Below are 57,671 nucleotides of genomic sequence, written 5' to 3'. Positions count from 1 at the left end.
TACAACATGATCGTCTGGTGGCATTGTGGCCGGTGACGCTGCTGCCGAACACCCGGCTTTGGGTGGATAAGAATGTACTCAGTGGCTCGCTGACCGATGTGCGGGCGGCCTTGCGGATAGAGCCGGGGGCAGCACCCCGCCTGCATCTGGGCTATAATTTCAACGACGCCGATGTGCGGTTTCTGGCAACGCTGCCGCCGATCAAGGCGGGTGACGGCTATGCCTCGGTAGATGGCCAGACCTATACGATGGTGATGTCCAGCGGCACGGTGACGCCGCCGGAAGGGGGCGATATCAATGTGGCAGGCTCAGTGTTCGCGATCCCCGATGTGACCAAGCGCCCGGCAATGGCCGAGATGACGCTCAAGACCCAATCGAGCCTGACCGCCGCGTTGTCACTGCTGGATCAACCGCCATTTCACTTCATGTCAAAGGCGGATCAGCCGGTGACGTTGGGCAAGGGCACCGCCGCGATAGAAACGCACTTGAAAATGCCGTTGCAAAAAAAGATCGCGCTGAAAGACGTGCAGTATCAGGTGGCGGGCACAGTGTCGGGGTTCTCATCTGATACTGTGGTGCCGGGCCGCACGATCACGGCTGAGACTATGGCGGTGTCTGCCGATACCACCGGCCTTACCATCGCCGGCGCTGGCCAAATTGGCGCTGTGCCGTTTGATGTGACCTATCGGCAGGGCTTTGCACTCGAGCAAAAGGGCAAGGCGAATATTGAGGGTTCGGTTACGCTATCTCAGACAACGGCATCAGAGTTTGGGCTGGGTCTGCCCGATGGCATGGTGTCGGGGCAGGGCCGGGGTCAGGTCAAAATCGCGCTACAGCGCGACAAGCCGGGGCATCTGTCGCTGACCTCTGATCTGAGCGGTATCGGCCTGACCATTCCCGAGGTTGGCTGGTCAAAGCCGAAAAACGCCCGTGGCCAGTTGACCGCCGAGGTGCGCCTTGGCAAACCGCCATTGGTGGAAAGCATCGCGTTGAAAGCGGCAGGGCTGGACGCCGCCGGATCGGTTACGATGAAGGCTGGGGGTGGTCTCGATGTGGCGCGCTTTGATCGGGTGCGTTTGAATGATTGGCTGGACGCGCCAGTGGAAATTCGCGGCCGCGGAGTGGGCAAATCGGTGGGTCTGGCGCTGACTGGCGGCACCGTCGATATGCGCCGGATGCCCGCCTCATCGGATCGTAAATCCAGCGGCAAGGTCGGTGGCAGCCCGCTCGATCTGCGGCTCGACAGTCTGCGCGTGTCAGAAACCATCGCGCTGAACGGCTTTCGTGGCGATTTCACATTGTCGGGCGGGCTGAACGGCAATTTCATCGCCAGCGTCAACGGCAAGGCAAAGATCAAAGGCACGGTTGTGCCCGCGCGCAACGGCACTGCGGTGCGAGTGCTGTCTGATGATGCGGGCTCTGTGCTGTCGGCAGCGGGAATCTTTGCCTCGGCACGCGGCGGCGCTTTGGATGTGACGCTGCAACCGCGTCCCGAAGCGGGTAGCTACGACGGCGTTGTCAAAATAGGCTCCCTACGGGTGCTGAACACCAACGTACTGGCCGAACTCTTGAACGCGATTTCGGTGGTGGGAATACTTGAGCAGCTAAACGGCGAAGGTCTGCTGTTCAACGATGTCGAAGCCGCATTTCTGCTGACGCCGAATGCGGTGCAGGTGCATCACGGCTCGGCGGTGGGGGCGTCGCTCGGCGTGTCGATGGCGGGAGTTTACAAAACCTCAACTGCCGAGTTGTTCATGCAGGGCACGATCTCGCCGATTTACATGCTGAACGGCATTGGATCAGTGCTGACCCGGCGCGGCGAGGGGCTGTTTGGCTTCAACTATGCGCTGAACGGCACCGCCAAAGATCCGCAAGTCAGCGTCAACCCGTTGTCGATCCTGACGCCGGGGATGTTCCGCGAGATTTTCCGCAGCCCCGCGCCGGTGATCGGAACGCGGCCTCCAGAAGGAAGTGGCGGATGAAGCTGTCAGATTTCGACTTTGACCTGCCCGAGGCGCTGATCGCCACCCGTCCAGCACGGCCACGCACGTCGGCTCGGCTGTTGCTGGCGGAAGGTGACAGCATCCGCGATCTGCATGTCTCTGGTCTGATCGACATATTCAACTCCGGTGATCGGCTTGTGCTGAACAACACTCGCGTCATCCCCGCGCGGCTGTTCGGCCAACGCCAGCGCGGCGACACCGTAGCCAAGATTGAGATCACCCTCTTGGAACCGCAAGCGCAAGGCTGGCGGGCATTGGCCAAACCGCTGCGCAAGGTGAACGTCGGTGAGGTGATCCGGTTTTCCGATCAGCTTTCCGCCACCGTCGCAGCTAAATCCGAAACCGATCTGCGGTTGGAGTTTAACTTGACGGGCGACGATTTCGACGCCGCCTTAAACCTTGCAGGCGCTATGCCGCTGCCACCCTATATCGCCGCCAAACGCGCCGCCGATGCGCAGGACAACACCGATTATCAAACCGTATTTGCCCGCCACGCAGGCGCCGTCGCCGCCCCCACTGCAAGCCTCCACTTCGACGCCGACCTACTCGCAGCCCTCGCAACCAAAGGCGTGCAGTTCACCGAAGTCACCCTGCATGTCGGCGCAGGCACCTTCCTGCCGGTCAAGGTCGAAGACGTCACCACCCATAAAATGCACGCCGAATGGGGCGAGGTCAGCCCGCAAGCCGCAGCCGAGATCAATGCCACCAAAGCCGCCGGGGGCAGGGTGATCCCAGTCGGCACCACGGCGCTGCGGTTGATTGAATCGGCGGCGGTGTCAGGGCGGCTGGAGCCTTGGTCGGGCACCACGGATATCTTCATCTATCCCGGCTATCAGTTCCGCGTCGCCGATGCGCTGATGACCAACTTCCACCTGCCGAAATCGACGCTGCTGATGCTGGTCTCCGCCCTGATGGGCAAGGCGCGGATGGACCGCATCTACGCCCATGCGGTCGCCAAGCAGTATCGCTTCTTCTCTTACGGCGATGCCTCGCTGCTGATCCCATAGCGTGCCGCGCCACCGACGCCATTTGTCGCAAATAAATCACCCAGCAAGCGCTATCATGCTACCTTGCCGCCGCAACCGGAGCCTTTGATGCTGAAAGTTCTCGCCCAATCCTGGCCTTTGCTGCTGGGCGTCATGCTGCTGATGGTCGGCAACGGGGTGCAAGGCTCGCTGCTGGGCATCCGGGGCGCGCTCGAAGGTTTCAGCACGTTTGAGCTTTCCATCGTGATGTCAGCCTACTTTCTGGGCTTCCTTGGTGGCTCTCGTATGGCCCCCGAGATGATCCGTCGCGTCGGCCATGTGCGGGTGTTTTCCGCAATGGGATCAATGATTTCCGCCGTGCTGGTGCTGTATCCGCTGATGCTGGATTGGCAGGCTTGGGCGGTGATGCGCGTGCTGATCGGATTTTGTTTCTCGGGCATCTATGTCACCGCCGAAAGCTGGCTGAACAACACAGCCAGCAATGAAACCCGGGGTCAAGCTTTGTCGGCCTACATGATCGTGCAAATGCTGGGCATCATCGCCAGCCAAGGTCTGCTCGCTATGGGCGACCCCAGCGGCTTCGGTCTGTTCATCATACCATCCGTGCTGGTCTCACTGGCCTTCATGCCGATCCTGCTCGCCGACACCCCAGCGCCAACCTTCGACACCATCAAACGCATGAGCTTTGCGCAACTGTTCCGCACCTCGCCGCTCGGCTGCGCGGGAATGCTGCTAACAGGTGGAGTTTTCGCCGCGATGTTCGGCATGGCCTCGGTCTATGGCGCTATGTCGGCGATGAGCATCGGCCAGATCGCAGTTTTTGTGGCCGCGATGTATGTCGGCGGCCTCGTGCTGCAATACCCGGTCGGCTGGTTGTCTGATCGTCACGACCGCCGCCTGCTGATCCTGTGGATGTCAGCCGCAGGAGCCGCGGTGATGGGCGTCGCCGCCGCAGTTCCGTTGCCCTTCGTGCTAGAGGTCGTCGTGGCGGCCCTGCTAGGTGGTATCATCAACCCATTGTATTCGCTGCTGATTGCCCACACCAACGACTACCTTTCGAAAGAAGATATGCCCGGCGCCTCGGCTGGCCTGATCTTCCTCAACGGTTTTGGCGCGATCTTTGGCCCGTTGTTGGCGGGCGGTTTGATGGGCTTGATCGGCCCGAAAGGCTATTTCCTGATCATCGGCGGCTTCTTTGCGGCGCTTGCGGGCTATGCCGCCTACCGGATGGGCAAGCGCGAGGCCCCAGTGCAAACCAACACTTACGCGGGCCTGACGCCGACAGCTTCGGCCTTAACGGTTGATGCCGTGCTGCAAGAAGAACCCCGCCGTTGAAGGCCCCAAAGCGGTTGCGAGCCGCCTGCGAACCTGCCACCCTAGATCAAAGAGGAATGCCCTATGTCTGAGCCGATTGAGATTCTTGACTATTGGCTGGGCGAGGTTGGCCCCGAAGGCTGGTACGCGGGCGGCGCTGAACTTGATGCCACGATTGCGGAGCGTTTTGGCGAAATCTGGCAGGCGGCTTTTGATGGCGGGCTAGAGCATTGGGTCGAAGGCACCGTCGGCACGCTGGCCTATCTGATCATCTGCGACCAGTTTTCTCGCAACATGCACCGCGACACTGCCAAAGCCTTCGCCACCGATCCGCAAGCCCTCGCCGCCGCGAAAAAGGCCGTGGCCGAGGGTTGGGATTTGGACGCACCGGAACCGGAGCGGCAGTTTTTTTACCTGCCGTTTGAACATTCCGAAGACATGGCAGACCAAAATCAGGCGGTGGCCCTGCTGACCGAACGCATGTCGTCCGATCCCGAAATGGCGCTACACGCCAAAGCGCATCGCGAAATCATCGCGCAGTTCGGCCGTTTCCCGCCCCGAAACGCCGCTTTGGGCCGCGAAAGCACCGCAGAAGAACTCGATTTCCTGAAAGCGGGCGGCTATCCGACCGTGGTTGCCGCCTTGAAAGCCAGCCATGCAAGCCCTGCATAGGCCCGCAGCACTGGCAGCGTTGCTCGCGTTTCAAATATAGTTTAAGGGCAAACTACTTTTTCTGAGGAGGGAAAGATGGCTGCGCAAAATTTTGACGTGATCGTAATCGGCTCGGGTCCGGGAGGCTATGTCGCGGCCATCAGGGCAGCGCAGCTCGGCCAAAACGTGGCGATTGTCGAGCGGGAAAACCTCGGCGGCATCTGCCTGAACTGGGGCTGTATCCCGACCAAGGCGCTGCTGCGAAGCGCAGAAGTTTTTCACCTCATGCACCGCGCCAAAGAATTCGGCCTGTCGGTGACGGGTGCCAATTTCGATCTGAACGCCGTTGTCGCCCGCTCTCGCGGCGTCGCCAAGCAGCTTTCCGGCGGCATTGGCCACCTGATGAAAAAGAACAAAATTACCGTGTTCATGGGGGTTGCGACCCTGCCGAAAGTCGGCACCGTGTCGGTGAAAACCGACAAAGGCACCGATGAGTTGACCGCGAAGTCGATCATCCTCGCCACCGGAGCGCGCGCCCGCGAACTTCCCGGGCTTGAGGCTGACGGCGATCTGGTCTGGACCTACCGCCACGCTTTGCAGCCAAAACGGATGCCGAAAAAGCTGCTGGTGATTGGCTCGGGTGCCATCGGTATCGAATTCGCCAGCTTCTTCAATACCTTGGGCGCGGATACCACCGTCGTCGAAGTGATGGACCGCGTGCTGCCGGTAGAGGATGCAGAGGTTTCGGCCTTCGCGACGAAAGCTTTTGTCAAACAAGGAATGAAGATTCTCGAAAAAACCACGGTGAAGAAACTGGATCGCTCACCGGGCAAAGTGGTGGCGCATCTCGAAGATGCCAACGGCACCACGACGCAAGAATTTGACACGGTAATCTCCGCCGTTGGCATCATCGGCAACACCGAAAACCTTGGGCTAGAGGCTTTGGGCGTAAAAATCGACCGCACTCATGTCGTGACGGATGAATTCTGCCGCACTGGCGTCGAAGGGCTTTATGCAATCGGCGACATTGCCGGCGCGCCGTGGCTTGCGCATAAAGCCAGCCACGAAGGCGTGATGGTTGCCGAACTGATCGCGGGCGGCCATCCGCATCCGATCAAGCCGAACTCCATCGCCGGCTGCACCTATTGCAACCCGCAAGTGGCGAGCGTTGGTCTAACCGAAGCCCGCGCCAAAGAGGCGGGCTATGAGATCAAAGTCGGCCGTTTTCCCTTCATCGGCAACGGCAAAGCGATTGCCTTGGGCGAGGCTGAGGGCTTCATCAAAACCATTTTCGACGCCAAAACCGGCGAAATGCTCGGCGCCCATATGATCGGCGCCGAAGTGACCGAGCTGATCCAAGGTTATGTCGTCGCGCGCGGGCTTGAGACAACCGAAGAAGACCTGATGAACACCGTGTTCCCGCATCCAACTCTGTCGGAAATGATGCACGAATCCGTGCTGGACGCCTACGGTCGCGCTTTGCATTTTTGATGCGGCCAGCTTCAAGACAAAGGGCGCTGGCGGTGTGTGACACCAAAATTGCAAAAAAGGGCGACGGCGTTGGGCTGTCGTTCTATGCATTCTTCGCCAACAAAAACGATGATCCCGAGGCTCTGTTAGAGGCCGCGACTTGGTGGATTAAGACTCATAAGCTGGACCATTTTGAAAAAGCCACCCGGATAAGGGCGATGATTTTATCCGATCTGTGAAATTAGCCGAAAGGGTAACCCATGCGCGCCGTTTTAACCGTTCTGGCGCTTTGGGCGGCTGGTTTGGGGGCGGCAGCGCAGTTCGGCAAAATATCCGTTCTATATCAAACGCTTCAAACCACCTATGCCGCACATGCTGGCGTCGGTATTGGGCTGATGGTGTCGATTGTCGGCATCGTTGGGCTGATTTTCGGCACCACAGCGGGGCTGTTGGTGGCGAAAATTGGCCCCCGCCGCGCCATCCTCTCGGCCTTGGCAATGGGCGCAGCCGTCAGCTTGATCCAATCGAATTTCCCCAGCTATCCGCTGATGATGCTAACCCGCGTGTTGGAAGGCGTGTCGCATTTGACCATCGTGGTCGTTGGCCCTACCGCGATTGCGGGCGTCACGTCACAGCGGCATCAGGGTTTGGCGATGACGCTGTGGTCGTCGTTTTTCGGCGTCACCTACGCGGCGCTGGCCTATTTTGCACCCGGTTTGATCGCGCTGCACGGCCCCGGCGCGCTTTTTCAACTGCACGGCATCTGGCTGCTGCTGTGCTTTGCCGCGCTGTTTGCGCTTATGCCCCGCGACCCCGCGCATCGCCTAATACAGGGACAAGGCAACCTGCTTGTCCAGCACGTCGCCATCTACGCCTCACCCTATATCGCCGCCCCTGCCATGGGTTTTGTTTGTTATACAGTGACTTACGTCGCGATCCTAACCTTACTTCCCGCCGTGGTCACCCCCGGTTGGGGGCCGTTCATCGGCGTGTTCATGCCCTTGGTGTCGATCACCGTATCCATGACTCTCGGCGTCTGGCTGCTGGCAAAAATCCCCGCTTTCCGCCTCGTGCAAGCAGGTTTCGCAGTCGCAATTCTCGCCAGTCTCGGCCTCTGGTTGACATGGGGGCAGGGTGCGTCCGAGGCCGGATTTGCGCTGTTGATGGCGGCTGCATTGGGCGTGGTGCAGGGTGCTAGTTTCGCCAGCCTCGCGCAAATCAACCCTACCGCCGAGGACCGCGCCCGCGGTGCAGGTGCGATCGCACAACTTGGCAATCTTGGCACAACCATCGGCACGCCCTTGCTGGCGCTGATCCTAGCCAAAGCCGGAGCCACTGGATTTGTGGTTTTCCTGATCGGCTTTTCCAGCTTGGGCATAGTCATTCATGCTTGGCAGGCCCGGCGCAGGGTTAATTTCTCGCACTAAGGCAACAAAATATGCCGCACCGCACAAATTGTTCACACTTCGTTCACATTTTGCGGTTGGAGACTCACGCGGTTCACCCTATCTATACGGCGTCGAATGGGGTGGGTCATGGCTGAGCAAAAGTTCATCGAAGTGCGCGGCGCGCGCGAGCATAACCTGAAAAACGTCGATGTGGATATTCCGCGCGATCAGTTTGTGGTGATCACCGGGCTGTCTGGCTCGGGCAAATCGAGCCTCGCGTTCGACACGATCTACGCCGAAGGCCAGCGTCGCTACGTCGAAAGCCTGTCTGCCTACGCGCGGCAATTCCTTGATATGGCTGGGAAACCCGACGTCGATCACATCAGCGGCCTGAGCCCCGCGATCTCGATAGAGCAGAAAACCACCTCGAAAAACCCACGTTCCACGGTCGGCACAGTGACCGAGATTTATGACTACCTGCGCCTTTTGTTCGCCCGCGTCGGTACGCCGTTCAGTCCCGCGACGGGTCTGCCGATCACCGCGATGCAGGTGCAGGACATGGTCGATGCGGTGATGGCGATGCCCGAGGGCAGCCGCGCTTACCTGCTCGCTCCGATTATTCGCGACCGCAAAGGCGAATATCGCAAGGAATTTATCGATCTGCGCAAGCAGGGCTTCCAGCGCATTAAGGTTAATGGCGAGTTCTATGAGCTCGAGGGACCGCCCGTTCTCGACAAGAAATTCCGTCATAACATCGACGTTGTGGTGGATCGAATTGTGGTGCGTGAAGGCTTGGAAACCCGTCTCGCCGACAGTTTCCGCACCGCTTTGAACCTCGCAGATGGCATTGCGGTGATTGAAACCGCACCAGCCGAGGGCGAAGGCGATCCGCAGCGCATCACCTATTCCGAGAAATTTGCCTGCCCGGTCTCAGGCTTTACCATCGCCGAAATCGAACCCCGCTTGTTCTCGTTTAACGCCCCTTACGGTGCTTGCCCGGTCTGCGATGGCTTGGGGATGGAGCTGTTTTTTGACGAACGCCTCGTCGTGCCGGATCAGTCATTAACCCTGCTCAGCGGGGCAATCGCACCTTGGGCAAAGTCGAAAAGCCCGTATTTTACCCAGACCATAGAGGCGATCTCAAAGCACTACGGCTTTGATAAGAAAACAAAATGGAAGGATTTGCCCGAGAACGTCAAGCAGGTATTCCTGCGCGGCTCGGGTGGGGACGAAATTCTATTCCGCTATGACGAGGGCGGCCGGGTTTACCAAGTTTCCCGCGTTTTTGAAGGCGTCATTCCCAATATGGAACGCCGTTACCGCGAGACGGATAGCTCTTGGAGCCGTGAGGAGATGGAGCGGTTTCAGAACAATCGCCCCTGTGGCGCTTGCGGCGGCTACCGTCTGAAACCCGAGGCACTGGCGGTGAAAATCGGCGGTTTGCATGCGGGGCAGGTGGTGCAGATGTCGATTTCCGAGGCACATGCGTGGATTAGCGCCGCGCCGGAATATCTGACCAAGCAGAAGAACGAAATTGCCAAGGCAATCCTAAAGGAAATCCGCGAACGGCTTGGGTTTTTGGTTAACGTTGGCCTGAACTACTTGACGCTGTCGCGTAACGCGGGCACGCTCTCGGGCGGCGAGTCCCAGCGCATCCGGCTTGCCAGCCAGATTGGTTCTGGCCTGACGGGAGTGCTTTATGTGCTCGATGAGCCCTCGATTGGTCTGCACCAGCGCGACAATGATCGCTTGCTGACAACGCTGAAAAACCTGCGCGACGCGGGCAATACGGTGCTGGTGGTCGAGCATGATGAAGATGCCATCCGCGAGGCGGATTACGTGTTCGACATGGGGCCGGGGGCCGGGGTGCATGGCGGCGTTGTGGTCAGCCACGGCACGCCGGCGCAGGTCGCCGCCGACCCTAACAGCTTGACGGGGCAGTATCTTTCCGGCGCGCGCGAGATCACAGTTCCCAAAATCCGGCGCAAGGGCAGCGGCAAAAAGCTGGTTGTTGTTGGCGCTACGGGCAACAATCTGAAGAATGTCACCGCCGAATTTCCGCTGGGGATGTTCGTTTGCGTCACAGGCGTTTCGGGCGGCGGCAAGTCCACCCTGACCATCGAAACCTTGTACAAAACCGCTGCAACTCGGCTGAACGGCGCGCATGAAACGCCCGCTCCGTGTGAGACGATCCGGGGTTTTGAGCATCTCGACAAGGTCATCGACATTGACCAACGCGCGATTGGTCGCACGCCGCGCTCTAACCCGGCAACTTATACGGGCGCGTTTACCCCGATCCGCGATTGGTTTGCAGGGCTGCCCGAGGCGAAAGCGCGTGGCTATATGGCGGGGCGTTTCAGCTTTAACGTCAAGGGTGGCCGCTGCGAAGCGTGTCAGGGTGACGGCGTTTTGAAGATTGAGATGAACTTCCTGCCCGATGTTTATGTGACATGCGAAACTTGTAAGGGTCACCGCTATAACCGTGAAACTTTGGAAGTTAAGTTCAAAAACAAGAGCATAGCCGACGTTCTTGATATGACGTGTGAAGAAGCGCAGGCCTTTTTTCAAGCGGTGCCGAGCATTCGGGAGAAGATGGATGCATTGTGCCGGGTCGGTCTGGGCTATATCAAGGTCGGCCAGCAGGCGACGACGCTTTCAGGTGGTGAGGCGCAGCGGGTTAAGCTTTCAAAGGAACTTAGCCGCCGCGCTACCGGTCGCACGCTCTACATTCTTGATGAGCCGACCACCGGTCTGCACTTTGAGGATGTGCGCAAGCTATTGGAAGTGCTGCATGAATTGGTCGATCAGGGCAACACGGTGGTGGTGATCGAACACAACCTCGACGTGGTTAAAACCGCCGATTGGGTGATCGACATTGGACCCGAGGGCGGCGATGGCGGTGGTGAGATCGTTGCGGTTGGCACGCCGGAGGCCATCGGTAAGGCCACGCATAGCCACACTGGGCAATATCTACGCGATCTGCTGAAACCACGGCGGGCGGCGGCTGAATAGCTCCGCTCGGCAGGTCTTACTGTCGCCTACAACCATTTTATTTTCGCCTAAAATCGGTGCATTCTCAATCCTGCGCCGAAACATTTTCAATATTTTCCGAAAGGTCCATTTGAAATTAGCCTAATTGTGCGCAAGCGCGATCAGGCGCAGGTTGCGCGTGGGATTTGGTCCACAGAAGATCAGACCTGCGACCGACAGCATCTTGCCATCGGTAAACCAACATAGGGCCACAAAGGCCATCACGGTTTCGCAAATACACGGGCGCTTTTGGCGTTTCGTTAACGTATCTGCGCCATAGAATAGGGACAGCACGATGCAACTCACCAACCCGTCACCCTCGCTCCATAACGAGGATCTGGCGCCCGCAACTGATCGAAAATGGGGCGCGTTCTCGATTTTCAACGTCTGGACCTCTGACGTCCACAGCCTTTGGGGCTACTATCTTGCCGCCAGCTTGTTTCTGCTCTGCGGCAGTTTCGTCAATTTCGTCATCGCCATCGGTGCCGGATCTTTGGTGATTTTCGTGCTGATGAGCATGGTCGGCAACGCGGGCGTGCGCACCGGCGTGCCGTTTCCGGTGTTGGCGCGGGCAAGTTTCGGCACTTTTGGCGCCAACGCTCCGGCTTTGGTGCGGGCGATCGTCGCCTGTTTCTGGTATGGCGCGCAAACTTCTGCGGCCTCGGGAGCCATCGTCGCCCTGCTGATCCGCAGCCCCGGCATGTTGGAGTTGCACCAAACCAACCACCTGCTCGGCCACTCGACGCTTGAAGTGATCTGCTTTTTCATCGTTTGGGCGCTGCAACTGCTGATCATCCAGCGCGGCATGGAAACCGTGCGCAAGTTCCAAGACTGGGCTGGCCCGGCGGTCTGGATCGCTATGCTATTGCTCGCGATTTACCTTGTGGTGAAAGCTGGCAGCTTCTCGTTCGGCGCGGAAATCCCGCAAGACGTTTTGCTGAAAGCCACCGCTGATGCGGGCGTCCCGGGAGTGCCCGGCTCTGCTGCCGCTTTGGCTGCTGTTGCGGCAACTTGGATTACCTATTTCGCCGCACTTTACCTCAATTTCTGCGACTTCTCGCGCTACGCCACCAGCGAGCAAGCCTTGCGCAAAGGCAACCTCTGGGGCCTGCCGATCAACCTGCTGGCGTTCTGCCTCGTCGCAGGTATCACCACCACCGCCGCCTTCACCGTTTACGGCGAAGTCTTGCTGCATCCCGAACAAATCAGCGCCAAATTCGATAGCTGGTTCCTCGCAGCCCTAGCCGCTTTGACTTTCGCGGTCGCCACTTTGGGCATCAACGTGGTTGCCAACTTCGTCTCGCCAGCGTTCGACTTCTCCAACGTGTTCCCACGCCACATCAGCTTCAAACGCGGCGGTTACATCGCGGCCGCCATCGCGTTGATCTTGTATCCTTGGGCACCTTGGGAAACCGGAGCTGCGCATTTCGTTAACTTCATCGGCTCCACCATGGGGCCGATTTTCGGGATTATGATGGTTGACTACTATCTGATCCGTAAAGGTAAAATCGACGTTAACGCGCTTTATCAAGAAAACGGCGAGTTCCGGTTCGAAGGCGGCTGGCACGTCAAAGCCTTCGTCGCCTTGGGCATCGGCATGGTGTTCTCGTCGATCCTGCCAACCTTCACCACCCTGTTGCCCGCATGGTGGGGCACTTACGGCTGGTTCTTCGGTGTTGGCATCGGTGGGGCGGTCTACTACGTCCTGCGGATGGGCGCGAAGTAAGCCGCTGATACCCGGTCGAAACTAAGAAAAAAGGGCGGGATCATTTCCCGCCCTTTTGTCATTCTAGATCCTAAAACAGATCACTCCATCTGCTTGAAGTTAAACTCGCCGCCCTCTTTGATGCCCGACGGCCAGCGCGCCGTAATGGTTTTGGTGCGGGTGTAAAACCGGAAAGCATCCGGCCCATGCTGGTTCAAATCGCCGAACGAGGATTTCTTCCAGCCGCCAAAGGTGTGATACGCCAAAGGCACCGGGATCGGCACGTTGATCCCGATCATCCCGACATTAATCCGCGCTGCAAAGTCGCGCGCGGTGTCGCCGTCACGGGTATAGATCGCGGTGCCGTTGCCATATTCGTGGTCCATCGCCATGCCGAGGGCTTCTTCGTAGGTCGAGGCCCGCACCACCGACAGCACCGGCCCGAAAATTTCCTTGCGGTAAATCTCCATATCGGTGGTCACATTGTCGAACAGATGCGGCCCAACGAAGAAGCCGTCCTCATAGCCCTGCAGTTTGAAATCGCGGCCATCAATCACCAGATTTGCGCCCTGAGCCACACCGGACTCGATCAATCTCAGGATGTTAGCCTTGGCAGCCCCCGTCACAACCGGGCCGTAATCGACATCATTACCAGCGGTATATGGCCCAACCTTCAGCTTCTCAATCCGAGGAATAAGCCGCTCAATCAAAGCATCCGCCGTCGCTTGCCCAACCGGAACCGCCACCGAAATCGCCATGCAACGCTCGCCAGCAGCACCGTAACCGGCACCGACCAAAGCATCCGCCGCCTGATCCAAATCGGCATCCGGCATGATGATCATGTGGTTTTTCGCACCACCAAAGCACTGCACCCGCTTACCGTTCGCCGTGCCGCGCGCGTAGATATATTGCGCGATCGGAGTAGAACCCACGAAACCGACGCCCGAAATCGTCTCATTATCAAGGATCGCATCGACCGATTCCTTGTCGCCATTGATCACCTGCAACACGCCATCGGGCAGGCCAGCTTCCCTCATCAAAGCCGCCAGCATCAACGGCACCGTCGGCGCACGCTCGGACGGTTTGAGGATAAATGCATTACCACAGGCCAGCGCCGGGCCCATTTTCCACATCGGAATCATCGCCGGAAAGTTGAACGGAGTAATCCCCGCAGCAACCCCAATTGGTTGGCGCATCGAATACATGTCAATGCCGGGGCCAGCAGAATCGGTGAACTCGCCCTTCAGCAAATGCGGCGCACCGATGCAAAACTCGATCACTTCCAGCCCGCGCTGAATGTCGCCCTTGGCATCCGGGATGGTCTTGCCATGCTCAACCGACAAAGCCTCGGCCAGCTTCTCCATATCGCGGTTCAGCAGGCCAACCATCGCCATCATAACCCGCGCGCGGCGCTGTGGATTTGTGGCACCCCACTTCACCTGAGCCTTCGCCGCATCGGCGGTGGCCGCATCCAGCTCGGCCTTCGAAGCCAAAGCCACCCGCGCCTGCACTTCGCCCGTCGCGGGGTTAAAAACGTCAGCAAACTTGCCCGAAGTGCCCGCAACCAGCTGGCCATTGATCCAGTGACCGATCTCTTTCATCACATCTCTCCCATGAGTTGCCGCCACAATAGCCTTGCGAAATTGCGGAAGGTAGAGGTAAGTTTTCAAATATGTTTTGCAATTTTGCAGTATGGAGTTTGCGGGTTCCGCTGCGGGCCACAACATATGGTGGAAAAGTGGCTTCGCAATTGGTGAAAACGCAAGAGCATACCACTTAGGAAGATACACGCGAAAGGCGAACGTGATGGATTGGGACGACCTCCGCGTATTTCTCGCAGTCGCGCGCAGCGAAAGCCTGTCCGGGGCAGGGCGGCGGTTGAAAATCGACCCTGCCACTGTAGGCCGCCGTATCGCTCGACTGGAGGAAGCCATCGGCGCGCGGTTATTCGCCAAAACCCCGCAAGGCTACAGCCTGACCGAACAAGGCACCCGGCTATTAACCCACGCCGAACGCACCGAAGCCGCCATCGACGGCGCATCCGAAGCCCTCAGCGGCCCCGAGGGTTTAACCGGCCAAATCCGCATCGGCGCGCCAGACGGCTGTGCCAACTACCTGTTGCCGCAAGTCATCGCCCGCATCTGCGACGCCAATCCGGGGCTTGAGGTGCAAATCGTCGCCCTGCCGCGGGTGTTTAACCTCTCAAAGCGCGAAGCCGACATGGCGATCGCCGTCAGCCGCCCCGAGGCTGGCCGCCTGACCGTGCAAAAGCTGACCGATTACCACCTGCACCTCGCCGCCTCTCGCGAATACCTCGCCGCACACCCGCCGATCCTCACCCGCGCTGACCTGCAATCCCATCGCCTCGTCGGCTATATCTCCGACATGATTTTCGACAAGGAACTCGACTACCTGACCGAAATCGGCGCCTCCGCCCCACCGCTCGCCTCGAACTCCGTCTCGGTACAGCTTAACTTCCTGCGGCACGGCGCGGGCATCGGTGTGGTGCATGATTTCGCACTTGCCGCAGCCCCCGAACTGCAACGCATCTTACGCGAGCAGATCCATCTGACCCGCGCTTTCTGGCTGATCCGCCACGCCGATGACGGCCGCGTTGAACGGCTCAACCGCTTCGCGGGACAACTTATAGTAGAGGTTAAGAAGGAAATGCAAAGACTTGAAGCATTGCCTTGACAGAATCTTGCGCTACCCTGACGCTGGTAACGACAGTTAGGGAGGATACCGATGCTAGTCAGTCAAATCTTGAAATCGAAATCGGATGACGGCGTCGTCACATTACCGCCCGGAACCATCATCAGCCGCATCGCTGAAGTGCTGTCAGCCCGTCGCATCGGCGCGGTTGTGATCTCACCTGACGGCAAAAAGCTCGCCGGAATCGTTTCAGAACGCGACATCGTGCGTGAGGTTGGCCGTCGTGGCGGCGCGTGCTTGAACGACAACGTCGATACCATTATGACCGCCAAAGTCGTCTCCTGCGGGCGCGGCGACAATGCCAATGAAGTGCTGCAAAAGATGACCGACGGTCGTTTTCGCCATATTCCTGTGGTCGAGGGCGATGAACTGGTCGGCCTGATCTCCATCGGCGACGTGGTGAAAGCCCGGCTTTCCGAACTGAGTATGGAGAAAGACGCTCTCGAAGGCATGATCAAGGGCTACTAAGCGCGAAAGCCGCTTCCGGATTTCACTTGCATCCGGGCACGCAATATCGTTGCGTGCCATAAATTCGGTTGCATCCCGACGCGCAATATCATTGTGCGTCGGGGACTTACGCGAGGAGCCTCCCATGCGCATTGGCCTTTACCCCGGCACGTTTGACCCGATCACTCTGGGCCATGTCGACATCATCCAACGCGCCATGGCGCTTGTGGACCGCCTCGTCATTGGCGTCGCGATCAACGATGGCAAAGGCCCGGCCTTCACGCTCGAAGAACGCGTGAAAATGGTCAAAGATGAATGTGCAGGTATCGTTGCCAAAACCGGTGGTGAGATCATCGTGCACCCGTTTGAAAACCTGCTGATCGATTGCGCTCGTGATGTTGGTGCCAGCGTGATCGTGCGCGGCCTGCGTGCGGTTGCGGATTTTGAGTATGAGTTTCAGATGGTTGGCATGAACCGCGCGATGGATGCTTCGGTGGAAACCGTGTTCCTGATGGCCGACGCACGCAGGCAGGCCATCGCCTCGAAACTGGTGAAGGAAATCGCACGGCTCGGAGGCGATATCTCAAAATTCGTCACGCCCCCGGTGGTTGAGGCTTTGGCGCGACTCTACCCGAAGCCAGCGAAATAACTGTTGGAATGTTTGTTCCATTCCGTTAGCTTTGGCGCAAATGCCGGAAACCGGCTCAGTTGATCGCTTTCGCCTGAATGCCCGTCCTAATGATCGCAAATATATGACCACACTTGACACCGCAGACCTTGCAGCGCCAACCACAATCGAGGAATTCCGCGAGCGTTTGTCTGGAATTTCCGAGGGCCTGCCGCGGCGATTGCGCCAATGTGCCGATCATATTGCCGCCAATATCGACCGCATTGCGGTATCCACCGTCGCCGAACTTGCCGCGGGTGCCGATGTGCCGCCTTCTGCCCTGATGCGGTTTTGCCAAATTTTGGGCTATTCTGGCTTTTCCGAGATGCAAAAGCTGTTCCGTGATGCCTATGCGCCGGGTTTCCCCGACTATTCTACGCGCCTGAAAAATCTGAAGGAAACCGGCGCTGGCACCCCTTCGGCATTGCTAGGCGAATTCATTGAAGCCGGCCGTTTGTCGCTGGAGGCATTGGCGAAATCCGCGGATGAGGCTGCGTTGGCGCAAGCCGTAGTGCTGCTCGCCGCCGCCGATACCGTGCATATAATCGGCCTGCGCCGTGCCTTTCCGGTGGCTGCATATCTCGCCTATGTGTTTGACAAGATGTCGGTTCCCGCCATGCTGCACGAAGGTACCGGCAAGCTTGATCACCGCCACGCTCTACGTCCCGGCGATGCGGTTTTGGCAATTACCTTTGCGCCCTATTCTGACGAAACCATCGCTTTGGCGCAACACGCTCGCGATCAGGGCCTGCCGGTGGTGGCGCTGACCGACCGTATCACCAGCCCTCTCGCCCGTGCAGGCGATGCGATTCTAACCGTCCCAGAGGTGGATTTTGGTGCGTTCCGCTCGCTATCGGCGACCCTCGCACTGGCGATTGCACTGGCCGTCGCGGTGGGTTCGGCGCGCGGGTAAGCTACGGTGACGCCGCCAAAGAAAACGCTTTTGCTTCACTCCAAAATGGAATAATTATTCCAAAATATCCGCGAGACTCAGTCTCGCCGCCGCGTCTGCCCTCGGAGGAGCCTGCCCATGAAAACGCTCGACACCATCACCATTGGCCGATCCTCGGTCGATCTTTACGGCGCGCAAATCGGCGGTCGGCTGGAAGATATGGCGAGTTTTCAGAAATACATCGGCGGCTCTCCGACCAATATCGCGGCAGGCACCGCGCGTTTGGGGCTGAGATCGGCCCTGATCACCCGGGTCGGCGACGAACATATGGGCCGCTTTATTCGCGAAGAATTGCTGCGCGAAGGCGTCAATGTACAGGGGGTGAAAACCGATCCGACGCGCCTGACGGCCTTGGTGATCCTAGGTATCCGCGATGAAACCCAGTTCCCGCTGATTTTCTACCGTGAAAACTGCGCTGATATGGCCCTGTGCGAAGACGATATCGAGGAAGATTTCATCGCCTCCACCCGCTCAATCATCGTCACCGGCACGCATCTGTCGCACAGCAATACCGAAGCCGCCGTGCTGAAGGCGTTGCAATTGGCGCGCAAACATGGTGCGAAAACCGCGTTAGACATCGACTATCGCCCCAATCTGTGGGGTCTGGCAGGCCATGGCGACGGTGAAAGCCGTTTTATAGAATCCACGGCTGTAACCGCTAAGTTGCAGTCCAACTTACATTATTTCGATCTGATAGTCGGTACCGAAGAAGAATTCCACATCGCAGGCGGCTCGACCAACACCATCGAAGCCTTGCGCGCTGTCCGTCAAGTTTCGAACGCCACGCTGGTGTGCAAACGCGGTGCCGCAGGTGCCGCAGCCTTTGAGGGCGCAATTCCCGACAGCCTTGATCATGGCCAAACCGGCCCCGGCTTTCCCATTGAAGTCTTCAATGTGCTCGGCGCAGGCGACGGCTTCATGTCGGGCCTCACCAAAGGCTGGCTTGATGGCGAAAAATGGCCCGTCGCACTGAAATACGCCAACGCCTGCGGCGCATTTGCGGTGTCTCGCCACGGCTGCACCCCAGCTTATCCGTCACTCGAGGAACTTAATTTCTTCCTAGAGCGCGGCGTCAAAACCCCGGCCTTGCGCAAAGATGCCGAGTTAGAGCAGATTCACTGGTCCACCAACCGCCGCAAACAGTGGACGCAAGTGCGCGCCTTCGCCTACGACCATCGCTCACAACTTGAAGAAATTCCCGGCGCGAATCCTGAAAATATAGCTCGCTTCAAAGAGTTGTGCCTCGAAGCTACAGTGGAAGTTGCGCAAGGCCGCGATGGCTACGGCCTGCTTTGCGACAACCGCCTCGGCAAATCGGCGCTTCACAAAGCCTCGGGCCAGGGTCTGTGGATCGGCCGCCCGGTGGAATGGCCCGGCTCTCGCCCGTTGACGCTGGAGCCTGAGATTGGCCCCGATTTTGGCGGTCTTTCCGAATGGGCGCTGGAGAACGTGGTCAAGGTCCTGTGCTTCTGTCACCCCGATGATCAACCCGAAATGCAAGCCGAGCAGGAAGCGGTGATCACCCGGCTGTTCCATGCGTGTCGGCGTAACCGTTTGGAAATGCTGCTTGAAATCATTCCATCGAAAGTTGGTCCCGTCGATGATCACACCAACGCCAAGCTGATCAGCCGCTTTTATGACATCGGCATTTGCCCAGATTGGTGGAAACTAGAGCCGATGCAGACCCGTGCCGCTTGGGCTGCGACCTGCGATGCGATCACCTTGCGCGATGCACATACCCAAGGCATCGTGATCTTGGGGCTTGGCCAAACCGAGGCAGAACTGGCATCATCCTTTAAACTTGCCGCCGAGTTTCCACTGGTCAAAGGTTTCGCGGTGGGCCGCACCATCCACGCCGATGTCGGTCGCCAGTGGATTGCCGGAAAAATTGACGACGCGACAGCCGTGGCCACGATGGCCGAAAACTTCCGCCGCCTCTGCGGTATCTGGGACGCCGCCCGAGGAGAAAATCTATGAAAACCATCCGCTTAACAGCAGCCCAAGCCATGATGCGTTGGCTTTCTGTCCAAATGACCGACGAGGGTGAGCGGTTTATTGAAGGCGTTTGGGCGATTTTCGGTCATGGCAATGTCGCTGGAATTGGCGAGGCTTTGCACGGTGTGCGCGACAGCCTACCGACGTGGCGTGGCCATAACGAGCAAACCATGGCCCATGCTGCGATTGCTTTTGCCAAGGCGAAAAAGCGTCGCCGTGCGATGGCGGTGACGACATCTATCGGGCCGGGCGCGCTGAATGTGGTGACGGCGGCGGGTGTGGCCTTTGCCAACCGCTTGCCATTGCTGATTATTCCGGGCGATGTCTTTGCCAATCGCGCACCAGATCCCGTTCTGCAGCAGCTTGAAGATTTCAACGACGGCACGGTCAGCGTCAATGATTGCTTCCGCCCGGTCAGTCGCTATTTTGACCGGATTTCCCGCCCGGAACATATCCTGACCGCGCTGCCGCGTGCCTTTCGCGTCTTGACCGACCCCGCCGATTGCGGCCCGGTTTGCTTGGCCTTCTGTCAGGATGTGCAGGCTGAAGCCTTTGATTACCCTGAAGCTTTTTTCACGCCGAAGGTCTGGAAAATCCGCCGCCCCGAACCCGATGCTGATGAATTGGCCGAGGCGATTGCTGCGATCAAGTCAGCGAAAAACCCGGTGATCGTAGCAGGGGGTGGGGTGATCTACTCGGGTGCCGAGGCAGATCTCGCGGCCTTTGCCAGCGCTCATAACATCCCGGTTGTTGAAACTCAGGCGGGCAAATCCAGCCTTGATCACGACCACGCTTTGAACTTCGGGCCGGTCGGCGTGACCGGCGCTGCCAGCGCCAACACCGTCTGCGAAAACGCCGATTTGGTGATCGGGCTTGGCACCCGGTTTCAGGATTTCACCACCGCCTCATGGACTCTGTTCAAAAATCCGACCCGCCAGATACTGTCGATCAACGTCGCGGCCTATGATTCTTACAAACACGGCGCGATTAACTTAACCTCGGATGCGAAGGTGGCCTTGCAAGCTATTGGAAAGTCACTAGGAAATCAGAAGTGGCCCTCTATCCTTAGTCTGCAGGCTGATTGGGCTGCGGCCACTGCTGCGGTTAAAGCCGCACCGACGAGCAACGCGCTACCGAGCGATATGCAGGTGATCGGCGCCGTGCAGCGTACCGCCACCAAGGCCAGCGTGGTGATGTCAGCGGCTGGCACGATGCCGGGAGAGCTTCACAAAATATGGGACGCGCCCGCGGGCGGCTATCATATGGAGTATGGTTTTTCCTGCATGGGATACGAAATTGCCGGAGCTTTAGGCATTAAAATGGCGCGGCCTGATGCCGATGTGATCTGCATGCTCGGCGATGGCAGCTATATGATGGCCAATTCCGAACTCGCGACGGCCGTTATGATGGGCATCGGCTTTACCGTATTGATCACCGACAATCGCGGCTATGGCTGTATCAACCGCCTGCAAAAAGCCACCGGCGGGGCAGGGTTCAACAATCTGCTGGACCAGTCCCACCACGTTAACCCCAGCCACATCGACTTTACCGCCCATGCCGCCGCGATGGGCGCACATGCCGTGAAAGTCAGCACGATTGCAGAGCTTGAAGCAGCCCTCACCGCTGCCAAGGGTGCTAAAATCCCGCAAGTTATTGTGATTGATACCGATCCATGGCCCGGTACCGATGCCGGCGGCAGCTGGTGGGATGTTGGCGTGCCTGCCGTCTCGGCGCGGGCTGAGGTTAATCAGGCGCGCGTCAGTTACGAAGAAAAACAAAAAGATCAACGGCTTGTGGACTGATCCTCGTGCGATCAAACTGGCATTTGAGAAAGAGAAAAGAACATGGCCGATCTTTTGCGCAAACCTAACGGTGTTTCCGGCAAGGTACATGACATCACCCCGCAGAACGCCGGTTGGGGCTACGTCGGCTTCGGGCTGTATCGGTTGGCTGCGGGTGAAACTGCGGCCGAACTGACCGGTGATCGCGAAGTCATCCTCGTTTTAGTCGAAGGCAAGGCCAGTATTCAAGCCGCAGGCCAGGATTGGGGCGTTTTGGGCGACCGCATGGACGTGTTTGAGAAGACGCCGCCCCATTGTCTTTATGTGCCAAACGACAGCGATTGGAATGCCACAGCCACCACAGCCTGCACGCTGGCCGTCTGCGCTGCACCGGGAAAATCCGGCCATGCCGCCGCGCAAATTGGCCCCGCTGGCATCACACTGACCCAGCGCGGCATCGGAGCCAACACTCGTTTTGTAAACAACATCGCCATGGAAGCCCTTGATGTTGCTGACAGTTTGCTGGTGACCGAAGTCTTCACACCGCAAGGCAACTGGTCCTCCTATCCCAGCCACCGCCATGATGAAGACGATTTTCCGCGGATGACCTATCTGGAGGAAACCTATTACATGCGGCTCAACCCGGCGCAGGGTTTTGGCATTCAGCGCGTCTATACCGAAGATGGCTCGCTGGACGAGGTGATGGCGGTGAAAAACCACGACGTCACATTGGTGCCCAAAGGCCATCACCCCTGCGGTGCGCCTTATGGCTACGAGATGTATTACCTCAACGTCATGGCAGGCCCGCGCCGCAACTGGCGGTTTCAAAATGACTCCGATCACGACTGGATTTATCAGCGCGACAGTGCCGTCTAAAATCGGTGGCTAGAAGCGACATCGCGGCGTAACACGCTTAATCCGCGTCGCGATGAAGCGGCTTACCTCGGCGTCGTAATCAGCCGCTTGGTCAAATCGACCGCTGATATTCCGCCAACGGGCACCGCGTCACTGCTCGCGCCGCAAAGCTTACTAACGTTCATCCCATCGGTGCGTCTGTGGTCAAAAGCTCGATCTGCATTGCACCACCACAGCCGCGCAGCTCGGCCTCGATCAGATGCGGCTTCGGCAAGCGCGGCGTCAACACAAGACAACGCCCGCGATAGCCCAGAGCCTTCAGTTCCGTCAGAATGACCGTCGCATCCAGATTGGCGGTAAACAACGGAAACACCACAGTATCGGGCGAAACCCGCGCCAATTCCTCGGCGGACAGCTGCGCGAATGGTATGGTGAAAATCAGCGCGTCCTGCGAGATCGGCGCATGCTCACCGCCCGCAAGATAGAGAATGCGCCGATACTGCGGCCCATTTCCATGGCCAATTCTTTGATCGGATTCGGACATTGGTGGCATCAAGCCTCCCACCTCAAACGCCGAGGATGGGTGCCAAAGCGCACTCTACAGCCGAAGCGTGAATTGTTGTTACTAAACTCGCGTAATGATACGTCAATCACGCGCGCGCGGGCAAGCCCGAACTGGTGCAAATGCCGCCGTCAGACTACACAAAGCAAAACTGGGGGCAGGCGATGGATAACGAGGCATTACGGGCGTTGCTGGGCGGCTTGCCGCTGCCGGTGATGCTGATCGGCGCGGATGAGCGGATCGTGCAGGCCAACGCGGCGGCCACGGCTCTGTTTGGTCCGGCGATATTGGATCGTCACCATGCGCTTAGCTTTCGGCAGCCCGAGTTTTTGCAGGCGATTTCGCAGGCCCTGCTGCGCGGTCAAAGTGGCCGTGTGCGGTTGACACTCGCGGGCGCGGCCCAAGATACGGTCTATGAGGTCACGGTCAGCCCGGTGCCGCAGGGTGTGCTTTGCGCCTTCGAGGATCGCTCGGCATGGGAGCAGATGGACCAGATGCGCCGCGATTTTGTCGCCAATGTCAGCCACGAACTGCGCACGCCACTGACTGCTTTGCTGGGCTTCATCGAAACCCTGCGCGGTCCCGCCCGCAATGACGCCCCGGCGCGCGAGCGGTTTTTGGCGATTATGGCGAGCGAAGCCGAGCGGATGAACCGTCTGGTGCGCGATCTGCTGCATCTCAGCCGGGTTGAGTCGGAAGAACGCGTGGTGCCTTCGGACGAACTTGATATCGCCGGACTTTTGCAAGCCTCCGTCGCCAGCCTGCGCCCGGTCGCCGAAGCTGCGCGCGTCAAGATTGTCATAGAGGGAGCAGATCAGCCGCTGATGATTCGCGCTGACCATGATCAGATGACGCAAGTGCTGACCAATTTGGTCGAGAACGCGGTAAAATATGGCAGCCGAGCCGACTCTCAAGTCCGCGTCGCGCTGAACATGGAAAAAGGCCCGCGCGGTCAGCAGTTGCGGATTTCGGTCTCTGATCAAGGTGAGGGCATTGACCCGCTGCACATCCCGCGCCTGACTGAACGTTTCTACCGAGTCGACGGCCACCGATCGCGCGAGAAGGGTGGCACCGGCTTGGGCCTCGCCATCGTCAAACACATCGTCAACCGCCACCGAGGCCGCCTGATAATCGAAAGCGCCAAAGGGAAAGGCAGCCGATTCTCGGTGCTGCTGCCCTACGAACCCCGTTAACCAAGAATCCCCGCCTAGCCATTCATACCGGCTTAAATACTCCCGCCGGAGGCTCCCCGATCCCCGCTACCGTCGCATTTCAGCCCGTTTCCCATCCCCCGAGCCACCCCGTCATATAACTGTTACAAAACTGTCGCAAAACCATAGGATATCCCGCCTAGACGGGGCGGCGAAGGGCAGGCCATCCGGGCAGCCCTCGGGAATTAATGGAGAGCATAATGTCTCTGATCAAACTGATCCCTTCCGCGCTAGCGATCCTTGCTGCATCGACTGTCATCGCTTCGGCGCGTGACCAGCTGCAAATCGCAGGCTCCTCGACAGTGCTGCCTTACGCCACGATCGTGGCTGAAGCGTTCGGCGAAAACGGCGAATTCAAGACCCCGGTCGTTGAAGGTGGCGGTTCGGGCGCTGGCCGTAAGAAGTTGTGCGAAGGCGTGGGCGAGTCGACCATCGACATCGCGAACTCGTCCTCGCGCATCAGCCAATCCGACATCGACCTGTGCAAAACCAATGGCGTCACCGACATCATGGAAGTCCGCATTGGCTATGATGGCATCGTGTTCGCTTCCGACATCAACGGCCCGGATTTCGTGCTGACCCCGGTTGATGTGTTCAACGCAATCGGCGGCACCGTTGCCAAAGACGGCGCTCTGGTTGCCAACACCGCTAAAACCTGGGCTGACGCCAATGCCGCTTTGCCAGCACAAGACATCCTGACCTTCATCCCCGGCACCAAGCACGGCACCCGTGAAGTGTTCGACACCAAGGTTCTGCTGGAAGGTTGCAAAACCAACGGCGCTTACGATCTGTTCTTGGCGGCCTCGACTGCTGCTGAAGAAGCTGACAAGAAAAAAGACGCTGAAAAGCAGTGCTTCACCACCCGTTCGGATGGCACAGCGGTTGATATCGACGGCGACTACACCGAAACGCTCAGCCGTATCGCTGCCAACAAAAACGCCGTCGGCGTGTTCGGTCTGTCGTTCTACGAAAACAACACCGACAAGCTGAAAGTTGCCACCGTCAACGGCATCGTGCCGTCGGTTGAGACGATCTCGAAAGGCGAATACCCAGTATCGCGCCCGCTCTACTTCTACGTCAAGAAAGCCCATATCGGCGTGATCCCCGGCCTGAAAGAATACATCGCCTTCTTCGTCTCTGACGATATGGCTGGCCCGGGCGGCGCTTTGGCTGACTACGGCTTGGTTCCCGATCCAGAACTCGCAGCAACCCAAGCGGCTGTAGAAGCCGAAACCGTAATGGGCCCACTGCAATAATCTAAAGCTGGAAGCGGCGCGAGACACCTCGCGCCGCTTTCACTCCCAGCGCCCCTCTGCGCGACATTCCCAAGCCTTTCCCTCTCATCGGCAGGATCCCCATGAGCCTCGGCCTTCTCCTCCTTGTACTTCTCGCCCTCGCCGTTGCTGGCTATGTGATCGGCCGCCGCAAGGCAGTCGCACAGGTCGAAGGTGACATTCGCAAATTGCACTCACTGCCGCCGTTCTATGGCCGCATCACCGCACTTCTGACCGCTGTGCCCGCGTTCTTTTTGATCGCGGCTTGGCTGCTGGCCCAGCCGCTGTTTCTGGAGACCAAAGCCCTCAACCTGATCAATCCGGCCGAACTGCCGGCGGGCAAATCAGCCGAGCTGGTGATGGCCGATGTGCGCCGTGTCGCCGCTGGTCTGGATATGTTGGCCGCGCGTGGCCAAGACGTAACGCCGTTGCTCGCCAGCCCAACCGCACTGAAAGCTGCGCTGAACACCGCAGGCGTGGTGCTAGAAACCGAACCCACCCCGTCCACCTTGGCTGCAACCGCGGCGCTGCGCTCGTCTGGCGACACATCGCGACTGGCAATGACTATCGCGGCTTTGGTCTTGGCGCTGGCAGGACTGGCGTTCGGTCTAAGCCGGATCAAACCCGAATACCGCGCCCGCAACGCCACCGAGCAATTCGCGATGTGGCTGCTGATGGCCTCCAGCCTGATCGCGGTGCTGACCACCGTTGGGATCGTCGCCTCGCTGCTGTTTGAGTCGATCCACTTCTTCCGGCTTTATCCGGCCTCCGAGTTTTTCTTCTCGACCGTCTGGAAACCGCAGTTCGGCGGCGGCTCGCAACTTGGCATCCTGCCGCTGTTGTGGGGCACGCTTTACGTCTCGGTGATCGCCTTGGTCGTTGCCGTGCCAATCGGCCTGATGTCCGCGATTTACTTGGCCGAATACGCATCCCGCTCCACCCGCGCTTGGGTGAAACCCGCCATCGAGATTCTCGCCGGCATCCCGACCATCGTCTACGGGTTGTTCGCCCTTGTCACCGTCGGCCCCCTGCTACGCGACTACTTCGCCTCGCCCTTGGGCCTTGGCAACTCGTCGTCCTCAGTGATGACCGCTGGCCTCGTGATGGGCATCATGGTGATCCCGTTCGTATCCTCGCTGTCAGACGACATCATCAACGCCGTGCCGCAAAGCTTGCGTGATGGCTCGCTCGGCCTCGGTGCCACCCCTTCGGAAACCATCAAACAAGTGGTGATCCCCGCAGCCCTTCCCGGCATCGTCGGCGCAGTTCTTCTCGCCGCAAGCCGCGCCATCGGTGAGACGATGATCGTGGTGATGGGGGCAGGGGCCGCAGCCCAACTCTCGATGAACCCGTTTGAGGCGATGACAACCGTTACGGTGAAAATCGTCAGCCAGTTGACTGGTGATACCGAATTTGCCAGCCCTGAAACCTTGGTCGCCTTCGCGCTTGGCCTCACCTTGTTCTGCCTGACCTTGGCGCTGAACATCGTAGCCCTGGTGATTGTGCGTAAATACCGGGAGCAATACGAATGACCGCCCCAATCTCACTTAAAGGCTCGCCTTTGCACCCCCGCGCCGCCATCGACACCCGCGCGTCTTTGCTGCTGCAAGACCCGCGCACCAAAGCCCGCAACGCCACCGAGAAACGCTTCCGCGCTTACGGGTTGTCGGCCATCGTGGTAGCCCTACTGGCCCTCGTCTGGCTGCTGGTTTCGATCTTCGGCAATGGCCTGCCAGCCTTCCGGCAGACCTTCATGACCATCCCAGTAACTCTGGATGCTGCCCTCCTTGATAAAGGCGGCAAGCGCGATCCGGCGGACCTTTCTAAAGCCACCACTGTCGCCTATGGCAAATTGCTGGCGGCGTCGCTGGGTGCCGAAATTACCGCCAAAGGTATCGACCTTGGTGGCATGGATGCCAAAGCCCTCGCCAAAATGATATCTGAGGAATCCCCCGCCACCCTGCGCAACCGCGTGCTGGCAGACCCCTCACTCATCGGCACCACGATCAACTTCACGTTGCTCGCCTCGGGCCGTATCGACGGCTACTACAAAGGCCGGGTTTCCATGGAATCTGCGGCTCTGGACAAAAACACCTCGCCCGAGCAACTCGCCATGGCGGATAAACTCAAAGCCGCAGGCGTGCTCAGCACCAGCTTCAACACGGGCTTTATGACCATGCCCGACGCCTCCGACAAACGCCCCGAGGCCGCTGGCCTTGGTGTCGCCATCGTAGGCTCGCTGTATATGATGTTCGTAGTGCTGGCCTTGGCGCTGCCGATCGGTGTCGCCACCTCAGTCTATCTCGAAGAGTTTGCGCCCAAAAACAACTTCACCGACCTGATTGAGGTGAACATCGCCAACCTCGCCGCCGTGCCCTCTATCGTTTACGGCATCCTCGGCCTGTCGATTTTCATCAACTTCGCTGGCCTGCCGCAATCTGCCCCCATCGTCGGCGGCCTCGTGCTGACGCTGATGACGCTGCCGCGCATCATCATCCCGACCCGCGCCGCCCTCAAAGCCGTGCCGCCGAGCATCCGCGACGCGGCCTTGGGGATTGGCGCGAGCCGTCTGCAAACCATCACTCACCATGTGCTGCCGCTCGCGATGCCCGGTATTCTCACCGGCACCATCATCGGCCTCGCGCAAGCCTTGGGCGAAACCGCACCGCTGCTGCTGATCGGCATGGTCGCCTTCGTGCGCGACTTCCCCGGCGCACCGCCCGAGGGCCTATTCGACCCCGCCTCGGCGCTCCCGGTGCAAATCTACAACTGGACCCAACGCGGCGACCCCGGCTTTGTCGAGCGCGCCTCAGGGGCCATCATCGTGCTGCTGGTTTTCCTGATCGCGATGAACGCCGTGGCGATCTACTTCCGCCGCAAATTTGAACGCCGCTGGTAAGGGAAAACACATGAAAGACCAACGATTGGAGACCCGCGTGGACACCCAGACCATCAAGATAGAGGCCCGCAAAGCGCAGGTCTATTATGGCACCAACCATGCCATCAAAGATGTCGATGTCGATATTATGGACAAAACCGTCACCGCCTTCATCGGCCCGTCAGGCTGTGGTAAATCCACCTTCCTGCGCTGTTTGAACCGGATGAACGACACCATTCCGTCTTGCCGCGTCGAAGGCTCTATCACGCTGGAAGGCGAAAGCATTTACGATCCCCGCGTCGATCCGGTGCAACTGCGCGCCCGCATCGGCATGGTGTTCCAAAAGCCAAACCCGTTCCCGAAGTCGATCTATGACAACGTCGCTTACGGTCCGAAAATCCACGGCCTGACCCGCAACAAAGCCGAACTTGACGCCATTGTTGAGTCCTGCCTGCGCAAAGCCGCCCTGTGGAACGAGGTGAAAGACCGCCTACAAGCCCCCGGCACTGGCCTTTCCGGCGGCCAACAACAGCGCCTCTGCATCGCCCGCGCCATCACGACCTCACCCGAGGTTCTGCTGATGGACGAACCCTGCTCGGCCCTCGACCCAATCGCCACCGCACAGGTTGAGGAGTTGATCGACGAACTCCGCAGCCAATTCTCGGTGGTCATCGTCACCCACTCGATGCAGCAAGCCGCGCGCGTCAGCCAACGCACCGCCTTCTTCCACCTCGGCAACCTTGTGGAATTCGGCGAAACCGGGCAGATCTTCACCAATCCCAAAGATCCCCGCACGGAATCCTATATCTCTGGCCGGATCGGTTAAGGAACAATCATATGCTGAATGAACATATCACCCGTGCCTTTGATCGTGATCTGGAAGCCGTGCAGGCGATGATTATGAAAATGGGTGGCCTTGTCGAAGCGGCCCTTTCGGACGCTGCCAAAGCCTTGGAAACCCAAGACGAAGCTTTGGCCGAACACGTCCGCCAAGGCGATAAAGCCATCGACTTGCTGGAAGAGTCGGTCAACGCTGAATGCGCTCGCCTGATCGCCTTGCGCGCACCCATCGCCACTGATCTGCGCACCGTGCTGACCGTGATGAAAATCGCCTCCAGCTTGGAGCGTTGCGGCGATTATGCCAAGAACCTCGCCAAACGTGCGCTGGTGCTTGGCACCATGTCGCAAATCCCCGGTGCCGCAGGCTCGATCCGCCGCATGGCGCGTCAAGTCGGCTTGCTGCTGAAGGATGCGCTCGATGCGTTCGTCTCGCGCGATGCAGGTCTGGCCGCCGAAGTTCGCCTGCGTGATCAAGAGGTTGACCAGATGTATAACGCGCTGTTCCGCGAGTTTCTAACGCATATGATGGAAGACACCCGCAACATCTCCGCCTGTATGCACCTGCATTTCATCGCCAAAAACATCGAGCGCGTTGGCGACCATGCCACCACGATTGCCGAGCAGGTAATCTATCTCGCCACCGGCTCGCTGCCAGATGAAGATCGCCCGAAAGCCGAACTCGCGGGGGGGAATGCCTGATGGCACCGCGCCCATCCGTTCTGCTGGTCGAAGACGAACCAGCGCAACGTGCCGTACTTTCGTACAACCTTGAAGCCGAAGGCTTCGAGGTCCGCACCGCGGACAATGGCGAAGACGCTCTATCGCTGATCGCGGAGGAGGCTCCCGATCTGATCTTGCTTGATTGGATGATGCCTTTGGTGTCGGGGATAGAGGTGTGTCGCCGCTTAAAAGCCCGCCCCGAAACCCGTGGCATCCCGATCATCATGCTCTCGGCGCGATCGGAAGAAGTTGATAAGGTGCGGGGCTTGGAAACCGGCGCCGATGATTACGTCATCAAACCCTATTCCGTGGTCGAGCTGATGGCCCGCCTGCGTGCGCAACTCCGCCGTGTGCGTCCCGCCACCGCTGGTCTTCTGCTCGAATGGGGCGATATCCGGCTCGATACCGAAACCCACCGCGTTTACCGCGACGACAAAGTTTTGAAACTTGGCCCCACCGAGTTTCGCCTGCTCGCGACCTTCATGGAGAAACCCGGCCGGGTATTTTCGCGCGAGTCGCTGCTGGACCGGGTCTGGGGCCGCGACATCTACGTTGATACCCGCACCGTAGATGTCCACATCGGCCGATTGCGCAAATCGCTCTGCACCTTCGGCGGGGATGACCCCTTACGAACAGTGCGCGGCGCGGGCTACGCTCTGGGGTAGGCACGCCCTAAACCCCGACACGCGCGACACCACCTTACAATTTCACATTGGCATAAATATTCCGGGGGTCCGGGGGCTGGCCCCCGGTCCTCACAACCGCGCCAACCGTTCCGTCAGCAGATCATAAAACCCCTGCGCATCGACATCGCCGATAAACAGCGCGTTCTTCGCGCGGTCCGTCACGCCCCACCAATCCGCAACAGTCATCCCCAAAGTAAGCTCTGACTGAGTCTCGATCTCGACGTTGATCATTCGCCCCGAAAACAACTCCGGCTTGATCAGATACGCGACCACAGTCGGATCATGCAGCGGCCCACCCTCAGAGCCATATTTCGCCAAATCGAACCGCTCAAAAAACTCCGCCCAAGCCGCAGAAACCCGCCCCACCTCAGTCCCCATATCCCGCAAAGCCTGCACCCGAGGTTTCGTCGTCAAAACTTTATGAGTCACATCCAGCGGCATCACCACCAAAGGCACGCCTGATTTGAACACGATCTCCGCCGCTTCAGGGTCCACATAGATATTGAACTCCGCCGCCGGAGTGATGTTGCCGACCTCAAAATAAGCCCCGCCCATCAGCACGATTTCCTGCACCCGGCCCACCACATCCGGCGCCTGCAAAAACGCCTGCGCCACATTGGTCAGCGGCCCGAGCGGGCACAAAGTCACCGTGCCGCCGGGTTCGCGCCGCAATGTCTCAATGATGAAATCGACGCCATGTTGATCTTGCAACGGCATCACCGGATCGGGCAGCACCGGCCCGTCCAGCCCAGTTTTGCCATGCACATGCTCCGCCGTCACCAGCTTGCGCTTCAAAGGCCGATCGCAACCCGCATACACCTTCACATCCGAGCGACCAGCCAACTCGCAAATCATCCGACTGTTCTTCTGCGTCAAAGCCAGCGGCACATTGCCCGCCACCGCGACGATGCCCAATACCTCAAGATCTTCCGGGCTGCCCAGCGCCAACAGAATTGCGAATGCGTCGTCTTGGCCGGGATCGGTGTCGATGATAATCTTGCGGGGCTGATGTGTCATGCGCTGCTCCTGTTTGTGCCGAACAAACGTCATTCAACCGGGCTTGTCCACATGGTCAAAAAAGAAAAGGCCGCCTGCGGCGACCAATCCTTGAATTAAAAAGATCGGGCTTTCCGATCAGTTATCGACATCAACCTCTTCGATCAGCTTCAACGCCTCAGGCCGCTGCTCGGCAACCTCGGCGAGCGTCAGATTGTCCGGCGTAAACTCACCCCAGCTTTTCACCAGCGCCGACCGCTCCACACCCGGCTCCACCGGAAACTCATAATTCGTCTCGGCGTAGATATGCTGCGCTTCCTCCGACGACAGCCATTCCATCAGCTTCAACGCCGCCGCATGGTTTGGTGCCGCCTTGGTCATCGCGATGCCAGAGATATTCATATGCGTACCGCCGCCTTCAAACACCGGAAAGGCGATATGCACGGCCTCGGCATATTGCTTATCCTCGTCATCATTCAGCATCTGGCCAAGATAATAGGTGTTGCCCAAAGCGATATCACATTCGCCCGACCAGATCGCCTTGACCTGATCGCGGTCCACGCCGGTAGGTTTCTTCGCCAGATTGGCCTTGATGCCCTCCAACCAGGTTTTCGTATAAGCCGCGTCGTGATGCGCCAACACCGCCGCCGTCAAAGCCACGTTGTAATCCGAGGTGAACGGACGCGTGCAAATCCGGCCCTTCCATTTCGGATCAGCCAAATCCTCGTAAGTCGTCACATCGCCCGGCTTGATCCGCTCGTTGCTTACATAAACCACCCGAGCACGGCTGGTGAGCCCAAACCAATGCTTGCCCGGATCACGAAAGCCCGCCGGGATATTCGCCTCTAGCACGGGCGAGTCGATCTCCTGCGTCACGCCCGCCTTTACCACTTCCATCAGCCGCGCAATATCCACGGTCAGAATCAGATCGGCAGGGGAGCGATTACCCTCGGCCACCAAACGTTCCGCCATGCCCTTATCGACGAATGCGACGTTAACCTCGATACCGGTTTCTTTGGTGAAAGCGTCGATCAGCGGCTGGATCAACTCGGGCTGACGATGCGAGTAAATATTGACCTCCTCCGCCAAAGCTGCACCCGTCAATCCGGGCCCAGTCAATCCGGGCAAAACGGTGCTGATCAGCGCAAGGGCTGCAACGGGCAGGTGGCGCATCGGTTGGTCCTTATCGTCAGGTTGGTTGCCCGCCGTTAAAGCCCGTTCCCCCGCTGCGGTCAATGTCCGAGCAAAACACTTTGCTGTGGGGGCAGGGCATCATTGGCAGCGGGCTACCGCGCCTTAGCGGCCTTTTCCTCAGCCTTGGCGCGATTCCACAGCGCATCCATTTCGGCAAGATCGCTGTCGGCAGGCGCTTTACCAGCCTCGGCCAGCCAATCTTCAATCCGCCCAAACCGCCGGGAGAATTTCGCATTGGCAGCGCGCAACGCAGCTTCAGGGTCAACATCAAGATGCCGCGCCAAATTGGCCATCACAAACAACAAATCGCCAAACTCCTCGGTAACTTCAGCCTGCGTCAACTGATCGCGCGCCTCCACCAACTCCGCCGCTTCCTCAGCGATCTTAGCGACCACTTCATCAGTCGAGGGCCAATCAAACCCCACCCGCGCCGCCCGCTTTTGCAGCTTCACCGCCCGCGTTAATCCCGGCAGACCCAACGCCACGCCATCCAGCACTCGCGCCTGAATATCCAGCTTTCCACGCTCCGCCGCCTTGATCTTCTCCCAATCCACCGTCTGCTGCTCGGGCGTTTTGTCGCGGCTCTCGCTGCCAAACACATGCGGATGCCGCGCCACCATCTTGTCGGAAATCGCCCGCACCACGTCCTGAAAGCCGAACATGCCCCGATCCGTCGCCATCTGGGCATGGAACACCACCTGCAACAGCAGATCGCCCAACTCACCCGGCAACTCGCTCCACGCCTGCCGCTCAATCGCATCGGCAACCTCGTGCGCTTCCTCAATCGTGTAGGGCACGATGCCGGCGAAATCCTGCTCGATATCCCAAGGGCAACCCGAAACCGGGTCGCGCAGCCGCCGCATAATCTCTAGCAGGCGATCAATGCCGCCGTCCGGGTCGCGCAAAAGTTGGTTGGCGGCGTCGTCAGAATGGGGCAGGGGCATTGCCGATCCCTTCCAGATAAGATTTGATCAAAGGCCAAGCCAAATCAGGAGATCGCTATGCCCGTCCTCAACCGTATCGCTGCTTATGCCGAGGAAATGAAGGGCTGGCGCAGGCATTTGCACGCGAATCCTGAACTGTCTTTCGATTGCTTTACCACGGCGGCCTATATCGTTGATCGTCTGAAAGAGATCGGCGTCGATGAGATTCACCCCGGCATCGCCAAAACCGGCATCGTCGCGATCATCAACGGCCAAGATTACGATGCTAAAGTGGGCGGCCCCACCATCGGCCTGCGCGCCGATATGGACGCGCTGCCGATCCAAGAGATCACTGGGGCGGAATATGCTTCCACCATCCCCGGTAAAATGCACGCTTGCGGCCACGACGGCCATGTCACCATGCTGCTGGGGGCCGCAAAATATCTCGCCGAAACACGCCGCTTTAAGGGTCGCGTGGCGCTGATCTTCCAACCCGCCGAGGAAGACGGCGCGGGCGGTATGGTGATGGTGAATGAAGGCGTGATGGACCGTTTCGCGGTCGAGCAAGTCTACGGCATCCACAACGCCCCCAACGTGCCGTTCGGGCATTTCCTGACCACCCCCGGCGCACTGATGGCCTCGGTGGACACCGCCTATGTTTACCTCAAAGGCAAAGGCGGCCACGGTGCCACCCCGCATGATTGCGTCGATCCGATTGTGGCTTTGGTCGGGATGATCTCGGCAATCCAAACCATCATTCCGCGCAATATCTATGCGCTGGACGAGGCGGTTTTGTCGGTCACCATGGTGAACTCCGGCACGGCTTCCAACATCATCCCCGAAGAAGCCATGTTCGCCGCCACCATCCGCTGCTTCAAGCCGGAGGTGCGCGCGCTCTTGAAAAAGCGCTTCCACGAAATCGTCGAAGGCCATGCGGCGGCTTACGGTGTGCAAGCCCGGATTGACTACGATTGGGGCTATCCCGCCACCATTAACCACGCCGACCAAGCCGCCTTTGCCGTTGAAGTTGCTGCCGAAATCGTCGGCGAGACCTCGGTCGAGGGTAATTCGGTGCGCGAAATGGGTTCGGAAGATTTCTCCTATATGCTAGAGGCCCGCAAAGGCGCTTACCTGTTCATGGGCACCGGCCCCGGCGCTGGCCTGCATCACGCGGCGTTCGATTTCAACGATGAAGCCGCCCCCATCGGAGCCTCATTCTTCGCCCGCTTGGTAGAGCGCGCTCAGCCTTTGAACTGATCCGACCTGCCGATTACAACGACCTAGCGCCGCCCCCATCGGCTGCGCTAGGCTGGCTCAATCCGTTTCAAAGGAGCCGTTATGATCCGCCGCCATATCCCGCTAACCCTTGCGCTGATTCTGCTCGCCTCCCCAGCTATGGCCGACGATTACCTCGCCTTCCACTCACCCTCCGGCAACATCCAATGCGCTATTTCGACCGGAGACTATGCGCAAGTCCGCTGCGATATGTCCGCCCTGACCCCGACCTACCGCACCGCTCCACCAGATTGCGAATTCGACTGGGGCAGCAGCTTTGCCGTCGATGCTGGCGGCCCGGGTTATCTCGCCTGCGTGTCCGATGCGGTGGCAGATCCGGGTGGCTTAGAACTCGGCTACGGCAAGTCAATCACGCTAGGCCCGTTCACCTGCAGTTCCGAGAAATCCGGCATGGAATGCAGCAACCTCGGCGGCCATGGTTTCAAGCTGTCAAAGGCCAAACAGCGCCTGTTCTAACTTTTGATCAAATACCCTCTGGTCTTTTTACCGGGTTTGGCTATCTTGGCCAAATCATATTGACTGGAGATTCAAAATGAACGCGCCTGCAACTCCGCCCAACACGTCCGCCTTCGAGATGGACCGCGCCCATGTGCTGCATCCGTGGGCGAATTTCGGGCCGTTCCAGAAAGCTGGCTCGCTGGTGATCAGTCGCGGGCAGGGCGCGAAACTGTGGGACGAGCAGGGGCGGGAATACTTCGACGCCGTCGGTGGCATGTGGTGCACCAACATCGGCCTTGGTCGTCGTGAGATGGCCGATGCGATTGCCGAGCAAGCCGAGCGCCTCGCCTTCGCCAACCATTTCGTCGATATGACCAACGATCCCGCCGCCCGTCTGGCCGCCAAACTGGCCGAACTCGCCCCCGGCGATCTAAACCGCGTGCATTTCACCACCGGAGGCTCCACCGCCGTCGATACCGCCGTGCGCGTGGTCAGCTATTACCACCATTCGCGTGGCAACCCCGATAAAACCGACATCGTCGCGCGGGAAAACTCCTACCACGGCTCGACTTACCTCACCCAATCGGTCGGCAAGCGCAACGGCGACCGGATTGAGGAGTTTCGCTACAAGACCGAAGGCATTCACCACCTATCCTGCCCCAACCCCTACCGCCGCCCCGATCACATGACCGAGGCGCAATTCTGCGATGACCTGATCGCCGAGTTCGAAGCCCTGATCGCAAAAGTCGGTGCCGACCGCATCGGTGGCTTCATTGCCGAGCCGATCCAAGCCTCTGGCGGCATCATCATCCCGCCACAAGGCTACCTCAAACGCATGTGGGAAGTCTGCAAGCGCCACGACATCCTGTTCATCGCCGATGAAGTCGTCACCGCCTTTGGCCGCGTCGGCCACTGGTTCGCATCGGATGATGCCTTCGGTGTGCAGCCAGACATGATCACCACCGCCAAGGGTCTGACATCGGGCTACCTGCCGCTCGGCGCGCTGATCTTATCGGATCGGATTTGGGCGGCGATGGCGGAAGGTGGCCACCGCTGGTTCACCACTGGACTGACCTATTCCGGCCATCCGGTCAGCTGCGCCTGCGCGCTGAAAAACATCGAAATCATGGACCGCGAAGACCTGCTCGGCAACGCCACCCGCGTCGGCGCTTATTTCAACACCCGCCTGAAGGCGCTCGAACAGCTGCCGCTCGTTGGCAATGTGCGCGGGCAGGGCTTGATGCTCTGCGTCGAAAACGTCGCCAACAAGACCACCAAAGACCTGCTGCCCGACGCGGTCAACGAGAGCAAACGTATCTCAGATGTGGCCGAATCACTCGGCCTGCTGGTCCGCCCCATCGGCCATCTGAACGTGATGTCGCCGCCGCTGATCATCACCGAGGCCGAGGTCGATTTCGTGGTCGATACGCTGGAGCAATCCATCCGCCGCGTCACCGATGATCTGGTGCGCGAGGGCCATCGCTTGGGCTAACCCATAGCGGCGCGCCCCAGCGCCCGCTAGATTAACCAGCAAAACCCGAGAAAAATATGGCCGTTTCCCATACAATTAATGGCCCTTTTCCATACACCGATTCCAGCCAAATTTCGCCCCGTTAACCTTCGATTCGCAGGGCTTCGCCACTAAGCGCCCCCATCTTCACAATGGCCCGAATATCCCCACCGGAGGCTCCGACCCATCCACCGCCCCAAACGCATCAGCCTTGACAACCCACCCCAGCTGCCGTCCCTTTGAATCACCCCGGATCAGCGCGTCTCCGGCCCGGCTTCTGCCGTGGATAAAGACGCAAGCGCGACCAATCGCGAGTAAATCATGGCCCTAGAAGATGCCAAAACCGAAATCGACACCGCGTTCACCCGCACCGCCCAGCGCGGTTATGCCTTTGAGAATGCGTTCTCGGGTGCCACGAGCTTCCTACGCCGCACCTATACCAAAGACCTGACCGGGGTGGACCTCGCCATAACTGGCGTGGCGTTTGACCAAGCCGTTACCCACCGCAGCGGCACCCGCTTTGGCCCGCGTGCCATCCGGGAGGCGTCAACTTTGCAGCCCTACGATCCGCCCTACGGTTGGCCGACCAACCCGCTGGAAGATATGAACATTATCGACTACGGCGACTGCGCGTTCGACTATGCCAAGACCTCCGATTTCCCCGAAACCCTGACCGCGCATATCCGCAAAATCCTTGCAGCGGGCGCTGGCACCATCACCTTAGGTGGCGATCACTACATCACTCTGCCAATCCTGCGCGCCTATGCCGAGAAGTTCGGGCCCCTGTCCGTCATCCATTTCGACGCCCATTCTGACCTCTGGCCAGATGACGATATGAGCCGGATCGACCACGGAACCATGATGTATAAGGCGGTCAAGCAGGGCTATGTTGACCCGACCCGCTCGGTGCAAATCGGCATCCGCACCACCACCGAAGATTACTTGGGTTTCAATGTGATAGACGCCCGCTGGGTGCATGAAAACGGCACCGCTGCGACCGTGGCGAAGGTGAAAGATATCGTCGCCGATCACCAAACCTACCTGACCTTTGATATTGACGCGCTGGACCCCTCGGTTGCCCCCGGCACTGGCACTCCGGTCTGGGGCGGCCTGCATTCCTGGCAAGCCGCCGCCATGCTGCGCGACCTCGCGGGCGTCAACATGGTAGGCGGTGATATCGTCGAAGTCTCACCGCCCTATGACACCACCGGAGCCACCGCCATTGCCGGCGCGCATGTCGGGTATGAGCTGATCTGTCTCTATCACTGGGCAAAGACTCAGCGATAAACGAGCCCGAAGTCAGCTAAAAATTGACCAGCGTCTTGCTTGATTGATTAGGGCAGGGCGCGGTCTAATATGTGGCATTTGCCTAAATATTAGGCTAAATCTGGTTCAGCGACTTGCATAACGCACAGCGAAGCGCTTGGTTCCCTCCCAATATGCCGCTTCCTGCCTGTTTTTCCCACTTACAGAGGCGGATTGCCGCCCACTGATATTTCAGTTCGTTGATTTTTATCTCGCAACCGTGATTGTCGCCGCAACGCAGCAACAACTTGGGCCAACCAAGAATCACCGCTGCCAGATCGAAAACAACAGACTTGGGACATACACATGGCGTTAAACTTCCGCACTCTGGCCGCTGTGCCACGTATTGCCGCTCTCATCGGCGTATTGGTTCTCAGCGCCGCGTGCGTGCCTAACGGTTCGGAAGTGACGATGCTCTCTGCCCACCCCGAGCTGATCCAGCCCGGTTTGAACCCCAATTTCGTCGCGAAAGCCATCGGCAACGCGAAGGCCAAACGCGCCAAGGGTCAAAAGGTCTGGTGCGTGCCCTTCGCGCGAGACGCGAGTGGCGTGGAAATCAAAGGCAATGCTGGTACTTGGTGGGGTCAGGCTAAAGACAAATTCGCGCGCGGCCACGATCCGGTTGTTGGTGCGGTGATGGCGTTCTCGTCCACCCGTAAGCTGCCAAAAGGCCATGTTGCTGTTGTTTCGCAAGTGGTGTCAGAGCGCGAAATACTGATCGACCACGCCAACTGGAAGCCGAGCCAAGTCTCGCTTGGCATGAAAGTGGTTGATGTTTCGACGAAAAATGACTGGTCGGTTGTGAAGGTCGCAAGTGCGGGCGACACTTTGGGTCGGCCTTACCAAATCGACGGCTTCATCTGGAAAGCCGCTACGCAGGCCACCTTCCTTGCAACCACGCCATAAGTCGTTGCAGCAGCGGCGCAGAGGTCGATCTTGCTCTTGACCAAAGCCGTCGAACTCTGCAAACCGCAGCCATGGTTCCGTTAGAAAAACTCGCCCAAATCACTCAGCGTTTCGAATTTCTCGAAGCAAAACTCAACGCAGGCGCATCCCCAGCCGAGATTGCGAACCTCTCGCGTGAGTATTCGGATCTTAAGCCCGTCGCAGATGAGATCGTCGCCTACCGCCGCGCCTTGGATGATCTGGCTGAAGCCGAGATCATGCTCGCCGATCCCGAAATGCGAGGCTTGGCCGAGGATGAAATGCCGGTGCTGAAAGCCCGCATCCCCGAGATGGAAGCCCGTCTGCAAATCGCCTTGCTGCCGAAAGACTCTGCCGACGCCCGCCCGGCGATCCTAGAGATTCGCCCCGGTACCGGCGGCGATGAAGCGGCCTTGTTCGCGGCCGATCTGCTCCGGATGTATCAGCGCTATTCCGAGAAAATGGGTTGGACCTTTGAAATCTTGGAACAGCAAGACTCTGAACTCGGCGGCATCAAGGATGTGCAGGTGCATATCGCAGGCGAAGGCGTGTTCGCCAAACTAAAGTTCGAATCCGGCGTCCATCGAGTCCAGCGCGTGCCCGAAACCGAGGCGCAGGGCAGGGTGCACACCTCTGCCGCCACCGTCGCCGTGCTGCCCGAAGCAGAGGAAGTCGATCTGCAAATCCCCGCCTCGGATATCCGCATCGACACCATGCGAGCTTCAGGCGCAGGCGGCCAACACGTCAACACCACCGACTCAGCCGTGCGGATCACCCATATCCCGACTGGCATGATCGTCGTCTCAGCGCAAAAGTCCCAGCACCGCAACAAAGAAATCGCCATGCAGGTTTTGCGCGCCCGCCTGTTCGATCTAGAACGCGCCCGCGTCGATGATGCCCGCGCCGCCGAGCGCAAAAGCCAAGTCGGCTCCGGTGATCGCTCTGAACGCATCCGCACCTATAACTTTCCGCAAGGCCGCATGACTGACCACCGGATCAACCTGACGCTGTATTCGCTGGCCCAGATCATGCAGGGCGATCTCGGCGAAGTCGTCAACGCTCTGGTTGCGCATGACCAAGCCAGCAAACTGGCCGAGATGGAGGCATGACGGCCGCTACGACGGCGCAAGCAGTCCTGCGCGCCGCCATCCCGCGGCTGACTGCCGCTGGCATCGAAAATGCTCCGCGCGACGCCCGCCTGCTGCTCGCCTATGCCATGGGCATCGCCGCTGATCGCCTGACCCTGCATCTGCCCGACGCAATGACCGATCAGGCGCAAGCCGCATTCGAAAAAGCCATCACCGCCCGCCTCGATCGTCAGCCGGTGGCGCAAATCACCGGCCAGCGCCTGTTCTGGGGCCGCAGCTTCAAAGTCACGCGCGACACCCTCGACCCGCGCCCCGAAACCGAAATTCTCGTCGCCGAGGCCCTGACCCGCCCTTTCTTGAAAATGCTCGACCTTGGCACTGGCACCGGCTGCATCCTGCTGTCCTGCCTCGCCGACATGCCAATGGCGAGCGGCGTCGGCAGCGATTTGTCCGCCAAAGCCCTCGACGTAGCCAAAACAAACGCGGCCACCCTCAACCTCACCCCCCGAGCGCAATTCCTGCAGTCCGATTGGCTGAATTCCATCCCCGGCCGCTTCGACCTGATCGTGTCCAACCCGCCCTATATCGCAGCCGCTGAGATGCCCGACCTTGCCCCCGAGGTGCTGCAATGGGAGCCTCACGCCGCCCTCACCCCCGGCGGCGACGGCCTTGATGCCTACCGTGCCATCGCTGCCCAAGCCCCCGCGCGGCTGTTGGCTGGTGGGCGGCTGATCCTTGAAATCGGGCCAAGCCAAGCCCATGTTGTATCCATGCTGCTTGCAGATCGGGGGCTGGAAAACATCCGAGTGCTGCAAGACATGGATGGCCGAAACCGCGTTGTTTGTGCCCAAAAGCCGCGAAACGCTGATAATTGTGGCGAAATGTAACCGTTTTGCAAGAATCTGCTTGTCAGCAAGCCCCCCCTGTGATTATTCATTTCCACGCGATATTCGGTGCAATTCGGCACTGACACGCGCAAACCCGGTCATTGCTGCCAAGCCTTAAGGGGCTGACGATCCTAAGTGGATTAGGCGCATTCTCCCGGACCATCTGGATCAAAGGACAAGATGCGCTCTTCCAAGTCCCGTTCGCGTTCAAAGACGAACCGCCCGCGCACTCTCGGCAATATCATCAACCGCGTCTTCGACAGCTCCGGCCCCGAAGGCAAAGTGCGCGGCACGCCGCAACAGATTATCGAGAAATATCAGATGCTGGCAGGCGATGCCCAGCGGTCGAATGACCGTGTGGCGGCTGAAAACTTCAGCCAGCACGCCGAGCATTACACCCGCATGTTGGCCGAAGCCACGCGCGAGATGGCTGCTGAACAAGAGACCCGCCAGCAATACCAAGGCGGCAATCAGAACAGCCAAGGCAATCAGAACGGCCAAAACAACGGCCAGACCGGCCAGAACTATCAGCCCGGTCAAAATAATCACAACAGCCAAAATAATCAGAACAGCCAAAGCGGCGGCCAAACTGGCAACCGTGATCGGCAAGACTACCGCAATGAGCGTGGCGATTACCGTCCCGAGCGGAGTGATTCCAGCGAGGCAGAACAGCCCTACACCGGCGGTTTCAGCGTGGTGGATGAAGACGAACACACTCTTGTCGATCTGCCCGAGGCAAGCCGCCCGCAGCCGCGCCAAGAAAATTACCGCCGCGATAACCAGCAGCGTGATGGGCAAGCTCGCGATAATCAGCAGCGAGACGGCCAACAGCGTGACAACGCGCAACAGCGCGATTACGTGCAGCACAATAACCAGCCGCGCGACAACGCGCAGCCACGCCAAGAACAGCAGCGTCGTACAGACGGCAACCGTCAGGAAAACCGTCCCCGCGATGACAAAAACCGCGAGCAACGCCCACCCCGCAACGATCAGCAGCGCAACGATCAGCAGCGCAGCGATCAGCAGCGCAACGACCAGCAGCGCAACGAACAACCTCGTAGCGAACAACAACGCGCCGAACAGCCGCGAGTTGAACAACAACCGCGCACCGAAACTCCTCGCACTGAGGCTCCTCGCACCGAGACGCCACGCACCGAGGCTCCTCGCACTGAGACGCCACGTTTTGTAAGCGCCCGAGACGAAGCCACAGTTGACACACCTCGTGTCGAAAATCGAAATGGCGAAAATCCAAGCGTCGAAACTCCGCGTGTCGAAACTCCGCGTGCAGAAGCACCCCGCGCAGAAGCTCCACGCTTCGAATCGCCTGCGGCCGTTGTGGCGCAGGTAGAACAAGCCGCCGCCGCACCTGCCAAAACCCGTGCGCCGCGCGCCGCGAAACCGGCAGCCGAAGCTCAGCCAAGCGCAGAGGTGGCACCCAAAACCACGCGCGCACCGCGCCAGAGGAAATTGGTTGTCCCTGACAGCTCGCCGGTTGACGCTGACCCGACCGAATAATTCTGCCCGGTAAGCTAGAGACTTATAATTACACACGTCACCAAAAAGCCCGCCATGAGCGGGCTTTTTGCTCTCAATGGCAAAGGTGTTCAGCCCGCCGCCACGATCCTTGCCAAAGCACAAAACCGCTCCAGCGAAATCTCCTCAGCCCGCGCGGTCGGCTCGATCTCCGCGGCTACCAACTGGGCCTCAATCGCGGGCCCCATTCCCTTTAAACTAGAGCGCAGCATCTTGCGCCGCTGCCCAAACGCCATCGTGGTGATGCGGTTCAAAACCACCTCATCGGCTGGAAACCGAGGCTGCTCCAACCGGGTGAAATGCACCACAGCCGAATGCACTTTCGGCGCGGGCGTAAACGCCTCGGGTGGCAAATGCATGACGATCTTTGCGTCGCAGCGCCAGCCGACCAGCAAAGCCAGCCTGCCATAATGTTCGGTGCGGGGCTTCGCGACGATCCGCTCGGCCACCTCTTTTTGAAACATCAGCGTCAGGCTCTGCCAAAACGGCGGCCAGACCTGCGGCGTAAGCCAGCGGATCAACAGCTCGGTGCCGACATTATAAGGTAAATTCGCGATCACCCGCACTGGCGCATTCAAATGCCCCAGCACGTCAATTTCCATCGCATCGGCGTTGATAATCTCCAACCGCCCCGGATAGGCCGCGCTGATTTCCTCCAGCGCAGGCACACAACGCGGGTCTTTTTCTACCGCCAAAACCCGCCGCGCACCTTCCACCAACAGCCCGCGCGTCAGCCCGCCCGGGCCGGGGCCAACCTCCAGCACGTCACAAGCCGACAAATCCCCCGCCAGCCGCGCAATCTTCGCGGTCAGGTTCAGATCGAGCAGAAAGTTCTGCCCGAGCTGCTTTTTCGCCACCAGATCATGCGCCCTGATCACCTCACGCAGAGGCGGCAACCCGTCAATCGTGCCCATAATTCATCCTCTGTGCTCAAATATCCCGGGGGCGCGGGGGGCTGGCCCCCGCTGATTCACCCCAAGCGCGCCGCTGCCATCTGATGCGCCATTCTTAGCGCCGCAATCAAACTGTCCGGCCGCGCCAAACCTTTGCCCGCAATGTCATACGCCGTGCCATGATCCGGTGATGTCCGCACGAACGGCAGCCCCAAGGTCACGTTCACTCCGCCATCGAAATCCAGCGTTTTGATCGGGATAAGCGCCTGATCGTGATACATGCAAATCGCTGCGTCATAGCCTTCGCGCGCCCGCGCGTGAAACATCGTATCGGCCGACGACGGCCCGCGCAGATCAAACCCTTCAGCCCGCAACCGATCCAGCACCGGGGTAATCAGATTGATCTCCTCCCACCCCATAGCGCCGCCTTCGCCCGCATGTGGGTTCAGCCCCGCCACCGCCAACCGAGGCTTCGCCAGTCCGAAATCCCGCCGCAACCCGGCATCCGTGATGCGAATGGTGTCTTCTAGCAGCTCCGTCGTCAAAGCTCCCGGCACGTCTTCAATCGCGATATGAATCGTCACTGGCACCACCCGCAACAGTGGTGACGCGAGCATCATTACCACCCGCTCAACCCCCGCCAGATGCGCCAGAAACTCGGTATGGCCGGGAAACGCAAACCCTGCGCCATCCTTGAGAGCCTTCTTGTGGATCGGTGCCGTGCATACCGCCGCGGCTTGCCCGGCCTGCACCAAGGCCACCGCCCGCTCGATCACCTCAATTACCCCTGCCGCATTGGCGGGCGCTGGCTGACTTGGCACCGCGCGGCCGGCAAATCGGTGCGCCAACACCGGCAGCAGATGCGCGGGCACCGCCTCGGCTTCGGCAGGCGTCGCTATTTGCTGAAACGCACCCGCGCCCAGATGTCGAGGATCACCGATCCAGAACAACGGCACCTCCGTCCCCAACGCCGCCCGCGCGCTAAGCGCCAGTTCCGGCCCGACCCCAGACGGATCGCCACAGGTCAGCGCAACCGGAAGCCTCATCCGCGCAAACTCATGGCGTGCGGATCATCGCTTCAGAGCGCAGTTCTTCCAGATAAATATCCGCCTGCGCCCCCAAAATCTGGTTGGTCAATTGCAATTTGACCTCATCCCGACTTGGCAGTTCGGTTTCCGGCGGACCCCTGCGACACAGCATCAAAAACACCCGCCAGCCGCCACGCGTCACAGCCGTCGAAGTCTCGCCCGCGTCCAGCAGCGACAAAGCCCCTGCAATATCGCTTGGCACCTGGCCCTGCGGCACGGTCTGCCGCGTCAAGCGATCCGCCGAGGTACCTTTGGCCGCGCCATAAAGATCGGCGCAGGTATCCACTTGCGAGCGCAATTTTGCGGCAGAAGTGCCATCATCCGGCACGAGATAGGTCGCATAATCCACCACGATGCCCGCAGGCTTTGTAAGCTCCTGCTTTTGCTCCTGCATCTGGTAGATCACCACACTATCGTCCAGCACCACCGGTGCAGAGACCGCTCCGGGCGCCAAACCACGCACCGCCGCTGCTGCATCGGGCTTCAGCTGCGTCAACAGCATCCAATCCAGCGCCCCACCGCGCACAGCCGAAGCCGCACTGGAGTTTTGCCGCGCCAAAGCCGCAAAGTCTTGCCCGCCGCGCAGCAATAGCCGCAGATGGTCAGCCTTTTGCAACGCCGCATCGCGGCCAGCCCCAACCGCTGGAATGACGATTTCGGACAACCGCACCTGCAAAGCCACCAACGGCCGCCCATTCGCCAAAGCCCGGTCGATCTGCGTCTCAGAAATCGACACCGTCGGCGCGTATTTGCCACGGATGATCTCGCGCCACACCAGACCTGCCTCGACGAAATCACGGAACGTCTCCGGCTGCACGCCAGCTTCACCGATGATCGCGATGAACTTGTCAGCAGTGAGATTGGCGCGCGAGGCGAACTCCTCCATCCCGGTTTTCAGCCGTTCTGGCGACATCTTGACGCCAAACTGCTTGGCCGCTGACATCCGCAAGCGATCGTCCACCAGCGTATCCATCGCGGCTTTTTCCAGATCACCGGGCTGGCGCAACAGCTGCATGAACAGCAAGCGCTGCTCGTATTCAAACTGCGTGATCGCCTGATCATTCACAATCTTGACCGGAGTGAATGGCCCCGCCGCAATCGGTGCAGCCAAGCCAACCAGCGCCGTAAGCGCCAAAACCATCCGTATGCCTGCGGGTCGCACCATGATCACCTGCCGTCGTCCGTTTCTTTTATCCAGCGCAGTATAACGCTGATACTTGCTTAGGCCCAGTGCCAGTTAAGACCATTGGGATTTACTATCTGCACTGACGTGCTGGCCCCGGCGTAGAGCTGCCGCCAAAGCCCAAAAGTTCCACCGAAAGCCCGAAAGATGTGGTCGGCTTCACACTAGTCGAGGACGTGAACCGACGCGAGAGTGAAAGATCGACCAGCATACATTCGTTGCGGAAGGTTAGCCCCAACCCCGCCTTCGCCGCGCGCTCTGCCTCAAAGTCGTAGCGGCTGGCGACGCGGCCCGCCCAATTATCCGTCAATTGATAGCTAGAGGCCAAGGTCAGCTCGGAAATCGGTTTTCGACGATTTTCCGCCGCATCTGCCTCGGTATGCACATAACCCGTCACCAGCGTGAAACGGTCAGCCGTATAGGCCGCCTGCAACTCCGCTTTGGTCATGGCAAGATCATCGTCAAACAACAGCCGGTTGGTCAAATCAAAGCCGGCTATATTCAACTGCCAGGCAGCCATCCAATCTGAACTGACACCGCTTAGCCCCGAACCTTCGCTGAACTGCCCGGTGTCTTCGGCGCGCAGCACCCGACCTACAGTCATCCCCAAGGTCCAGCCGTTCGGGTCAAGCCGAAGATAGCTCACCCCCAAATTAGCCCGCGTGCCGTTTTCTACCGCGTCCGCTCCGGGAAAACGGCTTAGATCAAACAGATTGGCCTCGTCAAACTCGACCAGAGTCGAATCCTCATTCGGAATGGTGGTGCCCGAACGCGATCCCACGACGATCTGCATCACCGGCTCGATCACCTGAGATACGCCGTTGGCCTGTGACTTCACCCAAGGCCAGCGCAACTCTGCTCCGACCGCGCTATGCAGCCTGGTTTTGCTGCCATCATAGTCTGCGTCTTGCCCGATCAAGTAAAAGTCGGCTGCTGCCTCGCCCAGCACTGCCGCCTCCATGCCATTATCCAGCAGGTAATTCTTGCGCCAGTCGGCGCGCAGCGACACCCGTTGCGTATCGCGGCCATCTGCGATGTCATCGTTGTTGCTGTCATTCAGGGCGTCGTTCGAAGTCCGCTCGTGACCATGCGCTTGCAACTCAAAGCCACCCTCACCGCCCCAGCCGCCCAAGGTAAAGCGGCGGTGATAAGTTAGATCTGCCATACGTGATGGCAAAGCCGCGTTGTCTTCGCCCTCGCGAATCGAATGAAACGCAATCAAGCGACCCGAGATATATTCGTTGCGCCGCGTGCGACTGACTTCGGCGCGACTTTCCAGCCGGTCTTCGGTGGGATAGTCATAATCCAGAATGTAAGCCGGGTCGCTGACCGCTTCGACGCGCAAATCGAGGGTAAAGCCACGCGGCAAGGCGAACTTACCCGTGCCGAGCACATAGCCTCGCGTCTCACCCGGCATAAGATCGTCGCGCGAAACCCCGCCCGCAATGTCTATTGCTCCGGTAGCGAACGCCTGACGATAGCGCAGATTGACCGTGCGATTGCCATCGGTGGTGAAAAACGGTGTCACCGTCAAATCGCGGCTTTCGCCCATTTTGATGAAATATGGCAGCATCAGCCCGGTGCCAAGGTTAGAGCTGTTGCGCAGCGATGGCAGCAAAAAGCCCGAAGCCCGCTTCAACGTCGGGTCAGGTATCCGCAGCCGCGGTATGTACATCACGGGGACACCCGCCAACCGAAATTGCGCCTGATCGAAGTAGAGCTGACGTTCGTTCTGATCATGCACGACGCGGCGCGCACGGATTTCCCACAGCGGCGTCGGACTGCCCGCACATATTTTACAGCTAGAAGCCACCACCCGCTGCATCGCGGTGTAACGTCCGTCCACGCGCTGTATCTCTGCCGCTGCCAGTTGCAATTGCTGCTGCAACACCAGCCGCGCCGAGGTCAGCACCCCTTGGGTAAAATCCGCGCTCATCTCGGCCTGATTGGCCAAAATCACCGCGCCTTTTCCGTCACTTAGCACCATCGGACCTTCGATCAGCAGCCGGTCTGCGGTCTGATCATAGGTAACGCTCTGCGCGGTCAACTTTTGACCTTGGTAGAAAACCTCGACATGGCCTTGCGCGATCAAGGTGGAGTTATCTTTGATCTGCAAGGCATCAGCAACCAATGTTGCCCGTTCTTGCGTGGATACTGCGTCCTGAGCCAAAGCGGGCAGGGCGAGCAATAGTGCTGCGATCAACGTCAGAAGGCGAAACATCAGCCATCCTCCAGATGCAGCAGCAAACCAAGCGCGAGGAATGTCGCGGCAATCGGAGGGCTCCAAGCGGCAAAGAATATAGGAATTTGGCCATTTTGCCCCAAAACCTGCGCGAAGTTGCGTAAGAAAAAGATCAAAAATCCGCCGAGCAGCGCCAACAGCACCATCTGCCCGGTTTTGCCAAACCGCGCGTGCCGCATGGTGAACCCAGCCGCAATCAGCACCATCGCCGCCAGCAACACCGGCAAAGCCAGCTCCATTTGCATCCACACCCGATAATTCCGCGCCGAGAACCCAGCCCGCTCTAACGCATTGATATACGAGGGCAGCGCCCAAAACGCCACAGCCGAGGGCGCACCAAAGCCTTGCCGTAGGCGATCTATCGTCAGATCAGTGGGCAGATGAATATCGCTGCCCGCCATCTTCGCGGTTTGCTCGGGGTTCGGGTCCACCAGAGACCAGCGTTTAGCGCCATGCAGCAGCCATTCCCCCGGCAGCAATTCAGCCGAAGCCGCCTCGATCCGCTCAAACGGCATACCTTGCGGGTCAAAGCTGATTACCGTCACCACCTGTAACGTCGTGCCACTCGGGTCGCTGCGCTCGGCCTTGATCACCGACTGCCCAGCCTCACCGCCCTGCCGCATCCAAAACCCGTCTTTTGACAGCGACAGCACCGCGCTATCTTGGCCCCGCCGCTCGGCCACACGCTCATAAGCTTTCGAGGTCGCCGCCACCAATGGATTGAAAACCGCCACCGCCACCGCGCCAATCAGCAAAGCCATCACCACCGGAGCGAGCAGAAAATGCAAGCCAGACCGCCCCGCAGCCCTGACCACCACCAACTCCGAAGACCTCGCCAATCCCAAAAACAACGCAATCGCGCTTAAAATCATGATCAAAGGCAAGATCTGGTACAAACTTTCCGGCACATTGAGCAGCGACAGATACAACGCCCCACCCAAACTCACCCCGGATTTGCGCAACTGATCAATAACGTCGATCAGCAGCAAAATCGCCATGAACACCCCGAACACCAGCCCGAACATCTGCATAAACCGTCGCGCAATATAGAATGTCAGCGTCATGCTGTCACCATTTTTGCCACCCGGCGCGGCCTCTGGCTAAACCACAGCTCGAACACCCCGATCGCAATCCCGATCAGCGGCGCTGCATAGGCAAGCATCCAGCCCCCCGCCACAGCCTCGCCCACACTGGTTGCCACCGTCGCAATCGCCTGCACCCCCAACAGCAACGCCACCGCAATGCCAACCTGGCGCCAAAACCCAAACCGACTGAACGCCCCCAGCAGCAATGAGGCAAACCCGATCAGCGCCGCCGCCACCGCTGTAAATGGCTGAGCGATCCGGCTATGGCCCTCAAACCGCAGACTATCCTCGGTTTCACGCACTTCTGTCGCCACTTCTTGCGTCGGAGCCAACAACTCATACGTCGAAAGCTCCGCCATATTGCGCTTGCGCGGCCCCGGAGCAGCCATCAGACCCGCCATATCATAGGTGAAATCAGCGAAGCGCGTCACCGACAACTGCTGCCCCTTTGCAGATAAAACCTGCACCATGCCGTCCACCATCAACAGCTTCGGACCGGTATCGGTCTTGGCGAAAAACGCCTTTCTTGCCGTATAAAGCGCCCGCGTCGCAAGTATTCGGTCGTCTGCCAAAAACAAATCCAGCAACTCCCCCGTGGCCGCAATCTCGCGAATATAAAGCGTGATGCCATCGGTCGGATGAATGAACTGGCCATCCTTCAAAAACCGTGCCGAGACGTTTTGTGAGATCACCGCCGAGCGTTCCGCCAACGCGCTGCGACTGGCTGGCACCAGCACATTCATCAAGATCAGCATCATCGCGGCCACGATCAGTCCGAAATACCAGACAGGACGCGCCAACCGAAACGCCGAGAATCCGGTCGCCTGCATCACCACCAATTCGGACTCCGACATCAGTCGGTTGGCGACATAAACCGCCCCAATGAAGGCCGAAATCGGCAGCACCAGCCGGACCACATTCGGCAGCGTCAGCAGCGAAAATTGCAGGAAAACCACCGCAGACTGGCCGTCGCCGATCAGGTCATCAAACAAGCCGACCGCCCGGTTTACCCAATATACACCCACAAGCACTAGCGAGAAGAACCCGAAAAGCGCAAGCAGTTGTGAGAGCAGATAGCGGTCAAACCTCGACACAGAATGCAAAACTCCAAATTGCTGGCGCAAACCTAGCCGAAAAACCCGGCGGGGAAAACTGCTATCTGGATTTCACAAGCCAGCTTCATTCCGGCGACGGACAGCAGATTGAGAACGGCGCAAGCTCGGTTTTTCACAACGGTCAATCTATGAGTTCGAAAAGTTTTCGCAAAAACCCCGCCTACTGCGGCCACAGCCAACCGTTTTCGATTCCCTCTGCCGATGAACCGCTTTAGCCTGCCGAAAAATGCGGCCAGCCCCAGCGGAGAACCCCCCTTGTCCCATCCCATCGCCATTCAGTTTCACGCCACCGACCTTGATGGTTTGGCCCAGCAAACTGGCCGCATCGCGCTGTTGTTTGATGCTGATAAGCCGACCAGCCCCGCCGCGCGCAAACTTAACGCGCTGACCAAGGGCGCTTTGGCGCGTGCGATGGCCTCCGAAGCCGTGGCCCGCTTGAAACCCGGCGAAAGCCTCGATCTGGCCTATCCCGCCGGTCTTGCTGCCGACGCGCTGCAGCTGGTCCGCCTGCCACGTCGCGCAACCGTGGCAGAGGCGCGCAAGGCCGGGGCCGCCGTGGCGCGCGATCTGACACCGGCGGGTGCTTTGCTGATCGCAGAAGCGCATCCTGAAGCCGCCGAAGTGTCATTCGGGCTGGCAATGCGCGCTTACGATTTCAGCCCACATAAATCCACCCAGCCGAAAGCCCCCGGGCCGGTGACGATTGCGGTCGCCAATCCCGAAGCCGTCGCCGCCGAAGCAAGCCCTATGGCTGCGGTGGCTGAAGGCGTGTTCTTCACGCGCGATCTGGTCAATGAACCCGCCAATATCCTGACCACCGATGATTTCGCTGCCCGTTTGGCCGCGATGCAGGAACTCGGGCTCGAGGTTGAAATCCTTGAAGAAGATCAACTCGCCAAGCTTGGGATGAACGCTTTGCTCGGCGTCGGGCAGGGCTCTGAAAGTCCTACCAAGCTGGTGGTGATGCAGTGGAACGGCGGTCCGAAAGACCAGCCGCCGTTCGCGCTTGTCGGCAAGGGTGTGGTGTTCGACACCGGCGGCATCTCGATCAAGCCTGCGGGCGGCATGGAAGACATGACGATGGATATGAGCGGTGCCGCCACCGTTGCAGGCGTGATGCGAACATTGGCTTTGCGCGGCGCTAAGGCCAATGTCGTCGGCCTTGTTGGTATCGTCGAAAACATGCCGGATGGCCGCGCGCAGCGTCCCGGCGACGTTGTAAAGTCGATGCGCGGCGTCACCATTGAGGTGATCAACACCGACGCCGAAGGCCGTTTGGTGCTCGCCGACGTGCTCTGGTATGCGCAAGAACGCTTCAAACCTTCCGGCATGATCAACCTCGCCACCCTGACCGGCGCGATTATCGTCGCTTTAGGGCATGAAAATACCGGCGTATTCTCCAACGATGACACGCTCTGCAACGCTTTCCTGAAGGCCGCAGGCGCTGAAGGTGAGGGCGCTTGGCGGATGCCAATGGGCCAAGGCTATGATGATAAACTGAAATCCCGCGTCGCGGATATCGTAAACTCCTGCGGGCGTGACGGCGGCTCGATCACCGCAGCACAATTCCTGCGCCGCTTTGTCAAAGATGATACTCCGTGGTGCCACCTCGATATTGCTGGCACAGCTTTGCTCAAAACCGACAGCACGCTTGCGCCGAAGGGGGCAACAGGCTGGGGCGTGATGGCGCTGAACCGTCTGATCCGCGATGCATACGAGGCGAAATGACCCCGCACCGCGCTAAATCAATGCCAATCGCAAGGCTCGCCCAGCCATGAGCCTTGCGATGTTTTACCACCTGACCCGCTCGACGCCGCAGGAAACCATGGCAACAATACTGCCGCGCGCTTTATCCGCAGGCTGGAAAGTCATGCTGCGCGGCACCGACGACGCTGCCCTGCAAACTCTGGATACAGCACTCTGGCTCAGTCCCGAAGATAGCTTTCTGCCGCACGGTTTGGCGGGCGGTCCGCATGATGCCGACCAACCCATCCTGCTCGGTCAAGGTGCGATCACCAACGCAGCCGAGGGTTTGATGCTGATCGACGGCGCCGAAACCACCCCGACCGAGGCCGAGGCGCTGCAACGTGTCTGGGTGCTGTTCGATGGCGCAAACGAAACGGCACTTACAGGTGCCCGCCGCCTGTGGACCACCCTCACCAGTGCAGGCTTGGCCGCGCAATACTGGTCCGAGGAGTCGGGTCGGTGGGAAAAGAAAACCGAGAAAGCCGCTAGGTAGCCATTTTGTCACGCCACCGTGACTTGGTTAACCGATCTGTAATCGCAGTTTGTAACCCATTGATATATTATAAATGACACCCCGCGCCACACGTGGCGCACCAAAACCTACCGAGTCAAAATCATCTTATCGCCCGATATTTGGATCGAAAACCGCCCCAAATAATCCATCCCCAACAATGATCCCTGCATCGCCGCTTCATTCACAAAAGCCGTAACGCCCTGATCCTCAAACGGCCCCAAAACCACGCTGTCTAACGAAACCCGAGCCGTCCGAACCACCCCGTTTGCTGTCTCAGCTTGGCCCAGATAATTCAAACCGGCCAGATCAATCCCGACCGCCTCCGCATCTTCAGGCGACAAAACGATACCAGTCGCACCAGTATCCGCCATGAAAACCATGTCATACCCGTCCACTTTCAGCCGCAGATAATAATGCCCATCCCGGTCGCGCGGAATCTCAACCCGCCCAGCCTCCATAATCTGATCGGGCCGAATATCCCGCCGCAGATCAGCCCACAGCCCATACCCAGCCATGAGGCCGACAAAGATCAACCCCCAAGCCGCAGCCACCCGAAATGCGTGACCCAACCGCTGCCGATATTCCACCATCACCCAACCACCCACCGCCGCCAAAAGCAGCGCCAGATAAGCCAGCCGTCCGAAATCTTCGCCATTCATCCGATCAACCCGGTGCCCTTAACGCCATCAATCACAAACTGCACCGACAACGCCGCGAGCAACATCCCCAGCAGCCGAGTGATCACAATCGTCCCCGTCCGCCCCAACAACCGCTCAAACCACGGCGAGGCGAGCAGGAACAAATACGTCGCCACAATCATCCCCGCCAGCAATCCCAATACCGCGACAGTCCCAAGCCAACCATCGCCAGATTTACCCACCAGCAAGATCATCGTCGCAATCGCACCCGGTCCGGCAATCAAAGGGGTAGCGAGCGGGAAAACCGACGGGTCGTGATCCGGATCAGGCTGCTGACCCTCCCGCCGCTGAGTGCGGCGTTCAAACAGCATATCCAGCGCAGTAAGGAACAGCAGGATGCCGCCAGCAATGCGAAACGCGGACATCGAGATGCCGATAAAGCCCAGCAGCGCCTCACCCAACAGCCCGAACAGCGTCAGCAAGATAAACGCGATGATACAAGCCCGCCGCGCCATCCGGCGGCGATGATCGGCAGTCATGCCTTGAGTGAGGGCGATGAACAAAGGCACCAAACCGGGCGGGTCGATCACCACGAACAGGGTCGCGAAAGCGGTGATCAGAAACGCCGTTGTCATGGTTTGGTGGCTGTCTCCAGTTTCTCTTGCGCCGCAACCCACATAGCCTCGGCACGATCAAGCGCGTCCATCACTTCGGCGTATTTCTTGTTCCAAGTGTCAAGCTCGCCAGCACGAGCGGACTCGTACAATTCGGGGTCGGCGAGTTTCTTCGCCAAACGGTCGCGCATTTGGTTTAGCTTGTCGAGGCGTTCTTCGGATTTCTTGACTTCCGAACGCAGAGCTTTCACCTCATCTTGGCTGACCTTCTTCGGCTTTTCGACAGCCTTGACAGGCTTGGCTTCTTCATCACCTGCCAGAAGCTGACGGCGATATGCCTCCAGATCTTCAGTGTAAGGTGTCACAGCGCCACCCTTCACTAGCCAAAGCCTATCCGCGACCAACCCCAAAAGGTGCATGTCGTGGCTGACCAGAACCACCGCGCCGGAGTATTCCGTCAAAGCCTCCACCAAAGCCTCGCGGCTTTCCATGTCGAGGTGGTTGGTCGGCTCGTCGAGGATCAGCAGGTGCGGGGCGTCGATGGTGGCGAGCAGTAGCGACAGCCGGGCTTTTTGGCCACCCGACAGGCGACCGACGGCGGTTTCGGCTTGGTCGGCCATCAGGCCAAAGCCAGCCAGACGGGCGCGCAGGCGGGGTTGGCCCTCAGCCGGACGCAGGCGCATGACGTGTTGCAGCGGGGTTTCGTCGATCACCAACTCATCGACTTGGTGCTGCGCGAAATAGCCGATGCGGAGTTTGGAAGATTGCACCATTTTGCCTTCGCAGGCGACCAGTTTGCCCGCCAGAAGTTTCGAGAGCGTAGATTTGCCCTCGCCGTTACGGCCCAGCAAAGCGATGCGGTCGTCTTGGTCGATGCGCAGCGACAGCTTTTTCAGAATCGGTGGGCCGCCATAACCGACAGCCACGCCCTCCATATTGATGATCGGGGGTGAGAGTTCTTCCGGCACGGGGAAGGTGAACACCACCTTTTTCGCATCCTCGGGGGCGGTGATCGTCTCCATCTTTTCAAGCATTTTCACGCGGGACTGGGCTTGTGCAGCTTTCGAGGCTTTGGCTTTGAACCGATCTACGAATGCCTGCAAGTGAGCGCGCTTGGCGTCTTGTTTGCGGGCTTCCGCCTGCAAAACCGAGCGGCGTTCAGCTACTTGGCGGGCGAATTGATCGTAGGGGCCGGACCAATAGGTCAGCTTTTTGTTGTCGAGATGCAGGATACCAGTGACCGAGCGGTTCAAAAGCCCGCGGTCGTGGCTGATGATCAGCACTGTGTGCGGGTATTTTTGCAGGTAGCTTTCCAGCCACAAAGCGCCTTCAAGGTCGAGGTAGTTTGTCGGCTCGTCGAGCAGGAGATAGTCGGGTTGCGCGAAAAGCACGCCCGCGAGAGCCACGCGCATCCGCCAGCCGCCGGAGAAATCCGAGCAGGGGCGTTGTTGGGCTTCGGCGTCAAAACCCAGGCCTTTGAGGATGTTTGCGGCGCGACCCTCGGCGGACCATGCATCAATGTCGTTCAGGCGGTGCTGAATCTCGGCGATGCGGTGCGGGTCGTGGGCGGTTTCTGATTCCAACAGCAGGGCCGCACGCTCGGTATCGGCGGCCAGAACCGTGTCGATCAGGCTGGTCGAGGAGGACGGCACCTCTTGCGCGACACCGCCGATGCGGGCGCGGTTGGGCAAGGAAATGTCGCCGCTTTCCAGCGCCAGTTCCTTTTTAATCAGCCGGAACAGCGTCGTTTTGCCTGCACCGTTTCGGCCAACAAGGCCAACCTTATGGCCAGTGGGGATGGTTGCTGAAGCGCCCTCAAACAGCGGGCGGCCTTCGACGGAATAGGTGATGTCTTCGATTTTAAGCATGGGCGCGGCTTGCCTTAAGCGGCGGGCGGCGTCAACCGGGGAAGGCAAAAGCCCAAGCATTATCCGTGCTTTTCGTGGGCTTGCAGCCGTGGTTGACGGCTTTTCAAGCAGACTGACCCGTGATAGCAGGCGCGGGAGAGTATTCCGGGCGATCTCGCCCTTTGAAATGGAGAGCCAAATGGCCGTCGAACGCACCCTGTCGATCATCAAACCTGATGCAACCAAGCGCAACCTGACCGGCAAAATCATCGCCAAGTTCGAAGATGCTGGCCTGCGCGTCGTCGCATCCAAGCGCATCCATTTGTCGCCTGCACAGGCTGGCGCGTTCTACGCCGAGCATTCGGCACGCGGTTTCTACGGTGAGCTGTGCGAATTCATGGCCTCGGAGCCAGTTGTCGTGCAAGTGCTGGAAGGCGAGTCCGCGATTGCGAAAAACCGCGAAGTGATGGGCGCTACCAACCCGGCAAATGCTGATGCTGGCACGATCCGCAAGGAGTTTGCTTTGTCAATGGGCGAGAATTCGGTGCATGGCTCGGACAGCGAGGCTTCGGCTGCGCGCGAGATTTCGTTCTTCTTCTCGGGGCTTGAACTGGTCGGCTGAGACGCGGTGAGAGCGGGTTAACGCTTCTCAATTACGCCAAAGAATTGCAGGGCCGCTTCCAAATCGGAGCGGCCTTGCGCTTTTGAGCCTATCCGCTCGGCTTTGATCGCATCGAACTTGACGCGCAGGGCTTTCTTTTCCTCGCCTTGGCAATCGTTCCACGGGCGACCCTGCAATCCCATATGAAGCACGTAATAGCCGATGAAATGGGCTTGGGTGCCGGCATCAAGCAGGCGGCGGTAAGCTTCGTCCGCGCCGAGTTTGCGGACTTCTTCTGCTGTATGGATACCGGCTTTGGCAAAGGCCGCTTCCGAAGCGGGGCCAAGATTGGGAATAGTGGAGATCGGTTCGGGCATGGTGTCTCGCAAATGATTAAGGCCAACCTAATGGTTGGCCTTAAGTCTTGCAAAATCTTTCAGACCATCTCTTGGCTAAAACGCCTCAGATTGAGGCCCAGTCGCGGAATATAACGCCGCTTTGTTGCTGAGTTGATCCGCCCGATGCGCCCTGCTGTTGCGGGGTCGGGGCTGGCGCGCCGCCTTGTTGGGCGGGCTTGGTGGTGGACATTGGACTGCTCCGGTCGTTGTTGGCTTTCTGCCATTTTGATAGACTGCTCCGGCCTTGCGGCCATGGTTGGACCGGATCAAGGAAGGATTGCGGCCGATTATACCCGAGCTAGGTCGGCTGCAATAGGATTTGCCCTAGATTAAAGGCAATTGGTTTCACGTTGTTGCGATAATGTGCGCCGGAAAGCCGATCTTATTGAGGGCTGTGAGGATAGACGCAGCGGGCGTGGTTCCCGCAACGCTGACTTGACGCAAGGTCAAATCGACGTTGATCGCAGAGGCACCGGGCAGGGCGCTGAGGGCTTCGGTCACCGAGGCTTTGCAGTGGCCGCAAGACATATCTGGCACGGAAAGTAGGGTCATGGTCGGCTCCTTTTCTGCGTTCAAGATGGGGGTTCCAGTGGGGGGAAGGTCAAGGGGCGTGAAATGAATTATCTGGGACTTGACCTTCCAGTCGCTGGAACCCCCATATCAATGGGTGAAGGAGACCCGTGATGGAAAAGCTGATCTTGAGCGTTGAGGGCATGACGTGTGCCGCCTGCACTGGGCGGGTGGAGCGGGTGTTGAAGGCGCAAGCGGGGGTGGTCGATGCGGTGGCCAATCTGGTGACGCGGCGGGCTGAGGTGACGGTATCGCAGCTGGTCGATGTGGCGGCGTTGGCGCTTGCGGTCAGTAAGGCGGGTTACGCGGCGGCTCCGTTGGCATTGGCGGTGAAGCGCGACGATGAGGCGGATCAGCGCGGGTTGTGGCGGCAGTTTTGGCTGGCCGGACTGCTGACGTTGCCGGTGTTTGTGGTGGAAATGGGCGGGCATCTGATCCCCGGTTTCCATATGGCTTTGCACCGGGTGATAGCGCCGCAAAGCCTGTGGTTGGCTGAGTTTGTGCTGGTTACGCTGGTGCTGTTGGGGCCGGGGTTTGGATTCTTTCGCAAAGGTATTCCTGCGCTGCTGCGGGGTGGGCCGGATATGAACAGCCTTGTGGCGGTTGGTAGTGGGGCGGCTTGGGCCTATTCCAGCGTGGTGACATTTGCGCCCGGGATTATTCCCGAAGCCTCGCGCGCGGTCTATTTTGAAGCGGCTGCGGTGATTATTACGTTGATTTTGTTGGGCCGTAGTCTTGAGGCGCGGGCGCGAGGGCAGGCGGGGGCTGCGATTGCGCGGCTGGTGAAGCTGGCTCCGAAAACTGCGCGCAGGTTGGTGGACGGTGCGGTGCAGGTGGTTGAGGTCAGCGCGCTTTTGCCCGGCGATCACGTGCAAATTCGGCCCGGGGAACGGATTCCGGCGGATGGGCTGGTCGT

The 57,671-nt window shown here is 59.2% G+C and carries 51 protein-coding genes (1 of these 51 running past the window's edge); 35 read left to right on the top strand and 16 right to left on the bottom strand.

Translation table 11 applies throughout. The annotated features are described in order from the left end of the window. The 9 genes from JWS10_RS19850 to JWS10_RS19810 all read left to right on the top strand — a co-directional run. A protein-coding gene (locus tag JWS10_RS19850) for a DUF3971 domain-containing protein (protein WP_299509520.1) crosses the window boundary here: on the top strand, positions 1-1,982 show its 3' portion. The gene continues 1,585 nt to the left of window position 1, outside the view; the window shows 1,982 of its 3,567 coding nt (coding positions 1,586-3,567); its start codon lies beyond the left edge, outside the window; it ends in the stop codon at positions 1,980-1,982. Continuing rightward, entirely contained in the window at positions 1,979-3,010 is a 1,032-nt protein-coding gene (queA, locus tag JWS10_RS19845) for a tRNA preQ1(34) S-adenosylmethionine ribosyltransferase-isomerase QueA (protein WP_299509519.1), read from the top strand. Before JWS10_RS19850 ends, queA begins: the two co-directional genes overlap by 4 nt. Positions 3,011-3,097: 87 nt before the next feature. Further along, complete coding sequence (locus JWS10_RS19840) at positions 3,098-4,324, top strand: MFS transporter (RefSeq protein ID WP_299509518.1); 1,227 nt, start codon at positions 3,098-3,100, stop codon at positions 4,322-4,324. Positions 4,325-4,387: 63 nt separating this feature from the next. Beyond that, positions 4,388-4,975 (top strand): DUF924 family protein, encoded by a 588-nt coding sequence (locus JWS10_RS19835; RefSeq protein WP_299509517.1) that lies wholly within the window; start codon positions 4,388-4,390, stop codon positions 4,973-4,975. 75 nt (positions 4,976-5,050) lie between these two features. Further along, positions 5,051-6,445, top strand: a complete 1,395-nt coding sequence (gene lpdA, locus JWS10_RS19830; RefSeq protein ID WP_299509516.1) for a dihydrolipoyl dehydrogenase — start codon at positions 5,051-5,053, stop codon at positions 6,443-6,445. A 32-nt stretch (positions 6,446-6,477) separates the two neighbouring features. After that, the gene (locus JWS10_RS19825; RefSeq protein WP_299509515.1) at positions 6,478-6,663 is read left to right on the top strand and encodes a DUF6500 family protein; all 186 of its coding nucleotides are present in this window, start codon (positions 6,478-6,480) and stop codon (positions 6,661-6,663) included. A gap of 21 nt (positions 6,664-6,684) precedes the next feature. Continuing rightward, the gene (locus tag JWS10_RS19820) at positions 6,685-7,851 is read left to right on the top strand and encodes an MFS transporter (protein WP_299509514.1); all 1,167 of its coding nucleotides are present in this window, start codon (positions 6,685-6,687) and stop codon (positions 7,849-7,851) included. Positions 7,852-7,959: 108 nt separating this feature from the next. Continuing rightward, the gene (gene uvrA, locus JWS10_RS19815; RefSeq protein WP_299509512.1) at positions 7,960-10,824 is read left to right on the top strand and encodes an excinuclease ABC subunit UvrA; all 2,865 of its coding nucleotides are present in this window, start codon (positions 7,960-7,962) and stop codon (positions 10,822-10,824) included. Positions 10,825-11,137: 313 nt separating this feature from the next. Further along, complete coding sequence (locus JWS10_RS19810; RefSeq protein WP_299509511.1) at positions 11,138-12,568, top strand: NCS1 family nucleobase:cation symporter-1; 1,431 nt, start codon at positions 11,138-11,140, stop codon at positions 12,566-12,568. A gap of 80 nt (positions 12,569-12,648) precedes the next feature. Here JWS10_RS19810 and JWS10_RS19805 read toward each other — a convergent pair whose 3' ends face one another. Then, positions 12,649-14,148, bottom strand: coding sequence for a CoA-acylating methylmalonate-semialdehyde dehydrogenase (locus tag JWS10_RS19805; RefSeq protein ID WP_299509510.1), 1,500 nt, complete (start codon positions 14,146-14,148; stop codon positions 12,649-12,651). A 205-nt stretch (positions 14,149-14,353) separates the two neighbouring features. Here JWS10_RS19805 and JWS10_RS19800 point away from each other — a divergent pair, with 205 nt between their 5' ends. The 7 genes from JWS10_RS19800 to iolB all read left to right on the top strand — a co-directional run bounded on the left by JWS10_RS19800 (position 14,354) and on the right by iolB (position 21,977). After that, positions 14,354-15,241 (top strand): LysR family transcriptional regulator, encoded by an 888-nt coding sequence (locus tag JWS10_RS19800; protein ID WP_299509509.1) that lies wholly within the window; start codon positions 14,354-14,356, stop codon positions 15,239-15,241. Between the two features lie 51 nt (positions 15,242-15,292). Continuing rightward, entirely contained in the window at positions 15,293-15,727 is a 435-nt protein-coding gene (locus tag JWS10_RS19795; protein WP_299481941.1) for a CBS domain-containing protein, read from the top strand. 124 nt (positions 15,728-15,851) lie between these two features. Next, positions 15,852-16,355 carry a pantetheine-phosphate adenylyltransferase gene (gene coaD, locus JWS10_RS19790; RefSeq protein ID WP_299481938.1) on the top strand — a complete coding sequence of 168 codons (504 nt, stop codon included), beginning with the start codon at positions 15,852-15,854 and terminating at the stop codon, positions 16,353-16,355. 103 nt (positions 16,356-16,458) lie between these two features. Beyond that, complete coding sequence (locus JWS10_RS19785) at positions 16,459-17,286, top strand: MurR/RpiR family transcriptional regulator (protein ID WP_299481935.1); 828 nt, start codon at positions 16,459-16,461, stop codon at positions 17,284-17,286. Positions 17,287-17,403: 117 nt separating this feature from the next. After that, on the top strand, positions 17,404-19,302 hold the full coding sequence (gene iolC / locus JWS10_RS19780; RefSeq protein WP_299509508.1) for a 5-dehydro-2-deoxygluconokinase: 1,899 nt from the start codon (positions 17,404-17,406) through the stop codon (positions 19,300-19,302). After that, the gene (gene iolD, locus JWS10_RS19775) at positions 19,299-21,122 is read left to right on the top strand and encodes a 3D-(3,5/4)-trihydroxycyclohexane-1,2-dione acylhydrolase (decyclizing) (protein ID WP_299509507.1); all 1,824 of its coding nucleotides are present in this window, start codon (positions 19,299-19,301) and stop codon (positions 21,120-21,122) included. The genes iolC and iolD overlap by 4 nt, the downstream gene beginning before the upstream one ends. A gap of 42 nt (positions 21,123-21,164) precedes the next feature. Continuing rightward, positions 21,165-21,977, top strand: a complete 813-nt coding sequence (gene iolB / locus JWS10_RS19770; RefSeq protein WP_299509506.1) for a 5-deoxy-glucuronate isomerase — start codon at positions 21,165-21,167, stop codon at positions 21,975-21,977. Between the two features lie 160 nt (positions 21,978-22,137). Here the strand turns inward: iolB and JWS10_RS19765 are convergent, their stop codons facing one another. Further along, positions 22,138-22,509 (bottom strand): hypothetical protein, encoded by a 372-nt coding sequence (locus JWS10_RS19765; RefSeq protein WP_299509505.1) that lies wholly within the window; start codon positions 22,507-22,509, stop codon positions 22,138-22,140. A gap of 173 nt (positions 22,510-22,682) precedes the next feature. Between JWS10_RS19765 and JWS10_RS19760 the strand changes: the two genes are divergently transcribed. From JWS10_RS19760 to phoB, 7 genes are all read left to right on the top strand, one after another. Further along, positions 22,683-23,711, top strand: coding sequence for an ATP-binding protein (locus JWS10_RS19760; RefSeq protein WP_299509503.1), 1,029 nt, complete (start codon positions 22,683-22,685; stop codon positions 23,709-23,711). A 218-nt stretch (positions 23,712-23,929) separates the two neighbouring features. Then, a complete protein-coding gene (locus tag JWS10_RS19755) occupies positions 23,930-24,985 on the top strand; it encodes a substrate-binding domain-containing protein (protein ID WP_299481917.1) in 1,056 nt (351 codons plus the stop codon). Between the two features lie 101 nt (positions 24,986-25,086). Continuing rightward, positions 25,087-26,535, top strand: coding sequence for a phosphate ABC transporter permease subunit PstC (pstC, locus tag JWS10_RS19750; RefSeq protein WP_299509501.1), 1,449 nt, complete (start codon positions 25,087-25,089; stop codon positions 26,533-26,535). Then, positions 26,532-27,902: a phosphate ABC transporter permease PstA gene (gene pstA / locus JWS10_RS19745; RefSeq protein WP_299509500.1), complete on the top strand. Its 1,371-nt coding sequence runs from the start codon at positions 26,532-26,534 to the stop codon at positions 27,900-27,902. The genes pstC and pstA overlap by 4 nt, the downstream gene beginning before the upstream one ends. A 10-nt stretch (positions 27,903-27,912) precedes the next feature. Next, positions 27,913-28,707 carry a phosphate ABC transporter ATP-binding protein PstB gene (pstB, locus tag JWS10_RS19740; RefSeq protein ID WP_299509499.1) on the top strand — a complete coding sequence of 265 codons (795 nt, stop codon included), beginning with the start codon at positions 27,913-27,915 and terminating at the stop codon, positions 28,705-28,707. Positions 28,708-28,718: 11 nt separating this feature from the next. Then, entirely contained in the window at positions 28,719-29,420 is a 702-nt protein-coding gene (phoU, locus tag JWS10_RS19735) for a phosphate signaling complex protein PhoU (RefSeq protein ID WP_299481905.1), read from the top strand. Further along, entirely contained in the window at positions 29,417-30,106 is a 690-nt protein-coding gene (gene phoB / locus JWS10_RS19730) for a phosphate regulon transcriptional regulator PhoB (protein ID WP_299481950.1), read from the top strand. The genes phoU and phoB overlap by 4 nt, the downstream gene beginning before the upstream one ends. A gap of 90 nt (positions 30,107-30,196) precedes the next feature. Here the strand turns inward: phoB and JWS10_RS19725 are convergent, their stop codons facing one another. The 3 genes from JWS10_RS19725 to mazG form a co-directional block, all read right to left on the bottom strand. Further along, on the bottom strand, positions 30,197-31,144 hold the full coding sequence (locus JWS10_RS19725; RefSeq protein WP_299509498.1) for a nucleoside hydrolase: 948 nt from the start codon (positions 31,142-31,144) through the stop codon (positions 30,197-30,199). A 117-nt stretch (positions 31,145-31,261) separates the two neighbouring features. After that, positions 31,262-32,296: a Fe(3+) ABC transporter substrate-binding protein gene (locus JWS10_RS19720; RefSeq protein ID WP_299509497.1), complete on the bottom strand. Its 1,035-nt coding sequence runs from the start codon at positions 32,294-32,296 to the stop codon at positions 31,262-31,264. Between the two features lie 113 nt (positions 32,297-32,409). Further along, entirely contained in the window at positions 32,410-33,261 is an 852-nt protein-coding gene (mazG, locus tag JWS10_RS19715) for a nucleoside triphosphate pyrophosphohydrolase (RefSeq protein ID WP_299509496.1), read from the bottom strand. A 57-nt stretch (positions 33,262-33,318) separates the two neighbouring features. Here mazG and JWS10_RS19710 point away from each other — a divergent pair, with 57 nt between their 5' ends. The 8 genes from JWS10_RS19710 to JWS10_RS19675 all read left to right on the top strand — a co-directional run bounded on the left by JWS10_RS19710 (position 33,319) and on the right by JWS10_RS19675 (position 42,203). Then, positions 33,319-34,497, top strand: coding sequence for a M20 aminoacylase family protein (locus tag JWS10_RS19710; RefSeq protein WP_299509495.1), 1,179 nt, complete (start codon positions 33,319-33,321; stop codon positions 34,495-34,497). An 81-nt stretch (positions 34,498-34,578) separates the two neighbouring features. Then, positions 34,579-34,992 (top strand): DUF6636 domain-containing protein, encoded by a 414-nt coding sequence (locus JWS10_RS19705; protein ID WP_299509494.1) that lies wholly within the window; start codon positions 34,579-34,581, stop codon positions 34,990-34,992. Positions 34,993-35,068: 76 nt separating this feature from the next. Further along, positions 35,069-36,466, top strand: a complete 1,398-nt coding sequence (locus tag JWS10_RS19700; protein ID WP_299509493.1) for an aminotransferase — start codon at positions 35,069-35,071, stop codon at positions 36,464-36,466. A gap of 339 nt (positions 36,467-36,805) precedes the next feature. Beyond that, positions 36,806-37,771 (top strand): agmatinase, encoded by a 966-nt coding sequence (gene speB / locus JWS10_RS19695; protein ID WP_299509492.1) that lies wholly within the window; start codon positions 36,806-36,808, stop codon positions 37,769-37,771. Between the two features lie 324 nt (positions 37,772-38,095). Continuing rightward, a complete protein-coding gene (locus JWS10_RS19690) occupies positions 38,096-38,695 on the top strand; it encodes a CHAP domain-containing protein (RefSeq protein WP_299509491.1) in 600 nt (199 codons plus the stop codon). 71 nt (positions 38,696-38,766) lie between these two features. Further along, positions 38,767-39,822, top strand: a complete 1,056-nt coding sequence (prfA, locus tag JWS10_RS19685) for a peptide chain release factor 1 (RefSeq protein WP_299509490.1) — start codon at positions 38,767-38,769, stop codon at positions 39,820-39,822. After that, positions 39,819-40,688: a peptide chain release factor N(5)-glutamine methyltransferase gene (prmC, locus tag JWS10_RS19680; RefSeq protein WP_299509489.1), complete on the top strand. Its 870-nt coding sequence runs from the start codon at positions 39,819-39,821 to the stop codon at positions 40,686-40,688. The genes prfA and prmC overlap by 4 nt, the downstream gene beginning before the upstream one ends. Positions 40,689-40,868: 180 nt before the next feature. Continuing rightward, positions 40,869-42,203, top strand: coding sequence for a DUF4167 domain-containing protein (locus JWS10_RS19675; protein ID WP_299509488.1), 1,335 nt, complete (start codon positions 40,869-40,871; stop codon positions 42,201-42,203). A gap of 89 nt (positions 42,204-42,292) precedes the next feature. Here the strand turns inward: JWS10_RS19675 and rsmA are convergent, their stop codons facing one another. The 6 genes from rsmA to lptF form a co-directional block, all read right to left on the bottom strand. After that, the gene (gene rsmA / locus JWS10_RS19670; RefSeq protein ID WP_299509487.1) at positions 42,293-43,135 is read right to left on the bottom strand and encodes a 16S rRNA (adenine(1518)-N(6)/adenine(1519)-N(6))-dimethyltransferase RsmA; all 843 of its coding nucleotides are present in this window, start codon (positions 43,133-43,135) and stop codon (positions 42,293-42,295) included. 56 nt (positions 43,136-43,191) lie between these two features. After that, positions 43,192-44,160, bottom strand: a complete 969-nt coding sequence (gene pdxA / locus JWS10_RS19665) for a 4-hydroxythreonine-4-phosphate dehydrogenase PdxA (protein ID WP_299509486.1) — start codon at positions 44,158-44,160, stop codon at positions 43,192-43,194. Positions 44,161-44,170: 10 nt separating this feature from the next. After that, on the bottom strand, positions 44,171-45,367 hold the full coding sequence (locus JWS10_RS19660) for a peptidylprolyl isomerase (protein WP_299481863.1): 1,197 nt from the start codon (positions 45,365-45,367) through the stop codon (positions 44,171-44,173). 91 nt (positions 45,368-45,458) lie between these two features. Beyond that, entirely contained in the window at positions 45,459-47,606 is a 2,148-nt protein-coding gene (gene lptD, locus JWS10_RS19655) for an LPS assembly protein LptD (protein WP_299509485.1), read from the bottom strand. Further along, positions 47,606-48,691, bottom strand: coding sequence for an LPS export ABC transporter permease LptG (gene lptG, locus JWS10_RS19650; RefSeq protein WP_299481857.1), 1,086 nt, complete (start codon positions 48,689-48,691; stop codon positions 47,606-47,608). The genes lptD and lptG overlap by 1 nt, the downstream gene beginning before the upstream one ends. Then, positions 48,688-49,806 (bottom strand): LPS export ABC transporter permease LptF, encoded by a 1,119-nt coding sequence (lptF, locus tag JWS10_RS19645; RefSeq protein WP_299509484.1) that lies wholly within the window; start codon positions 49,804-49,806, stop codon positions 48,688-48,690. The genes lptG and lptF overlap by 4 nt, the downstream gene beginning before the upstream one ends. 276 nt (positions 49,807-50,082) lie before the next feature. Between lptF and JWS10_RS19640 the strand changes: the two genes are divergently transcribed. Then, entirely contained in the window at positions 50,083-51,555 is a 1,473-nt protein-coding gene (locus JWS10_RS19640) for a leucyl aminopeptidase (protein WP_299509483.1), read from the top strand. 46 nt (positions 51,556-51,601) lie between these two features. Continuing rightward, positions 51,602-52,066, top strand: coding sequence for a DNA polymerase III subunit chi (locus tag JWS10_RS19635; protein WP_299509482.1), 465 nt, complete (start codon positions 51,602-51,604; stop codon positions 52,064-52,066). 107 nt (positions 52,067-52,173) lie between these two features. Here the strand turns inward: JWS10_RS19635 and JWS10_RS19630 are convergent, their stop codons facing one another. From JWS10_RS19630 to JWS10_RS19620, 3 genes are read right to left on the bottom strand one after another with little or no spacing between them, the layout of a single operon-like run. Beyond that, on the bottom strand, positions 52,174-52,746 hold the full coding sequence (locus tag JWS10_RS19630; protein ID WP_299509481.1) for a TIGR02281 family clan AA aspartic protease: 573 nt from the start codon (positions 52,744-52,746) through the stop codon (positions 52,174-52,176). Beyond that, on the bottom strand, positions 52,743-53,360 hold the full coding sequence (locus tag JWS10_RS19625) for a MarC family protein (protein ID WP_299509480.1): 618 nt from the start codon (positions 53,358-53,360) through the stop codon (positions 52,743-52,745). Before JWS10_RS19625 ends, JWS10_RS19630 begins: the two co-directional genes overlap by 4 nt. Beyond that, positions 53,357-55,207, bottom strand: a complete 1,851-nt coding sequence (locus JWS10_RS19620) for an ABC-F family ATP-binding cassette domain-containing protein (protein WP_299509479.1) — start codon at positions 55,205-55,207, stop codon at positions 53,357-53,359. Before JWS10_RS19620 ends, JWS10_RS19625 begins: the two co-directional genes overlap by 4 nt. Positions 55,208-55,385: 178 nt before the next feature. On the opposite strand from JWS10_RS19620, the gene ndk reads away from it, so the two are divergent. Then, positions 55,386-55,808 (top strand): nucleoside-diphosphate kinase, encoded by a 423-nt coding sequence (ndk, locus tag JWS10_RS19615; protein ID WP_299478350.1) that lies wholly within the window; start codon positions 55,386-55,388, stop codon positions 55,806-55,808. Positions 55,809-55,825: 17 nt separating this feature from the next. Here ndk and JWS10_RS19610 read toward each other — a convergent pair whose 3' ends face one another. Both JWS10_RS19610 and JWS10_RS19605 read right to left on the bottom strand, forming a co-directional pair. Beyond that, a complete protein-coding gene (locus JWS10_RS19610; protein ID WP_299509478.1) occupies positions 55,826-56,164 on the bottom strand; it encodes a TfoX/Sxy family protein in 339 nt (112 codons plus the stop codon). A gap of 366 nt (positions 56,165-56,530) precedes the next feature. After that, complete coding sequence (locus tag JWS10_RS19605) at positions 56,531-56,737, bottom strand: heavy-metal-associated domain-containing protein (protein ID WP_299509477.1); 207 nt, start codon at positions 56,735-56,737, stop codon at positions 56,531-56,533. Positions 56,738-56,868: 131 nt separating this feature from the next. On the opposite strand from JWS10_RS19605, the gene JWS10_RS19600 reads away from it, so the two are divergent. Further along, positions 56,869-57,671 (top strand): heavy metal translocating P-type ATPase (locus tag JWS10_RS19600; RefSeq protein WP_299509476.1); only part of this gene is annotated, 803 nt, incomplete at its 3' end.

Source organism: Cypionkella sp. (assembly GCF_028290025.1).
Lineage (GTDB): Bacteria > Pseudomonadota > Alphaproteobacteria > Rhodobacterales > Rhodobacteraceae > Cypionkella.
This window is presented reverse-complemented; position numbering and strand designations above follow the sequence as displayed.

What these genes read in the sequence shown, in the direction of transcription:
- JWS10_RS19605 (WP_299509477.1), bottom strand. Translation starts at nt 56,737, where the DNA reads ATGACCCTACTTTCCGTGCCAGATATGTCTTGCGGCCACTGCAAAGCC.
- JWS10_RS19760 (WP_299509503.1), top strand. Translation starts at nt 22,683, where the DNA reads ATGGATAACGAGGCATTACGGGCGTTGCTGGGCGGCTTGCCGCTGCCG.
- JWS10_RS19835 (WP_299509517.1), top strand. Translation starts at nt 4,388, where the DNA reads ATGTCTGAGCCGATTGAGATTCTTGACTATTGGCTGGGCGAGGTTGGC.
- JWS10_RS19765 (WP_299509505.1), bottom strand. Translation starts at nt 22,509, where the DNA reads ATGCCACCAATGTCCGAATCCGATCAAAGAATTGGCCATGGAAATGGG.
- JWS10_RS19675 (WP_299509488.1), top strand. Translation starts at nt 40,869, where the DNA reads ATGCGCTCTTCCAAGTCCCGTTCGCGTTCAAAGACGAACCGCCCGCGC.
- pstA (WP_299509500.1), top strand. Translation starts at nt 26,532, where the DNA reads ATGACCGCCCCAATCTCACTTAAAGGCTCGCCTTTGCACCCCCGCGCC.
- JWS10_RS19720 (WP_299509497.1), bottom strand. Translation starts at nt 32,296, where the DNA reads ATGCGCCACCTGCCCGTTGCAGCCCTTGCGCTGATCAGCACCGTTTTG.
- JWS10_RS19755 (WP_299481917.1), top strand. Translation starts at nt 23,930, where the DNA reads ATGTCTCTGATCAAACTGATCCCTTCCGCGCTAGCGATCCTTGCTGCA.
- JWS10_RS19840 (WP_299509518.1), top strand. Translation starts at nt 3,098, where the DNA reads ATGCTGAAAGTTCTCGCCCAATCCTGGCCTTTGCTGCTGGGCGTCATG.
- JWS10_RS19635 (WP_299509482.1), top strand. Translation starts at nt 51,602, where the DNA reads ATGAGCCTTGCGATGTTTTACCACCTGACCCGCTCGACGCCGCAGGAA.
- pdxA (WP_299509486.1), bottom strand. Translation starts at nt 44,160, where the DNA reads ATGAGGCTTCCGGTTGCGCTGACCTGTGGCGATCCGTCTGGGGTCGGG.
- iolC (WP_299509508.1), top strand. Translation starts at nt 17,404, where the DNA reads ATGAAAACGCTCGACACCATCACCATTGGCCGATCCTCGGTCGATCTT.
- lptD (WP_299509485.1), bottom strand. Translation starts at nt 47,606, where the DNA reads ATGTTTCGCCTTCTGACGTTGATCGCAGCACTATTGCTCGCCCTGCCC.
- pstB (WP_299509499.1), top strand. Translation starts at nt 27,913, where the DNA reads ATGAAAGACCAACGATTGGAGACCCGCGTGGACACCCAGACCATCAAG.
- iolB (WP_299509506.1), top strand. Translation starts at nt 21,165, where the DNA reads ATGGCCGATCTTTTGCGCAAACCTAACGGTGTTTCCGGCAAGGTACAT.
- JWS10_RS19805 (WP_299509510.1), bottom strand. Translation starts at nt 14,148, where the DNA reads ATGAAAGAGATCGGTCACTGGATCAATGGCCAGCTGGTTGCGGGCACT.
- JWS10_RS19725 (WP_299509498.1), bottom strand. Translation starts at nt 31,144, where the DNA reads ATGACACATCAGCCCCGCAAGATTATCATCGACACCGATCCCGGCCAA.
- iolD (WP_299509507.1), top strand. Translation starts at nt 19,299, where the DNA reads ATGAAAACCATCCGCTTAACAGCAGCCCAAGCCATGATGCGTTGGCTT.
- JWS10_RS19700 (WP_299509493.1), top strand. Translation starts at nt 35,069, where the DNA reads ATGAACGCGCCTGCAACTCCGCCCAACACGTCCGCCTTCGAGATGGAC.
- speB (WP_299509492.1), top strand. Translation starts at nt 36,806, where the DNA reads ATGGCCCTAGAAGATGCCAAAACCGAAATCGACACCGCGTTCACCCGC.
- uvrA (WP_299509512.1), top strand. Translation starts at nt 7,960, where the DNA reads ATGGCTGAGCAAAAGTTCATCGAAGTGCGCGGCGCGCGCGAGCATAAC.
- prfA (WP_299509490.1), top strand. Translation starts at nt 38,767, where the DNA reads ATGGTTCCGTTAGAAAAACTCGCCCAAATCACTCAGCGTTTCGAATTT.
- JWS10_RS19690 (WP_299509491.1), top strand. Translation starts at nt 38,096, where the DNA reads ATGGCGTTAAACTTCCGCACTCTGGCCGCTGTGCCACGTATTGCCGCT.
- JWS10_RS19820 (WP_299509514.1), top strand. Translation starts at nt 6,685, where the DNA reads ATGCGCGCCGTTTTAACCGTTCTGGCGCTTTGGGCGGCTGGTTTGGGG.
- queA (WP_299509519.1), top strand. Translation starts at nt 1,979, where the DNA reads ATGAAGCTGTCAGATTTCGACTTTGACCTGCCCGAGGCGCTGATCGCC.
- ndk (WP_299478350.1), top strand. Translation starts at nt 55,386, where the DNA reads ATGGCCGTCGAACGCACCCTGTCGATCATCAAACCTGATGCAACCAAG.
- JWS10_RS19630 (WP_299509481.1), bottom strand. Translation starts at nt 52,746, where the DNA reads ATGAATGGCGAAGATTTCGGACGGCTGGCTTATCTGGCGCTGCTTTTG.
- lptG (WP_299481857.1), bottom strand. Translation starts at nt 48,691, where the DNA reads ATGACGCTGACATTCTATATTGCGCGACGGTTTATGCAGATGTTCGGG.
- JWS10_RS19785 (WP_299481935.1), top strand. Translation starts at nt 16,459, where the DNA reads ATGACCACACTTGACACCGCAGACCTTGCAGCGCCAACCACAATCGAG.
- phoU (WP_299481905.1), top strand. Translation starts at nt 28,719, where the DNA reads ATGCTGAATGAACATATCACCCGTGCCTTTGATCGTGATCTGGAAGCC.
- JWS10_RS19710 (WP_299509495.1), top strand. Translation starts at nt 33,319, where the DNA reads ATGCCCGTCCTCAACCGTATCGCTGCTTATGCCGAGGAAATGAAGGGC.
- JWS10_RS19810 (WP_299509511.1), top strand. Translation starts at nt 11,138, where the DNA reads ATGCAACTCACCAACCCGTCACCCTCGCTCCATAACGAGGATCTGGCG.
- lpdA (WP_299509516.1), top strand. Translation starts at nt 5,051, where the DNA reads ATGGCTGCGCAAAATTTTGACGTGATCGTAATCGGCTCGGGTCCGGGA.
- JWS10_RS19660 (WP_299481863.1), bottom strand. Translation starts at nt 45,367, where the DNA reads ATGGTGCGACCCGCAGGCATACGGATGGTTTTGGCGCTTACGGCGCTG.
- coaD (WP_299481938.1), top strand. Translation starts at nt 15,852, where the DNA reads ATGCGCATTGGCCTTTACCCCGGCACGTTTGACCCGATCACTCTGGGC.
- rsmA (WP_299509487.1), bottom strand. Translation starts at nt 43,135, where the DNA reads ATGGGCACGATTGACGGGTTGCCGCCTCTGCGTGAGGTGATCAGGGCG.
- JWS10_RS19620 (WP_299509479.1), bottom strand. Translation starts at nt 55,207, where the DNA reads ATGCTTAAAATCGAAGACATCACCTATTCCGTCGAAGGCCGCCCGCTG.
- JWS10_RS19610 (WP_299509478.1), bottom strand. Translation starts at nt 56,164, where the DNA reads ATGCCCGAACCGATCTCCACTATTCCCAATCTTGGCCCCGCTTCGGAA.
- JWS10_RS19795 (WP_299481941.1), top strand. Translation starts at nt 15,293, where the DNA reads ATGCTAGTCAGTCAAATCTTGAAATCGAAATCGGATGACGGCGTCGTC.
- pstC (WP_299509501.1), top strand. Translation starts at nt 25,087, where the DNA reads ATGAGCCTCGGCCTTCTCCTCCTTGTACTTCTCGCCCTCGCCGTTGCT.
- JWS10_RS19800 (WP_299509509.1), top strand. Translation starts at nt 14,354, where the DNA reads ATGGATTGGGACGACCTCCGCGTATTTCTCGCAGTCGCGCGCAGCGAA.
- mazG (WP_299509496.1), bottom strand. Translation starts at nt 33,261, where the DNA reads ATGCCCCTGCCCCATTCTGACGACGCCGCCAACCAACTTTTGCGCGAC.
- prmC (WP_299509489.1), top strand. Translation starts at nt 39,819, where the DNA reads ATGACGGCCGCTACGACGGCGCAAGCAGTCCTGCGCGCCGCCATCCCG.
- JWS10_RS19705 (WP_299509494.1), top strand. Translation starts at nt 34,579, where the DNA reads ATGATCCGCCGCCATATCCCGCTAACCCTTGCGCTGATTCTGCTCGCC.
- JWS10_RS19625 (WP_299509480.1), bottom strand. Translation starts at nt 53,360, where the DNA reads ATGACAACGGCGTTTCTGATCACCGCTTTCGCGACCCTGTTCGTGGTG.